Consider the following 48,269-nt stretch of genomic DNA (forward strand, 5'->3'; position numbering starts at 1 on the left):
CCTGGCTCGCCGGACCGGTGTCGCGGCAGCTCAGACGGCTTTGGACCTCGCCACCGAGGCGCTGACCGCAGGCAACGACGAGGGCTACTCGGAAGCGTTGGACCAGTGGCTCGCGTTGGGTGGCGCCGACCTGGAGGAACGGTCGCTGGAAGTCGTCGCCGACCTCGGGCTGACCGTGGGCCTCGACGAGTTGATGACCTCGCTGTCCGGTGGCCAGGCCGCGCGGGCGGGCATGGCGTCGTTGCTGCTCAGCCGCTACGACATCTTCCTGCTGGACGAGCCGACCAACGACCTGGACCTCGACGGCCTGGAGCGGCTGGAGAAGTTCGTCACAGGGCTGCGCGCGGGCACGGTGCTCGTGTCGCACGACCGCGAGTTCCTGGCCCGCACGGTGACCAGCGTGCTGGAGCTCGACCTGCACCAGAACGCCGTGCGCCTGTACGGCGGTGGCTACGAGTCGTACCTCGAGGAACGCGCGCGGTCCCGTCAGCACGCCCGTGACGACTACGACGAGTACGCGGACACCAAGGCCTCGCTGGAGGCCCGTGCGCGCATGCAGCGGTCGTGGATGGAGAAGGGCGTGAAGAACGCCCGGCGCAAGGCGGGCGACAACGACAAGAACGCCCGCAAGTTCCGTGCCGACGCCACCGAGAAGCAGGCGTCCAAGGCCCGGCAGACCGACCGCATGATCGAACGCCTCGACGTCGTCGAGGAGCCCCGCAAGGAGTGGGAGCTGCGGATGGAGATCGCCGCGGCCCCGCGTTCCGGCGCGGTGGTGGCGTCCTTGCGGGCGGCGGTCGTCGAACGCGGCGGCTTCCGGCTGGGCCCGGTGGACCTGCAGATCGACTGGGCGGACCGGGTCGCGATCACCGGCGCGAACGGCGCGGGCAAGTCGACGTTGCTCGCCGCACTGCTCGGAAGGGCAGAACTGGCGTCCGGTTACGCGACTCTGGGTTCCGGCGTCGTGGTCGGCGAGGTGGACCAGGCCCGCGGGCTGTTCCTGGGCTCACTGCCGTTGGTCGACGCGTTCCAGGAGGCCGTGCCGGAGATGAACCCGGCCGACGTGCGGACGTTGCTGGCGAAGTTCGGCCTGAAGGCCGCGCACGTGATGCGTCCGGCGGCGTCGTTGTCGCCTGGCGAGCGCACGCGGGCGGCGTTGGCGTTGCTGCAGGGGCGCGGGGTGAACCTGCTGGTGCTGGACGAGCCGACGAACCACCTCGACCTGGCGGCGATCGAGCAGCTGGAGCAGGCCCTGGAGAACTACCCCGGCACGTTGCTGCTGGTGACGCACGACCGGCGGATGCTGGAGGCCGTGCAGGTGAACCGTCACCTGACCGTGTCGGGCGGCCAGGTGACGGTTTCCTAGGCTGCTAGCGGTTGCCCTGGACCCACGTGGCCCACGGCACCTGCCAGTCGCCGAAGCCGTCCCACGACTCCAGCACCGGTCCGCCGGAGTTCTTCACGATGACCACGTCGCCCTGCTTGCTGTTGTCGAACACCCACTTGGCGTTCTCCGGCGAGAGGTTGAGGCAGCCGTGGCTCACGTTGCGCCGGCCCTGGTCACCGATGGACCACGGCGCGCTGTGGAAGAAGATGCCGCTGTTCGACATCCGGTACGCCCAGTCGACCGGCGTGCGGTAGCCACCGTTCTCCAGCGCCAGGCCGTACGTGGTCGAGTCCATGATCATGTGGGAGTGCTTCTCCATCAGCACGTACGTGCCGGTGGGGGTGGCGTCGGCCGGCTTGCCCATCGAGGTCGGCATGGTCCGCACGACCTGCCCGTTGACCTTGGTGACCACCTGGTGCGACTGGCCGTCGGCCTCGTGGATGACCTCGTCGCCGACCGTGGTCGTGATCGTGCGGTCTTCCTGGCCGTAGATGCCGTCACCGATGTGCTTGCCGTAGACCTTGATGTTCATCGTGATCTTGGTGCCCGACTTCCAGAACGCCTCCGGCCGCCAGTGCACCTCCTTCTTGTTGAACCAGTAGAAGGCGCCCTCGACCTTGGGCTCGGTGGTGATCTCCAGCATCTTCTCGGCCGCGACCTTGTCGGCCACCGGCTCGTCGAAGTAGAAGGCGAGCGGCTGCCCCACGCCGATCGTCGTGCCGTCCTGGGGGTTCGTCGACACGTAGGTCAGCGTCCGCGGCTTCACCGTGGTGAAGGTCGACTCCTTGGTCTCCGCCTTGCCGTCCTCACCGGTCGCCGTGGCGGTCAGCTTGTACGTCTTCGCGTACCCGAGCGGCTCGGTGTTGGTCCACTGCGTCGACTCGGGGTTCATCTTCCCCTCGACGACCTTGCCCTCGGGGTTGGTCAGCTTGACCTCGGTCAGCTTCCCGTCCGCCGCCGTCGCGATGACCGGCAGCCCGGGCGACACGTCGGCCGCACCGTTGTTCAGCGCCAGCGTCAGCGTGACGGGCTTCGGCGGCGGAGGAGCGCTGGACGTCGGCCCCCCGCTCCCGCCCGCGTTCTCGCCGCCCCCTGAACAGCCTGCGATCAGCATCACAGCGATTCCCGCCGTGACCACCCCACGACCGCGTCTGCCCCACATCCCCATCGACGTACTTCCGATCTGCTTGTCGCCGCTGCCGAGACTGCCTGCACGAAGTCGTTTTGGCGTCCCCCGATTAGGTGACGACAGGAGGAGCCCCGAAGTTGCTCAAGTGGCCGGATCGTTACGTGGCCGATGCACCCCCAAACCGGGGCTGACCAGCCGATTGGGAGCGCGCCTTCGCCGTGTGCTAACGTTCTCCACGTCGGAACGGCAAGTGTCCGGCACACAAACAAGCGCCGCTAGCTCAGTTGGTTAGAGCAGCTGACTCTTAATCAGCGGGTCCGGGGTTCGAGTCCCTGGCGGCGTACTCCGAAGAAGCAGGTAGAGATTCGTCTCTACCTGCTTCTTTGCATTTCCCGCACTCGTCTTCATTCTCCGTTTCTTCGTTGTGGATCACAGTTTGCGAGCCCGAGACAGATCGCTTGAGGCATGCCGAGTACGGCGCCACCGGGTTCGCTTGACACCAGACATATTAGTCAACGAACATTGAGTCAATGAACATTGAGTGGCCTTCCTCCCTGGTTGCACGGGCACGACTGCACGCCGCGCTCGGCGAGCCCGCGCGGCTCGCCATCGTGGACCGGTTGCTGCTCGGCGACGCCTCGCCCGGAGAGATCGGCCGGGAGCTGGGTCTGCCGAGCAACCTGCTGGCGCACCACGTGAAGCTGCTCGACCAGGCTGGTGTGCTGGAACGCTCCCGTTCCGAGGGAGACCACCGCCGCAGCTACCTGCGCCTGCGACCTGACGCGCTGACCGGCCTGGCCCCGGTGGGGTCACTGCGGGCCGCACGGGTGGTGTTCGTCTGCACTCACAACTCCGCGCGCTCGCAGCTCGCCACCGCACTGTGGAAGCGCCGCAGCCAGGTGCCCGCGGCCTCGGCCGGCACCGAACCCGCCGAGCGAGTGCATCCGATGGCCGTCGCCGCGGCCCGCGAGCACGGCTTGTCGCTGGCCAAGGCGCGCACCGCGCACGTGAGCGACGTGTTGCGGCCCGACGACCTTGTTGTTGCCGTGTGCGACAACGCCCACGAGGCACTCGACAGCCACGACGACCGGCTGCACTGGTCGGTGCCCGACCCGTCGCGCATCGGCACCGGCGACGCCTTCGACTCCGCGCTACGTGATCTCGCCGACCGGGTGGACCGGTTGGCGCCCGCTGTTCACCACACCGGAGAGAGCGATGGCTGAGACCGACGACCGCGGCCGCCCGGCCGCAGCGCGACTTCGAGGGAATCTTCGGACAGGAGACGAGCGAGCGTTTCCTGCACGGAAGCTACGACCAGCTCGCCTCGCACAGCACGGTGCCGAACTGCCTGCCCCTGCTGGCCGAACGCTCGCCGGGTCCGCGGCCTGCTCGACGAGCTCGGCGTTCCCGCTCGACAGTTCTGTCCACTGAGGAGTGTTGATGACCCGCAGGTTGGCCGCCGAGTTCCTCGGCAGCATGCTGCTGGCCGCACTGGTGATCGGCTCGGGCATCGCCGCCCAGCGTCTGTCACCAGGTGACGTCGGCGTGCAGTTGCTGGAGAACGCCGCCGCGACGGCCGTCGGGCTGTACGCGATCATCCTGATCTTCGGCCCGATCAGCGGCGCCCACTTCAACCCGGTGGTGTCGCTGGCCGACGCCGCGTTCGGAGAGCTGACGTGGCGCGAGGCGGCCGGCTACGTGCCCGCGCAGGTCATCGGGTGCGTCAGTGGCGCGGTGCTCGCGAACGTGATGTTCGAAGCTCCCGCGGTCAGCATCAGCACCACCGAACGGGCGACCGTCGCGCACGGCGTGTCTGAGGTCGTGGCGACGGCCGGCCTGCTCCTGGTGATCTTCTCGCTGGTGCGGTCCGGACGCGGCGAACGGGCGCCCGCCGCGGTGGGCGCCTACATCGGCGCGGCGTACTTCTTCACCAGCTCCACCAGCTTCGCCAACCCGGCCATCACCATCGGCCGCATGTTCAGCGACACGTTCGCGGGCATCGCACCCTCGTCGGCACCCGCGTTCATCGCCGCCCAACTCGTCGGCGGGGTGCTCGCCATCGCCGTGCTGCGGGCGCTCTACCCGAACCCAGGCACCAACGCCGAAGACGTCGTACTCCCCCAACTGAAGGAGCAGTCGTGACCGCCAAGCCCGAGGTGTTGTTCGTCTGCATCCACAACGCAGGCCGTTCGCAGATGGCCGCCGCACTGCTGCAGCACTACGGGATGGGCCGCATCGCGGTGCGCTCGGCGGGCTCGGCACCCGCGGAGAAAGTCAACCCGGCTGCCGCGCAGGCACTCGCCGAGTGGGGCCTGGACATCACCGCCGAGGTGCCGTCCAAGCTCACCACCGAGGACGTCGAGGCCTCCGACGTGGTGATCACCATGGGCTGCGGTGACACGTGCCCGGTGTTCCCCGGCAAGCGCTACCTCGACTGGCAGCTCGACGACCCCGCCGGGCAGGGCGTCGACGCGGTGCGCCCGATCCGCGACGACATCGACCGCCGGGTGCGCGGGCTCGTCGCGGAGCTGCTCGACGCTCAGTCCTGACAACCGCAGCCGGACGCGGTCTTCGCCTCGGCAACCGTCTTCGCCGGGTCGATCGACCCTTCGCCGTCGGTGCAGCACGCGCTGACGCCGCAGCAGGAACTCTCGGTCTGAGCGAGCGGAAGGTTTGGCTCGCCGACAGGCTTGGTGGCGCGCACGATCGCCGAGTGCATGCCGTCGGCGACCTGCTGGGTCGGGGTGATCTCGATGTCGGTGAACCCCGCCGCCCGCAGGCCGTCGCGGTACTCGGCGAACGTGAGCGCACCGGCGATGCAGCTGACGTAGGAACCGCGCTCGGCCCGTTCCGCTGGGGTGAGCGCGTCGTCGGCAACGACGTCGGAGACGCCGACGCGGCCGCCGGGGCGCAGCACGCGGAAGGTTTCGGCGAACACGGCGGGCTTGTCGACCGAGAGGTTGATGACGCAGTTGGAGATCACGACGTCGATGGTGTTGCCGGGCAACGGGATGGCTTCGATGTTGCCCTTGAGGAACTCGACGTTCGTGGCGCTCGCCTTGTCCGCGTTGGACAGGGCGAGCGCGAGCATTTCGTCGGTCATGTCCAGGCCGTAGGCCTTGCCGGTCGGACCGACCCGGCGCGCGGAGAGCAGTACGTCGATGCCACCTCCGGAGCCCAGGTCCAGCACTCTCTCGCCCTCGCGGAGCTCGGCGACGGCGATGGGGTTGCCACACCCCAGTGACGCGGCGACCGCCTCAGCGGGCAGCTCGTCGCGCTGAGCCGCCGGATAGAGCGTGGCGCCGAAGGTCTCGTCGACCTCCACGGCCTCCGGACCGCAGCACCCGCCTCCCCCGTTGACGACGGCGGTCGCGGCCGCGGCGTAGCGAGCACGGACGGTCTCACGCAGCTCAGTCTGCTCACCCATGGGTGGCACACCTCCAGGCTGTATCGAAGTTTGTCTATGCAGTGTTGCGCAGAACGCGAAGTGCCGTCAATATTGAAATATGTCGAAGCAGGACCTGGGCTGCTGCGAGCCGCTGTCAGAAGAGCCCCTTGCCGCAGAACAGGCTGTCGAGCTGTCGACGATGTTCAAAGCGCTCGGCGATCCGGTGCGCCTGCGGCTGCTGTCGATGATCGCCTCACGCCCGGACGGCGAGGTCTGCGTGTGCGAGCTGACGCCCGCGTTCGACCTCTCGCAACCGACCATCTCGCACCACCTCAAGCTGCTGCGCCAAGCAGGCCTGGTCGACTCCGAGCGCCGAGGCACCTGGGTGTACTACCGCGCACGGCCGGAGACGACCGATCGGATGGCGGCGTTGCTGAGCAGCGTGGCCCGCCCGGTCACGGCGTGAACGTCAGCCCAAGGCTGCGGAGATCTTCGCGACCGTTGCCTTCGCGGTCGGGCCTACGCCGATGAGAGTCGCGGAAGCGGGTCCCGTCCAGCTCCCGTAGCCGAGCAGATGCAGACGCGGCTCGTCAGCCGCGGTCGTGCCGGTGACTGGGACACGTCCTTCGGCGTCGCGCAGGCGCAGCGGGGCGAGATGGCTGAGGACGGGCCGGAATCCGGTGCACCACACCACGACGTCGGCACGGGCCAACGCGTCCATGTCCACGGTGGTGGCGACGAGCAGTCCGCGGTCACGTGCCTCGCGGACAGCTGGAACCGCAACGATGTCACCGAGCTCGCCGACACCGCCGCGCCGCGTGGCGATGTCGAACAGGGCTTTGCCGTCGATCTCATCGGGCATGTAACGCGGTGCACGGCGGGTCATCCAGGTCAGGTCGGCGTGCGGCACGAGGTCGGCGGCGATCTGGGCGCCGGAGTTGCCGCCACCGACCACGACGACCTTCTGGCCCGCGAACTCGAGCGGGTCGCGGTAGTCGACGGTGTGCAACTGACGGCCGGCCAGGTCCATCAGCGGACGGAACGGCCGCCACCACGTGCCGGTCGCACTGATCACGTGCCTGGCCGACCAGCTTCCGGAATCCGTGTGCACCAGCAGTCCGTTCCCGTCGCGGCGGACCGAGGCGACCTGGACCGGGCGCTGAACGGGGATGTCGTAGCGCTTCTCGTAGGCGGCGAGGTAGTCGACGACGTGCTGCGCGGTCGGATATCCGTCCGAAAAGGACGGCATCGGCCAGCCTGGCAACGAGCTGTGGCGCGCAACGGAGAACAGCCGCAGCGAGTTCCACGCGTGCGGCCACGCCCCGCCCGGCACAGGTTGCGCATCGAGGACCACGTGGTCGATCCCGGCGCGGCGCAGGTAGAACGCGGCAGCCAGCCCCGCCTGACCGCCACCGACCACAACGACGTCAGACCTCAGCACGAGCCACCTCCATCCCCGGCACGCTGGCGGTCGACAACGCGGCTGCCAGCACCCCGACCAGTCCGAGCACGACGAACACCGCCGGAAAGCCGCCGAGCCAGGCCGCCAGCGCACTGCCCGCCCACGGTGCGATGGCGGCGGTGAGCATGACCGGCGCGATCAACAGACCGTTGAGCTGTCCGTAGTGGACAGCGCCCCAGCGGTCGGTGATCGCGGTCGCCTGCACCAGTGTGAAGATCCCGCGCGAAACCCCGGCGAGCACCGAGCCGGCGATCAACAGCAGGGCCGGACCGGGCACCACTCCCAGCAAGGTGGTCGCGAGTGCGCTGGCCAAGAGGATGAGCAGAGTTCGGGTGCGCACCGACGTCCGTGCGGCCAGCCTGGCGTAGCCGAGCCGGCCGAGCACCTGGCCGACTCCGCCCAGGCCGAGCGCGATGGCTGCGGCCGAGGTCGTCATGCCGCGTTCGGTCAGCAGCGGCACGAGGTTGATCACGACGGCGTAGACGCTGAACGCGGCCAGGCTCATCGCGACCACCAGCACCAGGAACGGTCTGCTGCGTGCCACCGCCGACGGAGCGTGCGCGGCCTCGTGCTCGATCGGCGGCCACGGCAACCGCAAGCCCAACAGGTGGAGCGGAATCGTGGTGACAGCGAGGAATCCGGCCAGCACCAGGTAAGTGTCACGCCAGTCCAACTGGTCGTTGAGCACGGCGGTCAGCGGCGCGAACACGGTGCTGGCCAGCCCGGCGACCAACGTGAGCGCGGTCAGCGCGGACACCCGCCGCGGCCCGTACCAGCGGGTCAGCGCGGCGAACGCGGGCGCGTAGAAGACCCCGGCCATCGCCACGCCGGCCAACAGCCACGCCGCGATGAACCACGCCAGCGAGCGCGCACCCGCCAGCGCGACGAGCGCGAGCACGGCCACGACCGAGCCGGTGGTCATGATGGCGCGCGGGCCGTGCCGGTCGAGCAGCTTGCCCACCGGAATCCCCACCAGGCCCGCGACGATCTGGCTCGCGGAGAACCCGGCGGTGATCGCCGCGAGCGACCACCCGGTTCGCGTGCTGATGGTCGGCAGCAGCACCGGGAAGGCGTAGTAGAGCACTCCCCAGCTGATGATCTCGGTGGTGCACAGGACGATCAGCACGCGGCGCAGCCCGGCAGTGGTGCCGGGCTGCGTCGTTGTGTCAGCGTGCACTGGGCGCGAGGCCGATCGTCACGTCGACCGTTTCCGGCGCACCGCAGCAACCACCGCGATCCTCCTCGGGAGCGTCGAACACACCGGCTCCACCGCACACTCCGGTCTCCGGCAGCACGAGCTCCACCCGCCCCGCCGACTCGTGATCACCCGCGATCGCCGCGACGACCGACCGGACCTGCTCGTAGCCGGTCAGCGCCAAGAACGTCGGCGCGCGGCCGTAGCTCTTCATGCCCACCAGGTAAACGCCCGGCTCGGGATGCCGCAACTCGCCTTCACCGTGCGGGTAGACGGTGCCGCACGAATGGACGTTCGGGTCGATCAACGGCGCGAGCTTCACCGGTGCTTGCAACACCGGATCCAAGTCGAGCCGGATCTCCGACAGCCACGACAGATCCGGCCGGAACCCCGTCAGCACAACGACTTCGTCGACGCCCTCGACACGGTGGCCGTCGAACGACTCCAGCGCGAGCTTGCCGTCAGCGCCGCGCTCGACCGCTGCGGTGCGGAACCCGGTGACCGTCTCGACGTGACCAGCCTCGGCCGCCTTCTCGGCCCTCGACCCCAACGCGCCGCGCGCGGGCAGCTGATCGGCCTCGCCGCCACCGAAGACGTTGCCGACCGCACCACGCCGCAACAACCAGACGATCTTCGTGCCGGGCTCCTGCTCGGCCAGGTCCGCCAGCGCGACCAGCGCGGTGAGCGCCGAGTGCCCGCTACCCGCGACCGCGATCCGCTTGCCCGCGTACCGGGCACGCTCGGCCGCGACCTCCGGCACGCGGTAGCTGATCTGCGACGCCGCCGCCCTCTCCCCCACCGCGGGCAGCCCGTCACCACCCAACGGGTTCGGCGAACCCCACGTGCCGGAGGCGTCGATCACCGCCTGGGCGCTGATCCGCTCCTCGCCGCCGGCGGTCTGCACGTGCACCGTCAACGGCTCCTCCTCACGTCCGGAGTCGACGATCCGGTCCCGGCCGCGCCGTGCGACACCGACCACCCGCGCACCGAACCGAACCCGGTCGCCCAGGGCGGCCGCGAGCGGCGCGAGGTAGCGATCCGCCCACTCGGCACCGGTCGGGTAGCCGTCGCCGTCCGGCTTCACCCAGCCGGTCGGTTCGAGCAGGCGGGCCGCCGCCGGATCCACGAGCTCGCTCCACCGCGAGAACAACCGCACGTGGTTCCACTGCGACACGGCGGCCCCCGCCCGGTCGCCGGCTTCCAGCACAATCGGCCGCACCCCTCGTTCGACCAAGTGCGCCGCCGCAGCCAAACCCGCAGGTCCAGCTCCCACCACGACCACCGGCAACCCGTTCACCGCACACCCCTTGTATCGATGGACTTCAAATCAACACCAGGGACTGTATCGACGTGGATCGATTGACGCAACCATCGATTTGCGTCGATACTTGCCGCATGACGGCCACTACGCCCAGTCCTCGGCTGCTCGGCACGCAGGACGCCGCCACCTACTCGGAGTGGTTCGCGAGCCTTGCCGAACCCACCCGCGTCCGGTTGCTGCACGCCGCCGCGACCGCGGGCCGGTCGATGACGGTCGGCGAGCTGACCGAGCTGCTCGGCATCAGCCAGTCGACCTGCTCGCACCACGTCCGCAAACTCGCCGACATCGGATTCCTGCTGTTGCACAAGGAAGGCACGGCCACCCACGTCACCGTGAACCCCAACTGCTGCACGGGGCTCCCCCACGCCGCCGACGTGGTGATGGGCGTGCTCGCGCCACGCCCGTGCCGCCCCGGCAACCTGCCGCTCGACGTCACCGTCCGTGCGATGCGTGAGGACGACTGGACCGCCGTACGTCGCATCTACGCCGAAGGCATCGCCACCGGCGACGCCACGTTCGAAACCGAAGTCCCCCAACGCCGTGCGCTCGACTCCAAGTGGCTACGCGACCACCGCTGGATCGCCGAGGTCGACGACGCGGTGGCGGGCTGGGCCGCGGCAACTCCTGTGTCCACGCGGGAGTGCTACTCCGGTGTGGCCGAACACTCGGTATACGTGAGCACGGACTTCCGTGGCCGTGGCGTCGGCAAAGCCCTGTTGCACAAGCTCGTCACGGCCGCCGACGAGGCCGGCTTGTGGACGTTGCAGACGTCGATCTTCCCCGAGAACCGCGCCAGCCTTGCCCTGCACCACTCCGCGGGCTTCCGCACCCTCGGCGTCCGTGAACGCATCGCGCAACACCACGGCGTGTGGCGCGACACCGTCTTCCTCGAACGCCGCACAGCCAACTAGAACTCCGACCCCTGAGCTGTCGCCGCACGCGGTGACAGCTACTTCGAGGTGCCCATGAACCGCTACGACGCCATCGTCATCGGCGGCGGCCAGTCCGGACTCGCCGCCGCCCACGCCCTCATCGCCCGAGACCTGCGCCCGCTCGTGCTCGAAGCCGGCCACGAGCCGGTCGGCTCGTGGCCGCACTACTACGACAGCCTCACCCTGTTCTCCCCCGCCCGCTACAGCGCGCTGCCCGGCCTGCCGTTCCCCGGTGATCCCGAGCGCTATCCACACCGCGACGAGGTCGTGGACTACCTGCGGACCTACGCCTCGCACCTCGAAGCCGACATCCGCACCAGCCAACGCGTCGTGGAAGTCGTCCACGACAACGAGTTCCGCGTCACCACCGCAGACGGCACCAGCTTCGCCACGCCGATCGTCGTCTCCGCTACAGGTGGCTTCGGAAACCCGCATCACCCCGCGCTGCCCGGCCTCGACGACTTCCCCGGCACCGTCCTGCACGCCGCGCACTACCGCTCGCCGAAACCGTTCCACGGCCAGCGCGTCATCGTGGTCGGCGCCGGCAACTCCGCCGTCCAGATCGCCGCCGAACTCGCCGAACACGCCCACGTCACGCTCGCGACCCGCAAGCCGGTGAAGTTCTCCGCGCAACGCCCGTTCGGTCGCGACCTGCACTTCTGGCTCGACCGCACACGCCTCGACCACCTCCCGATCGGCCCCTGGCTTCCGGACGGCTTCACCACGCCAGTCCTCGACACCGGCCGCTACCGGACAGCCCTCGAACAACACCGCCCGGACCGACGACCGATGTTCACCGCACTGGAGGATTCCAAGGCCATCTGGTCGGACGACCAGCGCGAACATGTCGACGCGATCATCCTGGCCACTGGGTATCGGCCCGACCTGCCGTACTTGGGCACGTTGGGCGTCGACCACAACCGCGGCATCTCACGGCATCACGGGCTCGGCTTCGTCGGCCTCGACTGGCAACGCAGCCTCTCGTCCGCCACCTTGAGAGGAGTCGGCCGCGACGCCGCCCACGTCGTGCGCCGCCTCCTCAAATGAACACACCCTCGGATCAGTTCAACGAAAGCTGATCGCGGTGGAAGTCGAAGTGTTGCACCGGGAAGCGGTACAGGTCGGCGAGCGTCATGAAGTCCTGGAAGCACGGGTCCCAGCGGGTCGGGTAGTGCATGCCGCGTGACAGGTCGCGCTCACGGTCGAGGCGCCGGTGCAGCGCGGCGATCGTGCGGTCGCACAGGGCGTCCATCCCGCGGCGAGGCAGGAAGGTGCCGCCCAGCCACGACCCGAGGTAGTTCACCACGTCGAACGGCTTCGTGCCCGCGTTGAGCACCCGCGCGAAGCCACGACTCACGCCGAGCGGCAACCGGCTGAAGCCACGCGCCAGCGCGAGCAGTGCCCGCATGATCAGAAAGCCGAGCAGCATGTGGAAGAGCAGTTGCCGGTTGTTCCAGCGCGTACCGGAGGACCTGCGTCGCAACTCGGCCGACGTGGCCTGCGCGAGCAACGCGTGAAACGTTGCTCGCGCTCGCTCCAGGTCCTCATGCATCGGCCCGGTGTCCACCTGTCGATTGTGCGCCTTCAGCGGGGGGCCGCAAAAGTCAGGCCAGGCGCAGCCGGTTGTGCAGCGCCCACGCACCCACCCCGACGACCAGCGCGGCCAATGCCACGAACAGGCCTGCCTCGATCACCTGGAACGACCAGAACCGCTCGTCCGGCTGAAACCCCACCTCGCGCACGACTCCCTGCGCCCGCATGCACTCGGTGATGGTCGTGTCGCATCCCGCCGGGGAGAAGGACACGGGGTTGCCTGCTGCATCCACATAGGACGATTCGACGATCCACGCGCCGGCGGGCAGCTCGTCGCTCGTCGACGTGATCGGGGTCGCGTAGGCCGGCCGCAGGGCGTTGCCGACCACGGCGATCGCCGGGACGTACGCGATCACGGTGATCACCATGGCGGCCAGCGTGTTGCGCGCCAGCAGACCGAAGGTCGCGCTGAGTGTGAAGGCCAGCGCCGTGTAGGCGCCGAGCGCGAGGCCCTGGATCTCGAACGTCGGCGTCACCAGCCTGCCGCCGAACATCACGGCCTGCAGCGGCACGGAGGACCACGCGTTGAGCAGTCCGAGCAGGGTCATGCCGGTGACGACCGGCAGTCCCGCCACCACGATCTTGGTGGCCCACCACCGGGTGCGGCCGATCGACTGGGTCAGTCCGAACACGTGCGTCCCGTGTTCGATCTCGCGGCCGAAGAGCGGTGCGCCGGCGAACATGCCGAGCAACACCGGCAACGCGAGCAGCACGAGCCGCAGGTAGTTGATGTACGTGCCGTACCGGTCGTCGAGGAGCTGCTCGTCGGTGATCGACTGCGCGTCGAACCGGACGAACGTCATCAACGCCGCCAGTCCGGCGACGATGCCGAGGCTGAGGAGGATCTGCAGCCGTTGCTGCCGCCACGCCACCCAGGTCATGCCGTCACCTTCTTCGCGGAACGCAGGTATGCCAGTGCCAGTTCTTCGAGCGACGGCTCGTTGTTGTCCCAGCCGGGGGCGTTGGAGGTGCGGGCGAGCACGGTCGCCTGCCGACCGGTCGTGCGCGCCTCGACCACGCCGTCAGGCAGCACCAGCTCTCGCGAGCCGACCAGAACCCGGTGCTGCGTCAGCAGATCCTCGACGTCGCCCTGCAACTGGACCTGTCCGCCGGACAACAGCAGCAGGTGATCGCACACCCCGTCGAGGTCGGCGATCACGTGCGAGGACAGCAGCACGGTCATGCCCGTCTCGGCGACCTCGGCCAGCACGGCCTGCATGACCTCCTGTCGGGCAACGGGATCGAGGTCGGCCAACGGCTCGTCGAGCATCAGCAGTTCGGGACGCCTGCCCATCGCGACGGCGAGCGCGACCCGCGTGCGCTGGCCGCCGGACAGCGTGCCGACCTTCGCGTCGAACGGCACGTCCGCCTCACGCACGAGCCGGTGGGCGTACTGGTCGTCCCAGCCGGGGTTCAGCTTCGCGCCCGCCCGCAGCATCTCCTCGACGGTGAACCCCTTGTACAGCGGCTTGTCCTGCCCGAGGAACGCGAGCTGCCGGTTCGCACCGTGCTTGCCGGGCACCTGTCCCAGCACCCGGATCTCCCCGCTCGTCGGCCGCATCAGTCCCGTGGCGAGGCGCATGAGCGTGCTCTTGCCCGCTCCGTTGGGTCCGATCAGTGCCGAGATCCGACCGGCGGGCAGCTGGAACGTGCAGTCGCGCAGCCCCCAGCCGCGTCGGTAGCGCAGGGTGAGCGCCGTCGCGTCGAGCGCGATCGTGGTCAACGTCATTCTCCTTCGTAGTGCAGGTCCAGTTGTGCTTTGACGAGTGCCTCGACGTACTCGCGGTCCAGTCCGTCCTCCCGTGCCCGCTTCATCCACCCGGCCAGTTCCTCCCGCAACTGGTCCGCGTCCGGCTGAGTCAGCGCCGCGGACACGAAGGTCCCCACGCCGCGGCGGCCCTCCACCAGCCCCGCGAGCTCCAGCTCCCGGTACGCCTTCAGCACGGTGTTCGGGTTGATCGAGGTCGTGGCCACGACCTCCTTCACCGTGGGCAGCTGGTCTCCCGGCTGCAGCAGCCCCAGGCGCAACGCGTGCTTGGTCTGGCTGACCAGCTGCTGGTAGGCGGCCACGCCGGAGCGGCGGTCGATCCGGAACTCGATCACCAATGCCTCTTTATCTAGTTAACTAGTTAAACCACTATCTACCCGTCGGAGGCCCGCCGTCAAGATCGGTGACCCGTGACAGGATCGAGTCATGACCGACCTGCACGAGCTCTACCGCGACCTGCACCGCCACCCCGAACTGTCGCTGCAGGAGTTCCGCACCGCCGGAGTGCTCGCGGATGCGCTGCGGCCGTTGGGCTTCGACGTCACCACCGAGGTGGGCGGCACGGGCGTTGTCGGCGTACTGCGCAATGGCGACGGTCCGGTCGTGATGCTCCGCGCGGACATGGACGCGCTGCCGGTCGAGGAGAAGACCGGACTGCCTTACGCCTCGACCACGCGGGCGACCAACTCCGACGGCGAAGAGGTGCCCGTGGCGCACGCGTGCGGGCACGACATGCACGCCACGTGTCTCATCGGGGCGGCCGAGCAACTCGCACGGGCTCGCGCGGAGTGGTCGGGAACCCTGCTCGTGGTCTTCCAGCCCGCCGAGGAGTTGGGCAGCGGCGCGCGGGCCATGGTCGAGGACGGGCTGTTCGACCGGTTCGGCAAGCCGGACGTCGTGCTGGCACAGCACGTCGGGCCGTTGCCCGCCGGGTTCATCGCGCACGGCAGCGGGCCGGTGATGGCGGCGTCCGACTCGGCGCGGATCACGTTGTTCGGACGGGGTGGGCACGGTTCGGCGCCTGAGACGGCTGTTGATCCGGTGTTGATGGCCGCGCATGTTGTCGTGCGGCTGCAGGGGATCGTCTCGCGCGAGATCTCACCGTCGGAGCGTGCGGTCGTCACGGTCGGACGGTTGCAGGCGGGCACCAAGGAGAACGTGATTCCGGAGACGGCCGAGATCGGGGTGAACATCCGGTCGTTCAACGAGCACATCGCCGGCATCGTGCGCAGTGCCGTCGAACGGATCGTGCGTGCGGAGGCGGCGGCGTCCGGGGCGCCGCGTGAGCCGGAGATCGAGTGGCACGGCGGCACACCGGTGCTGGTGTCGGACGAAAGCGCGACCGGCAGGACGGTGGCCGCGTTCACCGAGCACTTCGGCGCGGAGCGGCTGATTCCCGGTGCGACGGTCAACGCCAGCGAGGACGCCGGCGTGTTCGGCTCGGCCGCGGGCGTGCCGACGGTGTTCTGGTTCTTCGGCGGCATCGACTTCTCGAACTGGGAATCCGGCCGGGCCGTCGCGATGAACCACTCCCCCGAGTTCGCCCCGGACATCGAGCCGACGCTGACGACCGGGGTCGGCGCGCTGGTCGTCGCCGCGCGGGAGTGGCTCAGGAACTAGCGATGCCGTCGTACATCACGCGCCGGACCGCCTCGCTGAGCGCGCGCTGGTCTTCCGGTGTGCGCAGCGTGGTGATCGCCGAGCCGAGGATCATGCCGTTGATGGCCCTGGCGGTGTTGCCGACGTCGAGGTCGGCGCGCAGGTAGCCCAGCTCGACCCCGTGCGACAGGTACGCGGCGGTCATCGCGGCGGCCAGGTCGAACAGGTCGAGGATGCGTTCGGCCATGGCCCGGTCGATGCCCGGCGCCTCGAACAGCAGCAGCCGCGGGACGCGCGGGTCCTCGCCGAAGATGCGGGCCAGCGACTCGCCGATGCGCGCGGACTGCTCGCGGTACTCGGCGAGCGTCGACACCGCGTCCGGCGCGTTCTCCGCGGTCAGGGCGCCGGTGATGCGCGCGACCAGCTCGTCCACGACGTGGTCGACGATGTCCCGCTTGTTCTGGAAGTAGCGGTAGAACGTGCCGTGCCCGATGCCGAGGCGCGTGGCCACGTCGGCGATGCCGGTGGCGTGGTAGCCCCGTTCGGCGAAGCAGTCGAAGGCCGCGTCGATGATCTCGCGGCGCAGTTCCTGCTTCTTGCGCTCGGCGCGGCTGACCGGTTCGGCACTGGACGTCATGCGCTCAAGTCTATGACCTGCGGACACTTGTGATCACCTGAGAACTGACATACGGTTCCGGAACTGACACGCGATTCCGTTGTGGCGAGGAGGTCGGGATGGCCCCCCAGTACGACGCGGTGGTCGTCGGCGCCGGGTTCGGCGGTATGGGCGCGGCGATCGAGCTCAAGCGGCTCGGCCACCACGACCTGCTGATCCTGGAACGGGAGGACGACCTCGGCGGCACGTGGCACGTGAACCGCTATCCCGGCCTCGCCGTGGACATCCCGTCCTCGACCTACTCCTACTCGTTCGAACCGAATCCGCACTGGTCACGGCTGTTCGCGCCGGGCGAGGAGCTCAAGCGGTACGCCGAGCACGTGGCGGACAAGTACGACCTGCGTTCGTCGATGCGCTTCGGCGTGACGGTGACCGGCGCGAGCTGGCGGGACGATCACTGGGAGGTCGTCGCGGGCGGCGAGACGATCACCGCGCGATACCTGGTGACCGCCACGGGATTCCTGTCCATGCCGAAGAAGCCCGACATCGCGGGCATCGACGCGTTCGCGGGCAAGGTGATCCACACCGCCGCGTGGGAGCCGACGGACCTCACCGGCAAAAGGGTGGCGATCATCGGCACCGGCGCCACGGCCGTGCAGCTGATCCCCGAACTCGCGAAGTCCGCGGCCGCGTTGACGGTGTTCCAGCGGACGCCGATCTGGGTGAGCCCCAAGCCCGACTACCGGATCCCGCGGGCCGCCCGGACGGTGTTCGCACGGCTGCCGTTCGTCCAGCGGGCCGCGCGGTGGCTGGGCAGCTCGGTCCTCGAGCTGATGATGATCTCGGGAGTCGTGCACTACAGGCAGTTGCGCGTCGCGAACCGGCTGGCGGAGTGGTGGTGCCGCAAGCACTTGCACCGCCAGGTCCGCGATCCCGAACTGCGCCGCCAGCTCACGCCGGACTACTCGTTCGGTTGCAAGCGGCCAACGTTCTCCAACGACTACTTCCGCACGTTCACCAAACCGCACGTGCGCCTCGAAACGTCCACCGTCGAACGCGTCGACGCCACCGGTCTCGTGACCGCGAACCGCCGCGTGGACGTCGATGTTCTGGTCCTGGCAACGGGATTCAACCTCTGGGACACCAACTTCCCCGCGTTCCAGGTGATCGGCCGCGACGGCAGGGACCTCGGCGTGTGGTGGCGGCAGAACCGGTTCCAGGCCTACGAAGGCGTGACGGTGCCGGGCTTTCCGAACTACCTGTCGCTCAACAGTCCCTACTCCTACAGCGGACTGTCGTACTTCACGACGATCGAGTGCCAGATGAAGCACATCCGGCGGCTGTTCACCGCGATGCACTCACGCGACGCCTCGCTGTTCGAGGTCACCCAGCAGGCCAACGACGAGTTCCTCGACCGCATGCGCACGAAGGTCACGCGGAACTCGGTGTTCTCGCTCGGCCACTGCGCCACCGCGCACAGCTACTACTTCAACCAGCACGGTGAAGCCACCCTGCTCCGGCCGACCTCGACGATCAGCGCCCACCGGGCAGCGGACCGCTTCCCGGTGGAGCACTACACGTACGCGCCGGTCAACGAGCGTCAAGAGTCCGCTTGATGACGTCCAGGCCGCGCGTCATCGACTCGGCGATGGGCGCGGCCAGCCGGTCGGGCAGCACGTCCCGGGTCCACACCAGCCGGCAGCGCCGTTCGCCGTCGGGGAACGCCTGCATGGACGCGTTGTCGTGCTCCGGTTCCACGGAGCCGCCAACGATCGAGTAGGCGATTCGGCGTGCGTCGTCGTCGACACCGATCCGCCGTTCCCTGACCACCGTGCCGTCGGCGAACGTGACGGTCCGATAGTCGCCTTCTGCCTGTGTGTCCACCACGAACCCCGGTGCCATCCGCGACGGGCCGGTGGCGAACTCGCCGATCACCTTCCACACGTCGTCGGCGCTGGACTCGATCACGACTTCAATGCTGATGGACGCCATCACGCCACCAGACACAGCAGGTGGCCCTGCGGGTCGGCCAGGACGGTCCACTGCCCGTCGCCGGGCTGGAACTCCGGTTTGGTGGCACCGAGTTCGAGCAGCTGCTTGACCGCGAGGTCGACGTCGGCGACCTGGAAGTCCAGGTGCGCCTGCTTGTCCGAGCCGGGCCACGCGGGTGGCTGGTAACCGGGCACGCGGACGAGGGCGAGCTGCACGCCGTCCTCGCCCAGGTAGACGGAGTCGTCGTCGCTCGAGGTGACCTTCCACCCGGTGACCGCGCGGTAGAACTCGGCCAGCGGACCGGGGTCGGCGCAGTCGAGGACGATCGTGGTGAGCTGAGCCAGGGCCGGCATGGTGTTTCGCTCCTTCTGGGTTGACGCGCACCAGCCTGCATCGACGTCGCCCGCCGGGTCTTGAACATCCTTGCGCCGAAAATTGTCAGACCCCGCCCCTAGCCTGAAGGGGTGCTCTCCTTCAACGCTCTCGCGGCACGTCCGGAGTTCACCGTGGCCGCGGTGGACTGCCGCGACGACCACCGCGGTTGGTCGGCCGAGCAGCCGCGCGCGGACGTGCGGCTCGTGCTCGTGCGCAGCGGTGGGTTCCGCCGCCGGGTCCGCGGCATGTGCACCGATCTCGACCGGACGGTCGGTTATCTCGGGCTGCCCGGCGAGGAGGAGCACTTCAGCCATCCCGCCGGCGGCGACGTGTGCACGTCGATCAGCATGAGACCCGACCTGTGGCGTTCTCTGGCAGGCGATGCGGCGCGGTTGGCGGGTTCGACGCTGTACGTGGACGGGAAGCTCGACCTGGCCCATCGACGGCTGCTGGCGGCCGACGCCGACAGCGCCGCCGAGGGGTTGGTCGGCCTGGTGGCGCAGGCCGTCCAGCAGGTGGTCACCACGACGGTCCCCGGCGGCCCCGGCGACTCGGCACTGGTCGCGAAGGCTCGTACCGTGATCGGTGACGACCATCCGGCATCGGCGAACCTGATCCCGCTCGCCGAACTGCTCGGCGTCTCGCCCTACCGGTTGAGCCGCGCCTTCAGCCGCGAGCTCGGGGTGTCGTTGACCCGCTATCGCAACGGGGTTCGCGTCGCTCGCGCACTGGATCGACTGGAGCAGGGCGAGCCGAGCCTCGCCGCGCTCGCCGCCGATCTGGGGTTCTCCGACCAGGCCCATCTGTGCCGGACCGTGCGCGAGCACCTCGGCCACACGCCAACCGCACTGCGCAGACTTCTCGGGGCAAATCGAACATCGAGCCCGACAAAGGAATCTTCGGCAGCAATCCGTCCAAACGCGATCGAATAGCGAGGTGTGAACAAGTCAGCTGCAGTCCGGTTCGACTGTCCGCGAGCGGCGGCACCGCGCCGCACACCTGGTCCGCCACCGGTCCGCCACCGGCCTGTCGATCAACTCGGGCACCGACACCATCTCCGGCACGCCCACCGCCGCCGGTTCCTCGACCGTCTCGGTGACCGCCAAGGACAGCACCGGCAAGAGCGGCTCCGCGTCGTTCAGCTGGACCGTCGGCACGAGCGGCGGCGCCTGTTCCGGCCAGAAGATCGCCAACCCGGGCTTCGAGTCCGGCACCGCCTCCTGGACGGCCACCTCGGGCGTCATCGGCCAGCACAGCGCCCAGCCCGCCCGCTCCGCCACGCGGTCGTCCTGGCTGAACGGCAAGGGCTCGTCGAACACCGCCTCGCTGTCCCAGTCGGTGACGATCCCCGCCGGCTGCAAGGCGTCGCTGACGTTCTACCTGCACATCGACACCAATAAGACCGGCAGCACCGTCTGGGACAAGCTGACGGTCACCGCAGGCAGCACCACGCTCGGCACGTTCTCGAACACGAACGCCGCGGCAGGCTACGTGCTCAAGACGTTCGACGTGTCCTCCTTCGCAGGTCAGACGGTGACCTTCAAGTTCACCGGCGCGGAGGACAGCTCGCTGCAGACGTCGTTCGTGATCGACGACACGGCACTCACCCTCAGCTGAATCACCTAGCCTGAGCACCTCGAAAGCGAGGGGTGCTCATGAACAAGCAGGCCTACGCGGTTGCCGCGATCGTCGACTCGATCGCGGCAACCGTGCGCCGCTTCCGACCCGCGCGCGTCGTCACCAAGCCAGCGCTGATGCCCGCACTAGCCGCCGCCAGCCCTCCCCGCGACCCCGGCATGGCACTCGGCCTCGCCGGCTCGTGGGCAGGCGACATCGCCCTGCTCGGCGACTCGGACCGCGCCTTCCGCACCGGCCTCGCCAGCTTCCTGGTGGCGCACATCGGTTACACGGCCGCCCTCGCCCGGCGCTCATCACCGGGTTCCCGCAAGGCCGTGGTGCCGATCGTCGCGGCGTCGTCCGCAGCGGCCTTCGCTTTCGCCCGCGCGGCAGGCCCTCTCGGCCGCCCGGTGGGCCTCTACGCCCTGACTCTCGGCACGATGGTCGCCGCCGCCTCATCCGTCCGCGGACCGGGCGCACGCCGGGTTTTCGGTGGTGCGGCGCTGTTCGCGGTGTCGGACTCACTGCTCGGCGCCAGCCGGTTCGTCCTCACGGGACGGGCGGCCCAGATGGCGGCGGCCGGGGTCATGCCGACCTACGCGGCCGCGCAGTGGCTGATCCACACGGGGTTCGAGGCGTCCGGCGACCCCGCGTGAAAACCCGTTGGATGCCCTGTGCTAACGTTCTTCATGTCGGAAACGCGAGTGCCCGACACACAAACAAGCGCCGCTAGCTCAGTTGGTTAGAGCAGCTGACTCTTAATCAGCGGGTCCGGGGTTCGAGTCCCTGGCGGCGTACTCCAGAGAAGCAGGTTGAGATTCGTCTCGACCTGCTTCTTTGCATTTTCCGACCCCATCTTCATTCTCCGTTTCGTCGTTGTGGATCATGGTTTGTGAGCCCGAGGTGAGCCCGAGACGCGGATGATCTTCGATCGCCGGATGGTCCGGCAGCACGCGGACCGAGGCGACCTTGCGCGGCACGAGGCGGGCGATCCCCTCAGCAGTCTTGCGGGCGACCTGCGGCAGCACGCCTGTGTAGGTGTCCGCGGTAATGGTGATCGAGGAGTGCCGCAGCATGCTGGACACGACCTTCATGTCCGCGCCTGAAGCCAGCGCGAAGGTCGCGGCGCCGTGCCGAAGGTCGTGCAGCCGGATCGGCGGCAAGCCAGCTTGCTCGACAAGCTTGTTGAACAGGTCGGTGACGTCAGCCGGGTGCAACGGTGATCCATCCGGCTCGGTGAACATCAGACCGAGGTCGACCCACGCGTCGCCCGCCGCGTCACGCTCACGTTGCTGCCGTGAGCGGTGAGCGCGCAGCTCCAGAACCGTCCCGCGGTCGAGCGTGATGATCGCCACGCTGCTGTCCGTCTTCGGAGTACCGAACTCGGTTTCCCAGCCGACCTGCAACAGCTGGAATCGAATCGCGAGTGTCGCCGCTTCCTCATCGAGATCAACCCAATACTGTCCGAGTCCTTCACCTCGGCGCAGTCCGGCGTGGGCGAGCAGGTGGAAGAACGCGTACAGCCGGTGGTGCGCGATGAAGTCGAGGAACGCGCCTGTCTGCTCCGGCGTCCAGACCATCACCTTGCCAGGGATCTCCCCCGTCTCCAGCCAGCGCGCCACACGGGCTTCGGTCCAGATGAGCGGCTTCGGACGCACCTCCGGCGGCAGCTCGACCCTAACGGCGGGGTTGAGGGTGATTAGCCCGTCGCCGTGCATCGCGTCGTTGAGGCCCTTGCACGCCGTGGCGACGATCCGGTGCATCGAAGCGATACCGACCGGACGCCGGTACCTCACCAGCGCGCGGTGGTCTGGGTCCGGGCTGTTGCGCAGCTCCTCGATCCGCTCGTTGAACTCCTCGATGCGCTCGAACATGAGCGTGAAGTCGGCGCTCTCCAGCTCATCGAGCCAGATGTCGCCGAGGTACGGCACGAGGTACAGACGGATGTGGGACTCGTAGCTGCGTCGGGTGTTCTTCGAGATGCCCTTCCGCTTCGGCAACCACTCCAGGAAGTACGGGCCGACCTGGATGCGATCGCGCAGGCCGCCCTTCGGCCGCACCCGGCGACGCACAGTGTCCTCGTCGGGGATCGGCGTCTGGTTCCTGAGCGCCTCCGCGATGAGGTCACCGACCTGTGTCAGCGCCTTGGTGTCACCGGACCTCGGGATCGCGAGGAGACGTCGAACGAGGTCGAGTTCGTCCTGCGCCGCGGTCTCGGAGTCGAAGGTCGTGCGGCGGCGAGGGCGCCGTTCACCGTTCGCGTCTGCGGGAAGCTCGATGCGGTAGCCCCACGTGCCGTGCTCGCTCCTGCGCAGTTTCGGACAGGACTGGCCGAACAGCTTGTTCGTCGCCGGGTTGCGGCACGAACAGCGCTTGAAGGTGGAACCGAGCGCGACGCCCTTCGACGCGTCAGGCGTTCTGGATTGCATGCCTATGATGCTCGCGCTGCGGGCTGCGCCCGAGCGAGCCCGAGAAATGGGTGAACTTGGCCCGAGACATAGGGATCCGTTCGTGTCGAGTGTGGACTGTCAGTTACGAGTTCGGCGCTTGTGGATCACCTTCGCCACGATCGGCTGCGGTTGCGAACTCGGAGCCGACGGCCGTGGAGCCGCTTCGAGTCCAAGTTCCCGCCGCAACTCGGCGGTCGGAACGCGGTAGGCGGAACCGACTCGCACAACGCGACAAGGGAACTCACCTTTGCGCGCCAGCGCGTACGAAGTCGTACGTCCGAGTCCGAAAGCCCGGCCGGCGACGACGATGTCGACGACGGCAGGCAGCGCCATGACTTCGGCGACGGTCAACGGCTTGGCTGCCACGGTGCCACCTCATTCCTGCTCCGCAAAGCGGGCTATCGCAAGATCGTGGAACGCGGGGTTGAGGTCGATGCCTATGTACGAGCAACCGAGCTGCCGCGCAGCCAGTCCCGTTGTCGCCGTGCCGCTGAACGGGTCGAGCACGACGCCGCCCGGCGGGCACCCGAGTCCGATCGCCCGCCGTGCGATCTCGATCGGTCCCACCGCGGTGTGTTCGCGATAGGGCTGAGCGGGCACGCTCCACACGTCCCCGAGTGGTGCATCGGTAGGTGCGAAGTAGTGGTCCTTCGATGTCGCGAACAGGAAGACGGACTCGTAGCAGGTGCCGAGCCGGTCGCGCACGCACTCGGGCCGGGCGTTCGGCTTGTGCCAGACGACCGCGTTCCGCAGCACCCAGCCGTCTTCCTGCAACGCGAACGCCGCCCGCCACGGAACTCCGATCAGGCTCTTCCGCAGCGCTCGGGACTGAGGTGGCCGATGAGTGCCGTGGCGACGCCGTCGGACCTCGTCGCTTGCAGTAGGTGCGGTCGAGCCGACGGCGACGTAGTTTCCCCACGAGCCGCCGTAGGAGTCGCCGAGGTTCAGCCAGCAGGTTCCCTGCGGTGTCAGCACTCGGCGCACCTCGGCGAACACCAGTCGCAGGACATGTACGTAGTCCTCGACGAGCGACTCGTGTCCGTACTGTCCCTGCACCCCGTAGTCGCGGTGCCCCCAGTACGGCGGTGAGGTCACCACGCAGTCGACGGAGCATCCGTCCAGCTGGCGCAGCACCTGCAACGCATCACCGATGTGAAGCTCAACGCCGGTGCTTCGGTAGTAGAGCGAGCCATCACTCACGCTGCACTCCTCATCACGTCCGGCGTGACACCGACGAAGTTCCGACCGAGCTGTCGTGCCGCGACCGCTGTCGTTCCTTTCGAGCAGAACGGGTCGAGAACGGTGCCGCCTGGTGGACACGTCGCCGCGATGCACCGAAGGGTCAGCCGCAAACAACCTCCTCGGTTGCCATCTCTTTCTACCGACCACACGTCCCCAGGCCTCTTCGCGCGCAGTTCGCGCACACCCGTTCCCGAGGTCTCACCGAGTGCATCGAGGTCGAAGTAGTAGGTCCGCTCCTTCACGAGCAGGAAGAGGAGCTCGTGCGCCGAGCCAAGGCGTCGCTCTTCACGCTCTAGCGATATGGACCGCTGCAGAACGACGGCGTTGCGCACGATCCAGCCGTCCGCCTGCAACGCGAGCGCCGCACGCCAAGGCATGCCCGCCAACTCGTCGCGTTGCCCGGTATCCGCCAACCGCAGCCACACGCTGCCGGTCTTCGCGAGCACGCGCCGAAGCTCGCCGAACTTCCTCCGGAGGTTGATGACGCCATCTCGCCCTATGGCGGACGCTGGCCACGCGATCACGCAGTTCACAGACTCGCCGGCCAAGGCTTGGAGGGCCTCCAAGTTCCGCGCCGTCATGCCACTCGCCGCCAGCTGTCCTGCACGACACCGTCTACATCCGCGCAGGCGAAGCTCTCCTCGCCGAGAGGCGTTGCGACTGCTTCCGCTGCCGCGAGTTCGGCGTCGTGCGCGAGCTGGAAGATGAGCACCTCGTGGTGCGCGTTGAGCGCCATCGGCGCGCCGGCGGTCCGCGCCTGAGAGGCGACACGGCGCTCAGCGAGCGAGGCGTGCGTAACGAGTCGACTGCCACGCAGCTCCGCAGTCAGCGCAATGCACCGCTCGATCGGTGTCAGCCCGGCTGAGGTCCCAGCGGCGATGAGCGAGGTGGTCAGGTCGACCAGCGAGCCGTCTGAACGACGGTGAGGACGCGCGACGACTACGACGTGTCCGCCGGGACGCAAAAGCGGCTCGCAGTAGACCACCGTTCTGGCGAGTTCGGTGACGGACTCGATCGGGTCGCGATCCGGCGTGGTGCGCAGACCGGTCAGAACGAGTCCGACTCGTCCGATCAGCCCGGCCGCTCGGACAGTTGCGAGCGTCTTCGGCCGGGCATCGAGAACAGAGCCATCCTGCCAGGCGCCCGCGGTCTTCGCGGCGGTGACGTTGGCCCTGGCGAGCGTCCACCACTGCTTGCGGACTGTCAGTCCGAGCGCATGACGGCCGGCGCGCAGCGCCTCGGTCAGCACGGTGCCCGCGCCGCAGTCAGGGTCCAGGACAAGGTCGCCGGGGCGCGTGTACATCGCGATCGCGTGTGCAGCGACAGCAGGTGGAATTCGCTCGCTGTCCGACTCGGTACCGGCGACATAGCCAGCCTCACGCAGCTGCGCCCGAGCGTTGCGCTGCCCGGTCGGCCATACCGACGTGACACGGTCGTTCATCGGCGGTCGCCTCCCGACGCGGCAGCGCCAGCCGAGTCGGTTGGCCGCCCGAAGACCAGAAGGTCGTCGTGCACCTCGCTGTGCCGGATCGGTGTCGCAAGCCGAACTGGAGAGGGCGCCCCAGGCGTTCCCGCAGCCGTCGCACTGGTGCGCAGAACGTCGCGGACAGGCACACGCAGCAGGGCGATGCGATCGACGTAGCGCAGTCCGGCGTCGTGCGCGGCGCGCACCAGTTGGCCCGCGGGATCAACGAACCGACCACCGGAGCGGGCACCACGGGTAATGACGACGAGAACGCCGGCCGGAGTGAGCCGATCCGCCCAGTCAGCCGGACGGAACCAGTCGAAGGTGTGCGGTTCGGCCGCGACGAGCACGAGGTCGTAGCGGTCAGCATTCGGACTCTCGGGGCACGACCGGGGTCCGGATTCGGACTCGAACGGGCCGCTCCGGCGGTGCCCGTCGACCGTGACGACGGACGCGACAACCGTGTGCGTCTGGACGCTGCGGCCAAGTCGGACGACGGTCCAACCCGCTTCGCGGAGTCCGGCGTACGGGCCGTGCTGGAGCTGACCGCCACCCGCTGTTGCTGACGGCGCGAGGTACGGCCGGACGGTGCGGCGCACCGAGCGTCCAGGCGATTCCGGGCATGGGATTGTCGAGCCACTTCAGCAGTCTCATCGTGCGCAAGTCGACGATCGCCCGCCAGCGTCCGGGTGTTGCCTCGGCCGCGAGGACCTGTTGCGCGAGCAGGACTGGCGTGGGCGGCGGCGCTGCTGGCACGCTTTCGGCAGGTCCGATGTCGTGGGTGATTCCACGGACGATGAGCTCAACCCTGCCGCCGGGAGTCTTCACCTCGACGCAGCGGCACGCGAAGTGCACCGCCCGCCGCTCACCGTCGTCCCGGTTCACGGTCCACGTGGCCAGGTGCTCCGCGCCCTCCGTCGCGTTGACGATGAGCGCCAGAGCCTTCGCCTCATCCGCGTTCGTCGTCAGCCGCTGGTAGGCGAAGAGCTCAGCGAGGTCGTGCTCGTTCCGCCACTTGTCCGCCCTCGTCCCGTAGAGCCGGAGCAGATCGTCAGATCGGCTGCTGACGTGCCGCGTGAGGTTGATGTGCCAGGCGCCCGCGGGGGCGGATCTTCGTCCAGCGGTCCCACCCACAGGTAGACGCCGTGGACCAGACCGCCGTACGCGAGCAGCGGGTGACCGATCACGCGGCGTCTGCCGGTGGTGGTTCGAGCTTCGACCGACTGCCGGCTTTCAATCACGCGTGCGGTCACGCCCAGTGCGTCGGCGAGGAAAGGGCCCCGTCCGAGAACTGAACGAAGTGGAACCATGTTCTTCGGGTTGCTGCCGGCAGCCAGCACCGTCGGTTCGCACCGACTACCCCCGAACGTCTCGACCAACAACCAGTCAGCCGCCATCGCTCCGTCCCCCCGGTCGAAGATTGGCCTGCTCAGGCAGGCTATCTCCGCCAAGGGCCCTGCGCTTGGAGCTTCTCCAAGACGCTGATGGCGACGCCCTCGAATCATTCATTCGAGTGAACTCTTTAGTCGGCTTTCCGATGCCTCACAAAGCAGCGGCTGCCTCCGCGATGAGTTCCATCGACTCGCCGTCGCTGAGCGCCAGGTCCTGCAACGCCGTGAACCGCTGCGACACCTGCTCGATCTTGGAGGGTTCCTCCACGTACTCGCATCGCGAGAGCGTCTCGAGGTAGACGACGTCGTCGTGCTGGCGATGCGGGAAGCTCAGCCAGGTGAAGGGGCAGCCCATCGCCGGATACGCCCCCGCCGTCCGTGGCACCACCCGAAGGCTCACGTTCGGCTGATCGCTCACCTCCATGAGACGAAGCAGCTGCGCCTTCATGAGCCGCGGCCCACCCACGACGTGGTGCAGCACCGCCTCCGGGAAGACCGCCTCGACCGCCAGCGGATCGTTGCCGCCCGACCGGGACACCCACGACTCCCGCACACGAGCCATCACCGAGGCCTTCACCGGGTCGGCCCCGTGCCTCGCTGCATCCGTGTAGCCGACGAGTTGGAACACGCTCGGCACCATGTCCGTGGTGAACGTCCGTAGCAACGTTGCGTCAGCCACGAGGTGAGGGAAGTCCTCCGCCGGATCGAAGATCTCCGGCTCCGGTCGCGTGGTCGCCCTGAGATCCGCGGCGTGCTGGGACTGAGACATCACGAACTGCCACTCGGGTGTGGGCACCTTGTAGACGTATCCCAACGCCATGATGTCGACCGGCGCGGAAGGCTGCATCGCGTTCTCCATCATGGACAACTTGGCGCTGCTGAAACCCACGCGCCCACCCGCCTCGGTGAGACTGAGCTCAAGCTTGTTGCGCCAGCCGGCCAGCTTGCGCCCGACGGCTCGCTCAAGCGCTGTAGCTCGGAAGTCCTTAGGCATGAGGAGCTTGCCGTCTCACGAATTGTTGTGGTCCTGCGAGGACTCATCCGCCGCAGAAGGATCCTGGCCTGTGGCAGAGACATACAGTCCGGCCTTGAGCGCGTCCTCTCGCCGCTGCATCAGCCACACCTGGTCGAGGAGGAACGTCCCGAGAGTCATCAGCACCACGAAAAGAGCGCACTCCACCCAGTTCCGTGACGCGGCTGCCCAAAGAAATCCGCTGGTTCCACCAACCACAAGCACGGCAAGGATCACGAGTGCCGATGGGCGAGGCAGGTACCGCGGTCCGAACCCGATCCGTCGGTCGACCTCGTCCTGAACCGCTTGCCACAGGTTGCGGTCTTGATGGCGTCCCTTCTCGATCGCCTCGCTCAGTTGCGTTGCCACAGCCTTCACAGCCGCGGCGTCCAGCACGCGTGTTCCAACTTCGCCCATCACTCGGCTCACTTTCTGTGTGTCCGGAAGGCCTTTCTCGCTTACGACGGCGGAAAGGGCTCGCCCGAATCCTGTTTCACCGCACCATCCGCGCCACCGGCCTCCTGGAGACGCACGCACCGACGAGCGATCAGATCCATCGACTCGCCCTCGTCCAGACTCACCTTGTCGAGTGCACAGACGACGTCCTCATAGCCTCCGACAGCCTCCTTCGTTTCGACGAAGAGGCTTGAGTTCTCGGTCTCCACCCACACCAGCGACTCGTACTTAGGAAACTTCAGCTGCGTGAAAGGTCCTGCGATACCCGCGTGCGCACCAGCTGCCACAGGCACGACCAAGATCCTGATCTTCGTCCAGTTCGCCATGAACATGAGGCGCTGCAGCTGGCTCAGGTGTTCGTCTGGCCCACCGACTCGAAGGTCGAGCGCGAGTTCGTGTATGTAGAAGGTGCAGTCCAAGTTGTTGCTGAGCAGTTTCTGCATCTCCTGCAGTACACGCAGCCGCTCCTCCAACTCATCGACCGACACGGTGGCGGACGCGGTCAGCAGCGCACGCATGTAGTCAGCTGTTCGGAGAAGGACCGGTACCGCGTGCGTGTGCCAGCTGATCAGGGTTTCGGCCGCGGTGAGCTGGGTGAGGACGGTGCGCGGTCGCACCGGCGCGCATTTGCCGTGCGGCTGCCACCAACCCGACAAGTCTCGCCCCGGAAAGAGTTCGAGCAGACGATCGCGTTCCTTGGCCTCTACCCGGCAGACACCCAGTACCAGCGCGACTTCGAGGATGGTGACACCTCCCTTGCCGGTCAGCACGTCCGAGACCTTGGCCTCGTCCCAGCCCAACACGTCGGCAAGCTCGCGCGCGTTCATCCCAGCGTTCGCGATGGCCGCCCGCATGCCCTCGCCGAACTCGCGACCACGTGCAGTGGAGATCCTTCTTGGCATAGCCGAATTCCTTGTTTGCGATGGAGACTGTGGAGAAAGATCTGTTCTCAGTCCTCAGAGGACTCTCGCAACCTGTGTCGCCGAGTGCTCCAACACGTGCGGTCTCGTGTCGTCGCCTTCGCCGCCCCATGAGGTTCACCCCGAACGGTGGACAGGGGCTTACGAGATTCAGGCAGCTGCTCGGAGTGACTTCTCATAGTCGCTGGGACTGCGCATCCCGAGCTTGGAGTGCCGCCGCGTACTGTTGTAGAAACGGACCCAATTGTCAACTGCGGCAACGAGTTCCGCCTTGGTGGCGTAGACGTGCCGGTAGTAGTGCTCGTGTTTGAACGTCGACCAGAACGACTCCGCAGGGCTGTTGTCCCAGCAAATCCCGGTCGCGCCCATCGATCGGCGTAGCCCGTGCCGGAAGCACGCTTGCGCTGTCAGATGTGCCGTGTATTCGCCGCCGCGGTCGGAATGCAGGACTGTGCCACGACATTCGCCACCTCGGGCCGCCACGGCCGCCTCGATGGCGGTGGTGACCATCTCGGCACCGATGTGCTCGGCGACGCTGTAGCCGAGCACCGTGCGGGAGTGCCCGTCCCGGATCGCACACAGGAACATATCGCCTTCACCGCAGGTCAGGTACGTGATGTCGGTGAGCCACACGGCGTTGAGCCGGCCCTGGTCGAAGTCGCGCTCGACAAGATCCGGCGGGAACGATGCGGCCGGATTGGCGATCGTCGTTCTCATTTTGAACGTGCGGGGGCTGATGCCCTCGAGCCCGATCCCGGCCATGACCTTGGCGACGGTCTTGGCGCTGACCACCTCGCCCTGATCCCGCAACTCCGCGGTGATCCGCGGCGACCCATAGGTGCCGCGGGAGTCCTTGTGCGCCTGGGTGATCTTCACCTCCAGGTCCGCGCGGCGCTGCAGGCGCGGTGTCAACACCCTTGCCGCACAACGCTTCACGTGTGCGTAGTAGCCGGAGGCGGACACCTTCAGTAGTCGCGCCATGCGCCGGACCGCGAACCGTTCGCCCTCGGGCACGGCGGTGCCGGCCACGCCAGCGATGTCATCGGGGCCGGCGTACTTGGCCATCAGAGCGAACCGGGCCGGTTCTTCTGCATCGCGGCAAAGTACGCCGAAGCTTTTACCAGGAACGCGTTGTCCTTCTCCAGCTCGGAAACCTGCCTGCGCAACCGCAGCAACTCCGCCCGCTCCGCCGCCTCCAGCGGGTTCTCGCCCTGGACCTCGGCCGCGGCGATCCTGCGCCGCTCGTCTTTGACCCAGACACTCAACATCCCCGCGTCGATCCCCAGCTCACGGGCAACCTCGGTGATCGTGCGGCCGGAATCGATCACACGATGCGCAGCCTCGACCTTGTACTCAGCCGTGTACGACCGGCGCTTACGAGGAGGCATATGGACATCCTTTCAGCAGAACCCTCTGTCCTGCTAACTCGGTGTCCACTGCTCGGGGTGAACCTCACCAAGCGCTACGTGAACCTTGATCAGCATCCGACACGGCGCCGGCACCCTGCGCCAGAACGGCCCACTGCGGCACTTTGCACAGCTGCCGTTCTCGTCCGGCAGATGCTCGTCAACGAGCTCACGCAGTGCCGCAACCAAGCCCGGCACTTCCCGCCTCATGATCGACAGAGTGGATGTCGCATCGCCGTCAGCGGCGACTCGAGACAGGAGATCAAGGTGATCAACAAGACGCTGACGCAGTTCAGTGAACGTGACCAGGTTGCCCACCATCGATCTCCTTCCGCCTAGCTCGCCAGACGCGACTGCTCAGCCGCCGCTTCGGGTTCATTGACGACGTCGCCCGAGTAATTCGACAAGGCCAGTCCCACTGCGGCGCGAAACGCGAGGAGCCCTTGTTCTGCTGCGTTGACTTCCTTGCAGTCCAGCGCAGAGGTGACGATCACGGCCGCTCTGGCCAGGACCGTGGCTTGTGGCAGCGTCAGGTTCACGACAACCGCAACCATCACACCCACCACCCGCCTCGTCTGTTCACATGCACATCGGCGAATGTTCATTCACCGTCAGAAGCAATTTCCAGCAAAGCGGGAACGGCCGTACTTCGAACAGAGCATCAAGTGCGCAAACCCGTCGCAGAGCGTGTGCGTTTTGTGGGCATATCACCCTTGACCTGCAAGAACAGGCATCGGCTACCGTAAGGTGAAGATGACCGGGGAGGTACGTCGATGAGCCCCAGACGCGACATGTTCGTCGAAGCGTGCAAGCGGACTGGTTACACGATCGATTCGCTGGCGGCAGCGCTTGGTGTAGACCGCTCGACTGTCTCGCGCTGGCGCAGAGGACAAACGCCCCAAGCAGCGCAGCGGCTCAAGCTCGCAGAAGCGCTCAGGCTTTCCCTCCCAGAACTCGACGAGCTGCTCGAACAGACGGCGCCGCCAACGTCCACCGCACTCTCGATCATCTGGCCGATGCGATCGCCAGCTGAGGGGGACCTCCTCGCACGGCTGGACCAAACGCGCCTGCTCGTCGACCAGACGCTTTCGAAAGGACTCGGTTCGGTGACACGACTGGAGCTGATCGAGGAACGGATCGGCGACCGGATCGACAGCTACACCCACACCCCGCCCGCTGAGGTCCTCGATGAGCTGATGCCGGATCTCCTCGAGGTGCAGCAGCTCGCGGATGAAAGGCAGCCCGCCAGGGTCCAAGAACGACTGTCCACAGCGACAGCAGTACTCGGACTGCTGAGTGCGGACGCTCTGATGAAGCTCGGAGAGATCGACCGAGCCCGCTACTGGTATGGCACTGCTCGTCTTGCAGCCGACGACACCACCAACGGCCGATTGCGGGCACAAGTCCGTGCGCAGGAGACCATGCTGCCGTACTACTACGGACGTCTGCAGCGCACCGTTTCCCTTGCACAGGAGGCACAAGCGCTGGCCGCCGACACGGTTTGCGGTGCCAGCGCCCTTGCAGCGGCCGCCGAGGGCCGCGCCCTTGCACGGCTCGGAGACGTCGAAGGCGCCGAGCGGGCCATGGCCACGGCACAGCGCCTCGTCGACCGGCTGGATGAACCGACGACCGACGCCGCGTTCGAGTTCAACGACAAGCGGTTGCTGTTGTACCTGTCCGGCACGCTCACCTACCTCGGCGAGTTCGATCGTGCTCGTCACGTCCAGCAAGAGGCACTCGAGCGCTATCGCAGCGATCCGACGCTCGTCATCGACCCCGCGCTCATCAAGCTCGATCAGGCGGTCGGCGAGGCCATCGATGGCGATATCGACGACGCTTGCACCCTCGCAGTCGGCACTCTGCTCGACCTGCCTGCAGACCACCGCACTCGCATCGTCCTCAAGCGGGCGACCGATGTCGTACAGGCGATTCCCACGCAGCGGTGGGAACGTCCTGCGGTCAGTGAACTGCGGGAGCTCGTCGCACCGAAGAGCGGAACCTGATGGCGGTGGCCGGCCGCGAGCTGACGCACCTCACCGAGTTCACGTTCAGTCCGGACCGCACCAAGCTCGTCGCAGTCGAGGCGTGCCTTCGAGCCGGTCTCGACCCCGCGGGCATGGTGCTGCTCAGACACCAGACAAACGCGGTGTACCAGCTCATCACGACACCGGTCATCGTCAAGGTCGTGCGTCCCGGCATCAAACACACTGAGGACGTCGTCAAACTGGTGCGTTGGCTGGCTGAGCAAAACGTGCCCACCGTTTCTCTGCTCGACATCGAGCAGCCGATGCATGTGGCCGGCTGCGCGGTCACCCTGTGGCGTTATCTCCCACAGGACCAAGCGGTCTCCGCGGGAGACATCGCAGAACCACTCTTGTCTTTGCACAGCCTCAAAACGGTGCCGCTTGAGCTGCCCCAGCTGGACGCGCTCAGGATGATCCGACACTCGATCGACGCCAGCACCATCGTCTCCGAGAGCGAACGGACAGTGCTGGAAGAGTTCCTCAACGATGTGGCTGCTCGCCTGCGGTTTGTGGAGACGAGCGAACCTCGTCTCATCCACGGTGACCCCCAGCACCGGAACACGTTGTGGGACAACGATGTTCAGGGAGCGGTCCTGTGCGACTGGGAGAGCGCGGTCTTCGGCCCTGTGGAATGGGACCTCGTGACGATCGAGGTGCACTGCCGACGGTTCGGGTTCGGTCCAGGGGAATACCACCAGTTCTGCCAGCGGTACGGACGAGATGTCCGCGAGTGGCAAGGCTATGAGGCCTTCAAGGACCTGCGTGAGCTAAGGATGATCACCACGAATGCACGGAAGTCGGCATCAGGGACCCCACAGGCCACAGAGGTGCACCGCCGAATCGCTCAGCTGAGCGAGGACGCGAACGCAAGGTGGTACATCCTCTGAGCACCAGATGAGCCGGTCAATCGACCAGCGTCAGCGGCGTAAAGCTCAGCGCACCCGCGAAAAGGTCATCAAGGATGTTCGGAAGTTGAGCGGGCAGTAGCTTGTCCCTGCACTGGTGGAGCTCGGCTACCGACCACCAACGATGTTCGATCAGCCCAGCTTTCTCATTCTCAGTGGACTTGAGCGCGACCTTCGGTGCCGCATCAGTGGTGCAACCGAGGAACACGTGGTCCTCACGGTGGTGGTCGGTTCCCTTATATCGGAACCTCGATTCACGAATCCACAGCTTGCCAGCCTAGGAAGCACGATGCCGGTCTCCTCGGCAACCTCTCGAAGCGCAGCGTCGACCAACTCCTCACCATCGTCCACACCGCCACCGGGCAACTCCCACCAGTCGTGGCTGCGGTCGTGCGGGTCACAGGCGTGGACGAGCAGGACGCGGTCGTTGGCGTCGAGCAACAGCACCCGAGCGCCGATTCGTGGAGTGGACAACCGGGAAACCTCTCCTCTACCTCACCTCGGAGCTGCGCCCCGCACGAGCAGCGTTCCCGGGAGTTCTGGTTTCGGCGGAGGAATGATCTCAGAACTCACGCTGACAAAGCCTGCGATGAACAGCATCTCCGCCCACTGCTGTCCCGAGAAGTTCCACTTCCTGATCGCGCGGTCTGACTGCGCATCGTCGTCGACTTCGTCGTTGTGGGAGAACACCAACACTCCGCCCGGAGCGAGCCGCTTCCGGATGAGCGGCAGGAGCACCGCCGGGTCGGTGAACCAGGTAGCTCCGAAGATCGAGATGACGACGTCGAAGTCGTCGGCCGACTCCTGCAGGAAATCCGCCACGTCCTGCGTGACGAACTCCAGCTCAGGGACGCGGCCCCACCTCTGCTCGGCGGCCACTTCGCGCGAGGGTGCGATGTCCACACCGGTGCAGCGGGCGCCGAGCGTCGCGAGATGGGCGAGGTTGCACCCTGAGCCGGAACCCAGCTCCAGAACCCGCTTGCCGCGGAGGTCGCCGAGAATCGACTCGTCGGGTCCGTGGTCCGGATACTGAGTCCAGTTCAGCCACGTCGTCGCACCGGCAGCGTTGACAGCGCGGCGGGGTTTTGCCTTCGTGGCGAACCGTTCCCAGGCCAGAGCTGGCGTAATCACTCGTGTTGTTCCTCGTCGTGCGGGGTCGACTACTTCTTGGGGCTGTTGTGGCAGCAGGCGTAGCACTGATGGCAGTCGACGTCCTCGGCCTGCCACAGCTCCGCGTCCAACGGGAAGCCCGCGGCGCGGATCGCCTGGATCGTTCCATGCAACACCATCGGCTGGGAGTCGCGCTCCTCGGCCAGGTGCGGGATGTGGTGCAGGTAGGTACCGGCGTACTCCTGGCAGAAGTCGATGTAGCGCGGGGTGTCCAGCACGAACGAGTGCACGCCGAGGTCGACGGCCGGCGTCGGCCCCATCGGCGTTCCAGGATTCTCGGCAGCCGTCACGAGGTAGGCCAGGGTCTGTCCGAAGGTGCGCTCGGCCAGCTCACGGTCCATGTCGTGGTCGCGCATGATCAGCTTGACCAGGCGGTCACAGACCTCCGGTGAGACCAAGGTGCGGGGATCGCGGAGGCCGACAGCGATTGCGGTCATACGAGGGTCCTTTCTCCAGGTTCACCAGGTCGTACTTGCCCTGCGTAGTTGAGGATCTCGTCGGCTCTGGTGATCCACTAGGCCTCGCGGTACCCGTGTTGCTGGTCAGCGACCTGGCCACCTGGACATATTCTGGACACGTGGTGTCCGCGCAATCACTGTCCGCAGCCTCTCTACGGGAGAGCTTGATCCGCCTGCGCAAGGGCCTGGCCCTCGCCCGGCCGACCTCCGTACTCACCGCCCTGACGCCCGAGGTTCGTGCCCGCCTCGGCGAGTCGAGCAGCGCGATCCCCGGCTCCGCAGAAGAGGCTCGCCATCTCGTAGCGGTGCTTCAACGGGGTGTGGCCCAGTTGTCCGCGGATCAACGTGCCCACGTCGAGGTCGACTTCAATCTCGACACCGAGCATCAGCACCCCACGCTGACCGAGCGGCAGGAATCGCTGGCGCAGAAGTTGGGATGCGCGGCAAAGACGGTGCGCAGGCACGCCGATCAGGCTCTCGAGACGCTGATCTACGTGCTGCTGGCAGCCCACACACCGGCGGCTGAATCAGGACAGGCCGGAGCGCCGGCAGGCGACTCGGTCCCAGAGGACCTGACTGATTTCTGGGGCCTGACTGCGGGAGCACGGGTCGACATCGTCTGCTCCGAGATCCCGGCAGCGGAACGACCTGAGTATGCCGACCCTTCCGATCGCAACTACCTGCGCTACGCGAAGTTCGCAGACCTCGACACGCTGATCTACCTCCGCACCCGGTTCGCCCAGTTGAGTCCGGATGTCGTTGTCCGTGACTTCGCGCCTTCGGAGTACTACGACACGCAGGCCGACGTGCTCTGCGTGGTCGGTGGTCCGCCCTGGAACGCGAAGTTCCGCGAATTCCTTCCGATGCTGCCGTTCCACTTCGAGCCACACCCGCTCGGCGAAGACGACCCGCTCGTGGTGCCGGAGCTGGGACTGACGATCAGCCCTCACTGGACCGCGAAACAGGAACTGTTGCAGGACCTCGCGGTTCTCACCCGGCTAACGCTCGGCAACGGCACGACGGTGTTCCTGTTCGGCGGATGTCTCACCCTTGGTGTCCTCGGGGCGGCCCGCTGCCTGTTGGAAGCAGACCGCGGGCTGCGCAGCGTCGGGTACATGACGAACCTCGTCGGCCAGGACGACTTCGTGCTGGTCACCGAAACACGCCGTGTGGGCGGCCTGATCGATGTGACCGATCTGGGCACCGCTGAGCCTTTGCTGGTGCTGACCCGTACCGCGAACAACCCGTTCACCGCCGTCGTCGACAACACCAGCCGCTATCCGGCGACGGTCCACACCTCGTCATGATCAATCCCTCGGACCTGCGCTGCTACGTCATCAACCTTCCGCGCCGCCAAGACCGCCGAGCTTGGATACAGCGCTCCCTTCCTCCCGAACTGCCCGTCATCTTCACCTCTGACTGGGGTGACCTGTTCGACGGCCAGAAGCTCACTCAGGCCGATCTCGACGCTTCGGGCTACAAGCTGTTCCCGTGGCAGATCGAGTCGGACAACGAGTGGTGGAGCAGGCCGCTGAAGTACGGTGAGATCGGCTGCACCCTGGCCCATCTCGCGTGTTGGCGCGACGCCGCGCTACACGGCACCGAGCCCTACACGGTCGTCTTCGAGGACGACGCCGTACTGCCGGACAACTTCCTCGCCAAGCTCCTCGACAGCCTTGAGAACCTTGCTCGGAGCAAGTTCGACTTCGATCTTCTCTACCTCGGACGTTTCCCGCTTGAACCGGATCACGACGCCCTTCCTGGCTTTGTGGTGCCCAGCTACAGCCACTGCACGTTCGGTTACGTGGTGACCCGAAAGGCGCTCGAACTGCTGCTGGCCGCCGAGCTGGAGCACGCGATCGTGCCGGTGGACGAGTTCTTGCCCGCCATGTACATCGACCACCCGAGGGCAGACCTGCGGGCCCGTTTCCCCAAACAGCTCGGTGCACTGGCCTTCGAGCCACCGCTCGTGCGCCAACGCCCGAAGGACGAAGCCGGCAGCGACACCGAGGACACCACCTTCATCGACCCCTAGCGCTGTCGGCGAGCCTCCGCACGCCAATGCGCGATCAGGCTCTGCAGACGCTCACCTGACCAACACTCCGCTGGAGTCTGCAGGTTCACGCCGGTCACGACGTGCTCCGCGGACACGTCCTTCGTGACGACAGCGCCAGCGGCAACGTAGCTGCGTGGACCGATCCGAACTCCCCCGACAACGCGAGCTCCGAAGCCGACGACCGTGTCAGCCTCGATGATCGGCGGCTCCTCGTCGACCTCCCACCAGTCCTGGTGTGGTCGTGTGTACTCGTGCACCAGCTCGCCCATCACGGTCGAGCGGTCACCGATGCGGGTGCCGTCGCAGATGAACCCAGCGACGACAGCATTCGCGCCGATCGTGACGCGGTCGCAGACGAACGCGCCGTAGACGATCCGCGTCCCGGCGCCCACGGTGCTGTCGTAGCCGACGCGGACGCGATCCTCGAGCACGCAGTCGTCACCGATGCTCACGCCCTCGTGGAGCACGACCTGGTTCGCGAGCTGGCACCGCTCACCGACGACCACACGAGCACCGACCCGCTGCGAGCCAGGCAGTTTCTGCTCGTCGCGGATCCGGGCTTCCTTCGGGTATCCGAACGTGCAGTGGGCCCCCACCACGGAGGTCGTGCCGATCGTGACCGGGGCGTAGATGGACTCGATGTTCACGCCTGGCCCAGCTTTCCGTGGACGAGCCAGTCGACGGTCACCTTGATCGCCTCGTCCTCACGTTCACGCGAGTCGAACCCGTGGTCCGAGCCCACGATTGTGTAGAAGTCGCAGTTCGCGCGAGCAGCGGCGGTGTCGCGGGCGATGTCGTAGGAGACGTAGCTGTCCTGGTCGCCGTGAACGACCAAGGCTGGGCGGGTGTCATCGACGAAGTCCTCTGCCGGTTGGTACCTGCTGAACTCGTCGAACATGACGCGACCAAGCCGGAACTCGCCATCAATCAGGAGGAAGCCGTTCGCCTGCAAGAACTCTTGCTGGTCACGGTTGAAGTTGTCGGTGCCCCACGGCAGCTCTGGCTCGACAAAGGTTCGCCGGAGATCGAGGACCGGGTTCCAGAAGACGACACGCGCGACATCGGCTCGGAGCCACGGCAACGACACCGCCGTGGACACCGCGCCGAAGCTGGCCGCGATGATCGACAGCGGACCGGGCAGCTCTTGCCTGGCATGCTCGACTGCAGCTTGGAGGTCGAGCACCTCGCCGGCGATCGTAGCGCCGGCCTGGGTGCCGCCGCTCCCGCCGTGGCCGCGGTAGCTGAACCTGAGCGCGTCGAAGCCGTTGACCGCCAGCTCCTCGGCGAGCCGCACGAACATCCCGCCCTCGTTCAAGTCGACGGTGATGCCGTGCGCCAGGACGACGGTCCCACGCGAGTTGTCCGGCGCACGGTGAAGTACAGCATCGAGCTGCACACCGTCGAGCGAAGCTAGGCCGACGCGCTGCACGTTCATGACCTCCAGGCCGCAGGGACTGACAGCTGCTGATCACGGTATCGAACAGCCGCGCCGCCAATCCGTCGGCAAAAGTTGATGATCAGCAGCGCGCCGCACGCGCTCAACCGAACGTATGTGCGAATACAGTGATAGGTTCTCGCGTCATGGATCGGCAGCTTCTCGAACCGTCCCAAATGGACGGCAAGCTCACGTACATGTACGACAAGACCGGCCGACAGGTAGCTCTCTTGCCAGCGCGATGCAAGCTCGGCCGGCACACCCTCGGTCACTCCCAGTTCCGAGCGGTCGTGCGCGACGGTGAACCCCACATCAGCTGCCTGGCCTGCGCCACCGACACTGCCGATCACTTCTGGCGCCTGACCGCCACGGCACCCGCACCAGACCGAGCAGAGCTGTCCGAGGAGCTCTACTTCGATCTCGTCCGGAGCCGGTCGCAGACAGCGCTGACTTCGGGCGATGGTCGACGTGCTTAGCAGCCCGTTCACCGTCTGGGAGGGCGACGACGTTCACGGCCGGAGAGCTGTACTCACCGGCGTCTCGGTCAGCCTGGACCGTCTGTTCGCCCGCAGACCCGGTGCCGAAAGGCACGTCATCGCCACCGGCCTCGATCTGACCGGCTCAGTGCCAGGGCGGCTTCACGGGCGCTTTCCCAGCGTCGAGGGCGACTGGCTTGGGGTCGTCAACTACGAGATCGGATACGCCGACGGCCGCCGCGACAAGCTGTACGTGGCCGACCAGTTGGTGCCGTTCCACGTGCTCCGGAAGCTCTAGGTAGTTCTAGCGATCCCCGGTCGGCGCTGACGCGCGAAGTTAGGCCGATCGGGTTACCTTCGATTCCCGGTGACTGGGCAACGTCGCGGGAGCGGAGTTCACCATGCGCGTGGCACACGACGCCGTTCCCGCCTGGATCGACCCGATGCTCGCCAAGCCCGACGGCGGCCGCCTGCGCGAGGGGCCGCAGTGGGCGTATGAGTACAAGCTGGACGGCTACCGCGTGGCGATGCGCATCGCCACAGACGGCACCACGATGCTGACCAGCCGCAATGGGCTCGACCTCACCGCCGAGTTCGCCGAGCTGACCGGCGTGCTCACCGCGGCGCTGCGAGGGCGCGCCGCGGTGCTCGACGGTGAGGTCGTGGTCTACAACGAGGCTGGCCAGATCGACTTCGGCCTGTTGCAGCAGCGCCGCGGCCGGTTCCAGAAGTACCGCACGGCCCGGCGTGAGGAGCCGTTCGAGGATGTGCCGGTCCGGTTCCTGGTGTTCGACCTCCTGCAACTCGACCACCAGCTCCTGCTGGGACCAGCCCTACGAGCAGCGGCGGCATCAGCTCACGAAGCTCCCGATGCCGGATCCCTTCCGGGCCTCCGTGGTGCCGTCGTTCACCGCCAGCGACCTGGAGGGCGAGCGCCTGACCCCGCAGCGGCTGCTCGAGCGCGTCGCGGCAGAAGGTCACGAAGGACTCGTCGCCAAGCGCCTCGACTCCCCTTACATTCCGGGTAAGCGCCCCGATTTCTGGTGTAAGCACCCACTCGTGCAGACGCGAGAGGTGATCGTGTGCGGCTGGCGGCCCGGCCAGAGCGGCTTTACCGGCACCGTTGGCGGACTCCTTCTCGGCGCACACGACCCAGACACCGGGGACCTGGTCTACATCGGAGACGTCGGCACCGGCTTCACTCGGCAGGACCGCGATCAGCTGCGCGACCGGCTACAACCGATGGAGCGGTCAAGCCACCCCTTCGCGACCACACCGCCGCGTGAAGACGTGGTGCGGGCTCGGTGGGTGGATCCGGTGCTGGTCGGCGAGGTGCGGTTCCGGCAGTTCACCCGCGGTGACGACGGCCGGCTGCGGCACACCGCGTGGCGTGGCCTGCGTGCGGACCGCGATCCCTCCGAGGTGACAGCACCGCAGCCTGGCCGTCCCAGCCCTCCTACTGCTGCCGAGCTGCCCGACATCGGCAGCCGCGTGACGGTCAACGCGGGCGGCCGCACGCTCACCCTGTCCAACTTGGACAAACCTTTGTATCCCGACGGCACAACCAAAAGCGAGGTCATCGCTTACTACAGTCGCATCGCGCCGGTCCTGTTGCCGCACCTGCGCGACAGGCCTGTCACGTTCGTCAGGTTCCCCAACGGGGTGCACGGGCAGAAGTTCTTCCAAAAGAACACGGACGCGAGCGCACCGGGCTGGTTGCCGACCGTGTCGTTGCGCGACGGCGGTTCCCGGCGCGGGGCTGATGCCGACGAAATCGTTCGGTATCCGCTGCTGCACGAACTCGCGGCCCTCGTATGGGCCGCCAACCTCGCGGCGCTCGAACTTCACGTTCCTCAATGGACAGTGGTGGACGGCGCACGAGAACTGCCGAACCGGCTCGTGTTCGACCTCGATCCCGGACCGGGCACCACGATCGTCGATTGCTGCCGGGTGGCAGAGCGGCTGTACGAAGTACTGGTCGCAGATGGGCTTGCCCCGGTCGCCACGACTTCCGGCTCGAAGGGCATGCAGGTCTACGCAGGTATCGAGACGACCAACGCGCAATCCCCTTCGGCCTACGCGAAAGCCATCGCGGTGGCCTTCGAGCGGGAGACACCTCAGCAAGTGACGGCCACGATGGCGAAGGCGCGCCGCGAGGGCAAGGTGTTCATCGACTGGAGTCAGAACAACGCCGCCAAGACCACCATTGCGCCTTACTCGCTACGCGGTCGCGACGAGCCGACCGTGGCGACACCGGTCACGTGGGCCGAGGTCCGCGACTGCCGCAAGCTGGAACAGTTGGTGTTCACCGCGGACGAGGTGCTCGAACGAGCTGACGACCTTGGCGACCTCTTCGCACTCGTCGGCCAGCGCCGGGCGCCTCTTCCTGGTTGATGTCGATGAGTCGGGCTGGTGAAGACTGTGGTGATGAGCGGTGCGGCCAAGGCGGTTGATCCGGTGGGCGAGCGTGCGGCCGGCGCCATCAGGATTCTGGTCAAGGCTTTCGATGACCTCACCGACGCAGGTCACGTGCAAGATCCCGCCGAGCACGACGAAGTCTTCACGTGGATCTTCGGCTGGTGGGTCTGGATCACCCGCAACAGCAAGCTGGTGCTGCTCGCCCACGAGGCCGATCTGGCGCATGAAAGCAGTCCGAACGTGCGCAGCATCCTCGAGCACAGCCTGGTGATGCAGTGGGTGGCCGATGTCGGGGCGGAGGCTCTCTCGACGTTGACCGCCTTGGACGCCGAGTGGCGACGCAAGTTCATCAACGAACTCAGCGCCGCTGGGTGGTCTGTGCCCGCCGGGGTCACCGCGCCTCCGCCGTTGTCGGAACCGTTGAAGCTCAAGGGGAAGGTTACGAATTTCAACGAGCTTTGCGTGAACTACGACGCGCGGAGTCTCTACATTCCGTACCGGATGCTATCCACGCACGTCCATCCCACGGCGAAGGGAGCCTTGGCGTACATCGGCGACGAGGGCCAGCTCGCGAACTATCCGGTGCACGACGACTCCGACAGCGACCTCGCACTCGTGGCCGTCTGCGTGATCCAGGCCGCGCTCACCATCGACAGCCTGCTGGACAACGAGGTGCTGACCGCGGCGATCGCGGAGGCTCGCGAACGGCTCGGCGCCGCTATCGACCGTCCGCAGCTGGGCGGTCCGGGTTGAGTCCGGGTTGTCCCCGATGCGACGGGGGCCGAGATCGTGTTCGCTGGACGATGCAGCGACCGCTGGCGACGACCTTGGGGGTAGAAGCCATGGCGCAGACAGACGACCGGACCAACCGTTGGCAGCAGTACTGGGACCGCAAGTCGACGAGCTATGACAAAGAGATAGGGATCTTGGACCGTCGGCTCTTCGGCGACTCCCGTCGGTGGGCTTGCTCCCAGGCCGCCGGGGATGTGCTGGAGGTCGCCATCGGCACCGGGCTCAACCTGCCGTACTACGCCGACGAGGCCCTCATCACCGGGCTGGACATCAGCGAGCAGATGCTCGACCTCGCGAGGTCCCGTGCCCGGCAGCTCGGCCGCGATGTGACGCTGCAGCAAGGAACCGCGCATGCCCTGCCGTTCAGCGATGCCTCGTTCGACACGGTGGTGTGCACGATAGGACTGTGCGCCATCCCGGACCACGAGACCGCGGTCGACGAGATGGTCCGGGTACTCCGTCCCGCTGGACTGTTAATCCTCGTCGATCACGTCGCCAGTTCCTTCCGTATCGTCCGGGGAGTCCAGTGGCTCGTGGAGCGGATCACGATCCCGTTGGCCGGCGAGCACTACCTACGTCGGCCGTTGCACCAGGTTCAAGCCCGCGGTTTGGAAGTCGAGCAGCTGCAACGCTTCAAGATCGGTGTGGTGGAACGGCTCGTCGCACGCAAACCAGCCAGCTAACCAGACGTGCGATTGCTCGTCGGCGAGGTTTTGACGTCGGGCGCCGGCCACGGAACGGCGCCGACAACGCCGACCTCTTCGATCAAGTCAGAGTCGGAGAGCCATACCGACCGAGTCTGGTGCGGTTTCCACGAAGCCGTACTTCGCGTAGAGGTGGCGTGCGTCGCCGTCGGCGATGAGCGAGATGTAGGCCGTGCGCGGTACTCGTTGCCGCAGGTGTTCCATCAGGGCGGTCATGATCTGCTTGCCGAGTCCGCGCCTCTGATGTTCGGGTAGGACGCACATGTCGACGATCTGGAAAGCGGTGCCGCCGTCACCGATGACGCGCCCCATACCCACCGGATGGTCGTCGCGATAGGCGACAACCGCGTGCCACGTGCCGGCCAGGCCGGCCGTTGCCGCCGCAGTTGACTTTGGGCTCAGACCTGTGGCGACCCGCAGGTGCTGGTACACCTCAACCGGGGGCGTTTCGGCTCGCACGACGTAGGTCACGACACTCCTGTGGTTGCGTGGAACTGTTCGGTGCTGGGCGCCGTCCGAGCGGCCGTGTCACCGGGTGGCGTGCGGGCCGTGGTCGCTGACTTGGGCGTCGAACCAGGCGTGCAGGGCGTTGCGAAGCTCGGCGTCGGTGGTGGTGTAGGTGGCGCGTGCTCCGGCGGGGGTGTTTTCGTAGTCGATGGTGATTCCTCCGCCGTGGGCGCGGAGCGTTTCCAGGCCGGGCATCTCGTTGCCGTGGATGCGGGCGGGATCGGTGAAGTCGCCGCGCCGGAAGCGGTCGACCTCTGCGGTCAGGTGTTGCTGGATGAGGGTGATCTGGGCGGTGTCCCGCGGGTCGTCGGCGACCACGGTCTGCACTCCACCGGTGTCGGTCTTGCTGAACTGGTGGGTGGTGCGTTCCAGGTCGAACGGCATGACCGACGCGCCTCGTTCGGCGACCTCGGCCTGCCGGTCGGAGGGCGCCGGTGCCGATGGGGCGTCGGCGCAGCCGCTGCTCAGCGCGACGGCAGCGACGGCTGCCACCAGAAGCAGGGCGCGACGGGCTTGGGGGTGGTCAGGACGGTTCAACAGCGGCCTCCGCGAGGATCTGGAGCGCGCTCACCACGGCGGCGCGTTGGTCTTCGGGTACGCGATCGAGCAGGGCTGCGAGACGGTCTCGGCGGGCGTCGGCCTGCCGAGCGGCAGCGGTCGCACCTGCGTCGGTGAGTACGAGCAGCACGCCGCGGCCATCGCCGTCCGCGGCCTCCCGGTGCACCCATCCCCGGCCGGTCAGGTTGGTGACCAGGCGGCTGACGGTGCTCTTCTCCAACCGCAACCGGCGAGCCAGTTCCACCTGACGGATCCGCCCCTCCCGGGCGATTTCCACCATGGCGTGCGCCTCCGAAACCGGGAGCGGCTGCCCGCATGGCGTGCGATCGGGCTGATGGAGGCCGAAGTTGCGGACGAACCGCATCAGCGCTTCCTGCGCCGCGTCCGTCTCCCCACTCTGCATGGTTCGACCGTACAACCAGATGGTTCGACGATGCAACCAGTTGATTCGATCGCGCCCTGCGCCGATCACAGGCAGCGCTGTCACCGACGGACGGCCACCGTGGACGGACGACCACCGTGCTCAGCAGCCGTTCACCGTCTGGGAGGGCGCCAGCGTGCACGGCCGGAGACCCGGTACTGGCAGGCACGTCATTCCCACCGGCCTCGACCTTCACCAGTGAGGTGCAGCGCCAGCTCCACGGGCGCTTTCCCCAGCGAATACACAGGCTCCTGCGCGGACAGTGGCATGACCGCCTGATCTCCGCAGGGACCGGTCACCTGCACTCACGGCCGCGGAGGACAACGGCATCCCGCTGTCCGTCAGCGTCGCCGTCAGCTGTGCTGGGGTACTCGGCAGCCGGTAGCCCTGGCTCAGCGCCACGCCGAGCCGCAACGCGCTGCGGGCCTGCACGGTCAGCGCGAACGGCACGCCGTGGGCCTTGATCCCCGTGACGATCCGCTCGAACAGCTACCCGCCACGTTTGCAGTCGGCGAGAGGCTTGCGCAGTTCGGTGATCCAGTTGCTGAGTTCGCGGTCGTCCACAGAGAACACCGCCTGCCGCTCCCCCAACTGACCTGCTACTCGGAGTCGCGGCAGGCCTCGCCCACGACCGACCTCCACCGGGCTCGCGGTGGAGCCGTCCTGTGCAATGAGTTCCACGCGCAGTGCCCTCGCCGTCTCACCGAGCACCAGCACGTCTGCACGGATGCCAGCGGCGGTGAGCAGGAACGGACCGCATGGCGGAGCCCGTCGTGCATGTAATCCACGTGGTCGCCGTGCGGCCGCACCCGTCGCCGTGGACGTGGTCGTGGACGGCGTGTCCGCTCGGGTCGCACTCGTCGTCGTGACCGTCGTGAGCGCGGGGCAGGTGACCGTCGTGGGAGTAGTCATCCACCGATAGAGCAGATGGGCACGCAGGCACCAGCGCGGCTGACACGGATCGATCCCGCGATAGGCCGAGCCGCAACGTTCGACCTATCGCGGGAAATGGCCGTCAGCCGTTGTAGCGGAACACGTAGAGCCCGAAGTCGCGGTCACTGCCGAGCACGTACTTCTGGCCGTTCTCGTCCTTCCACACCTCGACGCCCCAGAAGTTGTTTCCTCCCTGATCGATGAAGGCGCCAACCTCGCGAATGCCGTTCTTGCCGTACTCCACCACGCGGAACCCACCGGCGTAGTAAGAGATATAGGCGATCTTGCTGTCGTCCGGATCCATCGCGACCTCGTGCACCGAGAGGTCACCGAAGCCGCGGGCGTAGGCGGGATCCTGCGCCTCGGGGATCGAGTAGGTGTCGATCTGCTTGATCGACCCGGTCTTGCCGGACTGGTTGGGAATGTCCACACCGAACAGCCGGACGTAGCCCCAGCCGTCGAAGACGGCCTGGATTGTCGTGGACGCCGCGGCAGGGGCTGATCCTGGCGTTGCTGTGGTGCAGGCGTTGGCGTCGGTGACACCGGCGACGCCGAGCAGCTTCAACCCGGTGGCACGGTTGACGAACACGTACGGGATAGTGCCAGCCGCGAGCATCGTCACCTGCTCCAGGCAGTCGGCCCGGACGTTCTGGAACACGATTCCCGCCGTGTAGCCCTTTGCCGTGATGTTGTCGAGCTTGACCTGGAACGGGCAGGTGCCCCGCTCGACCAGTGCGGTACCGGTGCCCGCCGGGACCGTGGCCGGATCGCAGGCGTCCCCGACGTACGTCACGGGTCCGCTGATCGACGTGTTCTCGTCGATGGGCGGGGTCTCCGTGGCCTGCGTGGCTGTGTAGCTCGTGCCCGCGTACGGACCGGAGTCGATGGTGGCGGTGGCTCGGAACGGGTTGAAGTCTTCATCGGTGCCGAGGAGGAACTTCTTGTTCGGTGAGAGCTCGGACTGGTGCGCGTTTCCCTCGGGTGAGATCTGGTGGCCGCGGGCAAGACGTTCCTCGTCCAGCAGGGCGTAGTCGCTCTCCGCGATCAGGGTGACCTTGCCGGGACGCGGGTCGGTCACGTCGAGCAGGACGTAGCCGCCGTCCCAGTAGTTCACGTTCATGACGTACCGCTGGCCGACCTTGTAGATCATCATGTCGTGGCTGAAGACGGCCGTCAGGTTGTCCGGTGTCGCCTGGTCGACGCCGAACAGCTCGACCAGGTCGAGGCTGTCGTTGACCATCACCGGGTGGTACGGGTCGGTGATGTCCATGATGTCCACATCGGTCAGTTCTTCGTCGTCGACGAGAACGACGTAGGTGCGCTTGTCGAAGTTGTTGGTCCACATGCGCATGCTGTGGGTCTGGTTCGGCGACGCCTCGAGCGTGCCGTCGGGCGCGGTGAAGTCACCGGTGTGCAGCGCAACGGGCTTGGGGTGCCGCGGATCGGTGACGTCCCACAGGGAGATGCCGCCCAGGTTCGGAGGCGGCGGGGTCTCGCCGGGGCAGGTCTCGTTCTGGTGGGCGAGCAGATCCCCCTTGAAGTACTGGTTGTCGATGCGCTCGACCTGGATGCCCTCACCGGCGTACGAGCCGTCGCTGGTGGGGATGAACGCGCTGGTGACCTCGGTCGGGTGTGCCGGGTTGGAGATGTCCATGACGTGCACGCCGGTCCGCTCGCACGTCGGCTCCCGGAACGCGGTCAGGTAGGCGTAGTCGCCGAAGGCGGTGACGTCCGCGACGCGGCCGGTGTTGCCCGCACCGGACGGGTTGGTCACCTCGCCTTTGCCGGCGAGCGTGACGTTGCGGGTCACCGGCGGGAGATGACCCTCGTCGCCGTTGTGCTGTTTGTAGATTCCGTCGGCGACACCTTCGCCGGCAAAGTCCTCGCGGCCGCCTCCGTGGTCGGGATGGGCGGTCGCGAGCCCCGCGGTGAATCCGCTGAGTACCAGCGTGGTCACGCTGAGCAGGGAAATGCGTTGTCTTCGTTGACTCCGCATGGCTTGCCTCCGGGAGTAGGGCGGTCCCCCAGCGGGCGCACCCTACGTCCCGATTGCGGCATTCGGAAGATGCCGTTGGTCCCTGTGCCCCATTCGGCCGCTCAGGAAGCGGTGGCCGGTTCGATGCCCGCGACGAGGTTGAAGCTACCGGTGAGCAGGTTGAGGGCGACGAGTCCGACCACGTCGGCAATGACGCGGTCGCTCCAGCCGTGTGCGCGGAGCCCGGCGACATCATCGTCTGAGATGCCGGACGGCTCTGCCAGCACCCGCACCGCAAAACCGATCAACGCCGCTTCGCGCGCATCAACCGCGGTGCCCTGGCGAGCGAGAGCGATGTCGCTGTCGCTGACTCCGTTCGCGCGGGCGGCGTCGGTGTGCGCGGCGAGGCAGATGGTGCAGCCGATCCATTCTTGCGCCGCAAGAGAGATCTTCTCGTTGAGCGCCCGCGGCAGTTTGGCGCGCTTGAGAGCTCGGGAGAGGTCGAGGTAGCCCTGCAGCAGCGCCGGCGAGTGAGCCATCGTGCTCACCATCTCGCCGACCGAGCCGTGTCGGCCGATGATCTCGGTGAGCAGGTCTCGGGACTTGTCGGGCGCCTCGGCCGGGCCGAGAGCGTTCATGCGTCGCATGGGGTGCTCCGTGACAGCGGGGTCGTGGGCCGCCCGGGTGGGGGGGGGGGGCGGCGCGGGGGGGGTGGCGCGAC

At 67.2% G+C, this 48,269-nt stretch carries 62 protein-coding genes, 2 tRNA genes and 2 pseudogenes (1 of these 66 running past the window's edge); 25 read left to right on the plus strand and 41 right to left on the minus strand.

The annotated features are described in order from the left end of the window. Positions 1-1,366 carry the 3' portion of an ABC-F family ATP-binding cassette domain-containing protein gene (locus G7043_RS19990; RefSeq protein WP_166047495.1) on the plus strand. Its footprint begins 260 nt before the window's first position, so only the last 1,366 of its 1,626 coding nucleotides appear in the window; its start codon lies off the left edge, out of view; its stop codon occupies positions 1,364-1,366. Positions 1,367-1,370: 4 nt separating this feature from the next. Here G7043_RS19990 and G7043_RS19995 read toward each other — a convergent pair whose 3' ends face one another. Continuing rightward, a complete protein-coding gene (locus tag G7043_RS19995; protein WP_242642466.1) occupies positions 1,371-2,501 on the minus strand; it encodes a L,D-transpeptidase in 1,131 nt (376 codons plus the stop codon). Between the two features lie 284 nt (positions 2,502-2,785). Here G7043_RS19995 and G7043_RS20000 point away from each other — a divergent pair. The 5 genes from G7043_RS20000 to G7043_RS20015 all read left to right on the plus strand — a co-directional run bounded on the left by G7043_RS20000 (position 2,786) and on the right by G7043_RS20015 (position 5,065). After that, positions 2,786-2,859: transfer RNA gene (locus G7043_RS20000), tRNA-Lys, on the plus strand. A 187-nt stretch (positions 2,860-3,046) separates the two neighbouring features. After that, complete coding sequence (locus G7043_RS20005; protein ID WP_166047499.1) at positions 3,047-3,739, plus strand: arsenate reductase/protein-tyrosine-phosphatase family protein; 693 nt, start codon at positions 3,047-3,049, stop codon at positions 3,737-3,739. Then, positions 3,736-3,957, plus strand: a complete 222-nt coding sequence (locus G7043_RS50385; RefSeq protein ID WP_390827660.1) for a hypothetical protein — start codon at positions 3,736-3,738, stop codon at positions 3,955-3,957. The genes G7043_RS20005 and G7043_RS50385 overlap by 4 nt, the downstream gene beginning before the upstream one ends. After that, on the plus strand, positions 3,957-4,658 hold the full coding sequence (locus G7043_RS20010) for an MIP/aquaporin family protein (RefSeq protein ID WP_166047500.1): 702 nt from the start codon (positions 3,957-3,959) through the stop codon (positions 4,656-4,658). The genes G7043_RS50385 and G7043_RS20010 overlap by 1 nt, the downstream gene beginning before the upstream one ends. After that, positions 4,655-5,065, plus strand: a complete 411-nt coding sequence (locus G7043_RS20015) for an arsenate-mycothiol transferase ArsC (RefSeq protein WP_166047502.1) — start codon at positions 4,655-4,657, stop codon at positions 5,063-5,065. Before G7043_RS20010 ends, G7043_RS20015 begins: the two co-directional genes overlap by 4 nt. Here the strand turns inward: G7043_RS20015 and arsM are convergent. After that, positions 5,056-5,943 carry an arsenite methyltransferase gene (gene arsM / locus G7043_RS20020; RefSeq protein WP_166047504.1) on the minus strand — a complete coding sequence of 296 codons (888 nt, stop codon included), beginning with the start codon at positions 5,941-5,943 and terminating at the stop codon, positions 5,056-5,058. The two genes, G7043_RS20015 and arsM, sit on opposite strands and share 10 nt — an antisense overlap. A 79-nt stretch (positions 5,944-6,022) precedes the next feature. Between arsM and G7043_RS20025 the strand changes: the two genes are divergently transcribed. After that, positions 6,023-6,370: an ArsR/SmtB family transcription factor gene (locus G7043_RS20025; protein ID WP_166047506.1), complete on the plus strand. Its 348-nt coding sequence runs from the start codon at positions 6,023-6,025 to the stop codon at positions 6,368-6,370. Positions 6,371-6,373: 3 nt separating this feature from the next. On the opposite strand, the gene G7043_RS20030 is transcribed toward G7043_RS20025, so the two are convergent. From G7043_RS20030 to G7043_RS20040, 3 genes are read right to left on the minus strand one after another with little or no spacing between them, the layout of a single operon-like run. Beyond that, a complete protein-coding gene (locus G7043_RS20030) occupies positions 6,374-7,345 on the minus strand; it encodes an ArsO family NAD(P)H-dependent flavin-containing monooxygenase (RefSeq protein WP_166047508.1) in 972 nt (323 codons plus the stop codon). Then, positions 7,332-8,543: an MFS transporter gene (locus G7043_RS20035; protein WP_166047510.1), complete on the minus strand. Its 1,212-nt coding sequence runs from the start codon at positions 8,541-8,543 to the stop codon at positions 7,332-7,334. Before G7043_RS20035 ends, G7043_RS20030 begins: the two co-directional genes overlap by 14 nt. After that, the gene (locus G7043_RS20040; RefSeq protein ID WP_166047512.1) at positions 8,533-9,858 is read right to left on the minus strand and encodes an NAD(P)-binding domain-containing protein; all 1,326 of its coding nucleotides are present in this window, start codon (positions 9,856-9,858) and stop codon (positions 8,533-8,535) included. Before G7043_RS20040 ends, G7043_RS20035 begins: the two co-directional genes overlap by 11 nt. Positions 9,859-9,956: 98 nt before the next feature. Here G7043_RS20040 and G7043_RS20045 point away from each other — a divergent pair, with 98 nt between their 5' ends. Further along, positions 9,957-10,793 (plus strand): helix-turn-helix domain-containing GNAT family N-acetyltransferase, encoded by an 837-nt coding sequence (locus G7043_RS20045; protein ID WP_166047514.1) that lies wholly within the window; start codon positions 9,957-9,959, stop codon positions 10,791-10,793. 54 nt (positions 10,794-10,847) lie between these two features. Further along, positions 10,848-11,861, plus strand: a complete 1,014-nt coding sequence (locus tag G7043_RS20050) for a flavin-containing monooxygenase (RefSeq protein WP_166047516.1) — start codon at positions 10,848-10,850, stop codon at positions 11,859-11,861. A 13-nt stretch (positions 11,862-11,874) separates the two neighbouring features. On the opposite strand, the gene G7043_RS20055 is transcribed toward G7043_RS20050, so the two are convergent. Genes G7043_RS20055 through G7043_RS20070 form a run of 4 tightly spaced genes read right to left on the minus strand, consistent with a single transcriptional unit; the run spans position 11,875 to position 14,510 of the window. Continuing rightward, positions 11,875-12,381: a DinB family protein gene (locus tag G7043_RS20055; protein ID WP_313887979.1), complete on the minus strand. Its 507-nt coding sequence runs from the start codon at positions 12,379-12,381 to the stop codon at positions 11,875-11,877. Positions 12,382-12,418: 37 nt separating this feature from the next. Next, entirely contained in the window at positions 12,419-13,288 is an 870-nt protein-coding gene (locus G7043_RS20060; RefSeq protein WP_166047518.1) for an ABC transporter permease, read from the minus strand. Then, the gene (locus tag G7043_RS20065; protein ID WP_166047520.1) at positions 13,285-14,136 is read right to left on the minus strand and encodes an ABC transporter ATP-binding protein; all 852 of its coding nucleotides are present in this window, start codon (positions 14,134-14,136) and stop codon (positions 13,285-13,287) included. The genes G7043_RS20060 and G7043_RS20065 overlap by 4 nt, the downstream gene beginning before the upstream one ends. Next, the gene (locus G7043_RS20070; RefSeq protein ID WP_166047522.1) at positions 14,133-14,510 is read right to left on the minus strand and encodes a GntR family transcriptional regulator; all 378 of its coding nucleotides are present in this window, start codon (positions 14,508-14,510) and stop codon (positions 14,133-14,135) included. Before G7043_RS20070 ends, G7043_RS20065 begins: the two co-directional genes overlap by 4 nt. 91 nt (positions 14,511-14,601) lie before the next feature. Here G7043_RS20070 and G7043_RS20075 point away from each other — a divergent pair, with 91 nt between their 5' ends. Further along, on the plus strand, positions 14,602-15,795 hold the full coding sequence (locus G7043_RS20075; protein WP_166047524.1) for an amidohydrolase: 1,194 nt from the start codon (positions 14,602-14,604) through the stop codon (positions 15,793-15,795). Here the strand turns inward: G7043_RS20075 and G7043_RS20080 are convergent. Continuing rightward, complete coding sequence (locus G7043_RS20080; protein ID WP_166047526.1) at positions 15,785-16,411, minus strand: TetR/AcrR family transcriptional regulator; 627 nt, start codon at positions 16,409-16,411, stop codon at positions 15,785-15,787. The two genes, G7043_RS20075 and G7043_RS20080, sit on opposite strands and share 11 nt — an antisense overlap. A 98-nt stretch (positions 16,412-16,509) precedes the next feature. On the opposite strand from G7043_RS20080, the gene G7043_RS20085 reads away from it, so the two are divergent. Then, positions 16,510-18,006 carry a flavin-containing monooxygenase gene (locus G7043_RS20085; protein WP_166047528.1) on the plus strand — a complete coding sequence of 499 codons (1,497 nt, stop codon included), beginning with the start codon at positions 16,510-16,512 and terminating at the stop codon, positions 18,004-18,006. Here G7043_RS20085 and G7043_RS20090 read toward each other — a convergent pair. Continuing rightward, on the minus strand, positions 17,981-18,382 hold the full coding sequence (locus tag G7043_RS20090) for an SRPBCC family protein (protein ID WP_166047530.1): 402 nt from the start codon (positions 18,380-18,382) through the stop codon (positions 17,981-17,983). The two genes, G7043_RS20085 and G7043_RS20090, sit on opposite strands and share 26 nt — an antisense overlap. After that, positions 18,382-18,735, minus strand: a complete 354-nt coding sequence (locus G7043_RS20095; protein WP_166047532.1) for a VOC family protein — start codon at positions 18,733-18,735, stop codon at positions 18,382-18,384. The genes G7043_RS20090 and G7043_RS20095 overlap by 1 nt, the downstream gene beginning before the upstream one ends. A gap of 111 nt (positions 18,736-18,846) precedes the next feature. On the opposite strand from G7043_RS20095, the gene G7043_RS20100 reads away from it, so the two are divergent. Then, positions 18,847-19,689, plus strand: a complete 843-nt coding sequence (locus G7043_RS20100; protein WP_166047534.1) for a helix-turn-helix domain-containing protein — start codon at positions 18,847-18,849, stop codon at positions 19,687-19,689. Between the two features lie 15 nt (positions 19,690-19,704). Here the strand turns inward: G7043_RS20100 and G7043_RS49915 are convergent, their stop codons facing one another. Beyond that, positions 19,705-19,863, minus strand: coding sequence for a hypothetical protein (locus G7043_RS49915; protein ID WP_313887981.1), 159 nt, complete (start codon positions 19,861-19,863; stop codon positions 19,705-19,707). Here G7043_RS49915 and G7043_RS20105 point away from each other — a divergent pair. The 3 genes from G7043_RS20105 (at position 19,811) to G7043_RS20115 (ending at position 21,171) form a co-directional block, all read left to right on the plus strand. Next, complete coding sequence (locus tag G7043_RS20105) at positions 19,811-20,374, plus strand: putative Ig domain-containing protein (protein ID WP_313888016.1); 564 nt, start codon at positions 19,811-19,813, stop codon at positions 20,372-20,374. The genes G7043_RS49915 and G7043_RS20105 overlap by 53 nt on opposite strands. Positions 20,375-20,412: 38 nt before the next feature. Next, positions 20,413-21,030, plus strand: a complete 618-nt coding sequence (locus G7043_RS20110; protein ID WP_166047536.1) for a lysoplasmalogenase — start codon at positions 20,413-20,415, stop codon at positions 21,028-21,030. Between the two features lie 67 nt (positions 21,031-21,097). Next, positions 21,098-21,171: transfer RNA gene (locus G7043_RS20115), tRNA-Lys, on the plus strand. On the opposite strand, the gene G7043_RS50390 is transcribed toward G7043_RS20115, so the two are convergent. The 7 genes and pseudogenes from G7043_RS50390 to G7043_RS50395 form a co-directional block, all read right to left on the minus strand. Beyond that, the gene (locus tag G7043_RS50390; RefSeq protein ID WP_166048211.1) at positions 21,133-22,803 is read right to left on the minus strand and encodes a tyrosine-type recombinase/integrase; all 1,671 of its coding nucleotides are present in this window, start codon (positions 22,801-22,803) and stop codon (positions 21,133-21,135) included. The genes G7043_RS20115 and G7043_RS50390 overlap by 39 nt on opposite strands. A gap of 99 nt (positions 22,804-22,902) precedes the next feature. Further along, positions 22,903-23,190: a helix-turn-helix domain-containing protein gene (locus tag G7043_RS48385; RefSeq protein ID WP_242642468.1), complete on the minus strand. Its 288-nt coding sequence runs from the start codon at positions 23,188-23,190 to the stop codon at positions 22,903-22,905. A gap of 9 nt (positions 23,191-23,199) precedes the next feature. Next, positions 23,200-24,024, minus strand: a complete 825-nt coding sequence (locus tag G7043_RS20130) for a DNA-methyltransferase (RefSeq protein ID WP_166047538.1) — start codon at positions 24,022-24,024, stop codon at positions 23,200-23,202. Continuing rightward, positions 24,021-24,647, minus strand: a complete 627-nt coding sequence (locus G7043_RS20135; protein WP_166047540.1) for a DNA-methyltransferase — start codon at positions 24,645-24,647, stop codon at positions 24,021-24,023. The genes G7043_RS20130 and G7043_RS20135 overlap by 4 nt, the downstream gene beginning before the upstream one ends. After that, a complete protein-coding gene (locus G7043_RS20140) occupies positions 24,644-25,507 on the minus strand; it encodes a DNA methyltransferase (protein ID WP_166047542.1) in 864 nt (287 codons plus the stop codon). Before G7043_RS20140 ends, G7043_RS20135 begins: the two co-directional genes overlap by 4 nt. After that, on the minus strand, positions 25,504-26,130 hold the full coding sequence (locus tag G7043_RS20145) for a hypothetical protein (protein ID WP_166047544.1): 627 nt from the start codon (positions 26,128-26,130) through the stop codon (positions 25,504-25,506). The genes G7043_RS20140 and G7043_RS20145 overlap by 4 nt, the downstream gene beginning before the upstream one ends. A gap of 58 nt (positions 26,131-26,188) precedes the next feature. Beyond that, a pseudogene (locus G7043_RS50395) lies at positions 26,189-26,416 on the minus strand (hypothetical protein); the annotation flags it as partial. Here G7043_RS50395 and G7043_RS20150 point away from each other — a divergent pair. Then, complete coding sequence (locus tag G7043_RS20150) at positions 26,328-26,510, plus strand: hypothetical protein (RefSeq protein WP_166047546.1); 183 nt, start codon at positions 26,328-26,330, stop codon at positions 26,508-26,510. The pseudogene G7043_RS50395 and the gene G7043_RS20150 overlap by 89 nt on opposite strands. Here G7043_RS20150 and G7043_RS50400 read toward each other — a convergent pair. From G7043_RS50400 to G7043_RS20190, 8 genes are all read right to left on the minus strand, one after another. Beyond that, positions 26,497-27,036 carry a GAF domain-containing protein gene (locus G7043_RS50400; RefSeq protein ID WP_390827520.1) on the minus strand — a complete coding sequence of 180 codons (540 nt, stop codon included), beginning with the start codon at positions 27,034-27,036 and terminating at the stop codon, positions 26,497-26,499. The genes G7043_RS20150 and G7043_RS50400 overlap by 14 nt on opposite strands. Before the next feature lie 37 nt (positions 27,037-27,073). Next, positions 27,074-27,811 (minus strand): DUF5753 domain-containing protein, encoded by a 738-nt coding sequence (locus G7043_RS20160; protein WP_166047550.1) that lies wholly within the window; start codon positions 27,809-27,811, stop codon positions 27,074-27,076. Positions 27,812-27,931: 120 nt separating this feature from the next. Next, on the minus strand, positions 27,932-28,330 hold the full coding sequence (locus G7043_RS20165) for a hypothetical protein (protein WP_166047552.1): 399 nt from the start codon (positions 28,328-28,330) through the stop codon (positions 27,932-27,934). A gap of 62 nt (positions 28,331-28,392) precedes the next feature. Next, positions 28,393-29,292, minus strand: a complete 900-nt coding sequence (locus tag G7043_RS20170) for a DUF5753 domain-containing protein (protein ID WP_166047554.1) — start codon at positions 29,290-29,292, stop codon at positions 28,393-28,395. Between the two features lie 168 nt (positions 29,293-29,460). Next, positions 29,461-30,375: an IS3 family transposase gene (locus tag G7043_RS20175; RefSeq protein ID WP_166047556.1), complete on the minus strand. Its 915-nt coding sequence runs from the start codon at positions 30,373-30,375 to the stop codon at positions 29,461-29,463. After that, positions 30,375-30,698 carry a transposase gene (locus G7043_RS20180; protein ID WP_166047559.1) on the minus strand — a complete coding sequence of 108 codons (324 nt, stop codon included), beginning with the start codon at positions 30,696-30,698 and terminating at the stop codon, positions 30,375-30,377. Before G7043_RS20180 ends, G7043_RS20175 begins: the two co-directional genes overlap by 1 nt. Positions 30,699-30,731: 33 nt before the next feature. Continuing rightward, positions 30,732-31,037, minus strand: a complete 306-nt coding sequence (locus tag G7043_RS20185; protein WP_166047561.1) for a hypothetical protein — start codon at positions 31,035-31,037, stop codon at positions 30,732-30,734. 14 nt (positions 31,038-31,051) lie between these two features. Next, positions 31,052-31,255 (minus strand): hypothetical protein, encoded by a 204-nt coding sequence (locus tag G7043_RS20190; RefSeq protein ID WP_166047563.1) that lies wholly within the window; start codon positions 31,253-31,255, stop codon positions 31,052-31,054. A gap of 234 nt (positions 31,256-31,489) precedes the next feature. Between G7043_RS20190 and G7043_RS20195 the strand changes: the two genes are divergently transcribed. Continuing rightward, on the plus strand, positions 31,490-32,719 hold the full coding sequence (locus G7043_RS20195; protein WP_166047565.1) for a helix-turn-helix domain-containing protein: 1,230 nt from the start codon (positions 31,490-31,492) through the stop codon (positions 32,717-32,719). A gap of 5 nt (positions 32,720-32,724) precedes the next feature. Next, on the plus strand, positions 32,725-33,627 hold the full coding sequence (locus G7043_RS20200; protein WP_166047567.1) for a phosphotransferase family protein: 903 nt from the start codon (positions 32,725-32,727) through the stop codon (positions 33,625-33,627). A gap of 16 nt (positions 33,628-33,643) precedes the next feature. Here the strand turns inward: G7043_RS20200 and G7043_RS48390 are convergent, their stop codons facing one another. Genes G7043_RS48390 through G7043_RS20215 form a run of 4 tightly spaced genes read right to left on the minus strand, consistent with a single transcriptional unit; the run spans position 33,644 to position 35,252 of the window. After that, positions 33,644-33,853 (minus strand): hypothetical protein, encoded by a 210-nt coding sequence (locus G7043_RS48390; RefSeq protein ID WP_242642559.1) that lies wholly within the window; start codon positions 33,851-33,853, stop codon positions 33,644-33,646. Beyond that, positions 33,778-34,092 carry an NUDIX hydrolase gene (locus G7043_RS48395; RefSeq protein WP_313887982.1) on the minus strand — a complete coding sequence of 105 codons (315 nt, stop codon included), beginning with the start codon at positions 34,090-34,092 and terminating at the stop codon, positions 33,778-33,780. Before G7043_RS48395 ends, G7043_RS48390 begins: the two co-directional genes overlap by 76 nt. Before the next feature lie 48 nt (positions 34,093-34,140). Further along, positions 34,141-34,776 (minus strand): class I SAM-dependent methyltransferase, encoded by a 636-nt coding sequence (locus G7043_RS20210; RefSeq protein ID WP_313887983.1) that lies wholly within the window; start codon positions 34,774-34,776, stop codon positions 34,141-34,143. A gap of 29 nt (positions 34,777-34,805) precedes the next feature. Next, on the minus strand, positions 34,806-35,252 hold the full coding sequence (locus tag G7043_RS20215) for a glycine-rich domain-containing protein (RefSeq protein ID WP_166047569.1): 447 nt from the start codon (positions 35,250-35,252) through the stop codon (positions 34,806-34,808). 140 nt (positions 35,253-35,392) lie between these two features. On the opposite strand from G7043_RS20215, the gene G7043_RS20220 reads away from it, so the two are divergent. Both G7043_RS20220 and G7043_RS20225 read left to right on the plus strand, forming a co-directional pair. Continuing rightward, positions 35,393-36,580: a hypothetical protein gene (locus G7043_RS20220; RefSeq protein ID WP_166047571.1), complete on the plus strand. Its 1,188-nt coding sequence runs from the start codon at positions 35,393-35,395 to the stop codon at positions 36,578-36,580. Continuing rightward, entirely contained in the window at positions 36,577-37,308 is a 732-nt protein-coding gene (locus G7043_RS20225) for a glycosyltransferase family 25 protein (protein WP_166047573.1), read from the plus strand. Before G7043_RS20220 ends, G7043_RS20225 begins: the two co-directional genes overlap by 4 nt. Here G7043_RS20225 and G7043_RS20230 read toward each other — a convergent pair. Genes G7043_RS20230 through G7043_RS20240 form a run of 3 tightly spaced genes read right to left on the minus strand, consistent with a single transcriptional unit; the run spans position 37,305 to position 39,114 of the window. After that, positions 37,305-37,976, minus strand: coding sequence for a DapH/DapD/GlmU-related protein (locus G7043_RS20230; RefSeq protein ID WP_166047575.1), 672 nt, complete (start codon positions 37,974-37,976; stop codon positions 37,305-37,307). The two genes, G7043_RS20225 and G7043_RS20230, sit on opposite strands and share 4 nt — an antisense overlap. After that, positions 37,973-38,764 carry an alpha/beta hydrolase gene (locus G7043_RS20235; protein ID WP_207311434.1) on the minus strand — a complete coding sequence of 264 codons (792 nt, stop codon included), beginning with the start codon at positions 38,762-38,764 and terminating at the stop codon, positions 37,973-37,975. The genes G7043_RS20230 and G7043_RS20235 overlap by 4 nt, the downstream gene beginning before the upstream one ends. After that, positions 38,761-39,114 (minus strand): hypothetical protein, encoded by a 354-nt coding sequence (locus G7043_RS20240; RefSeq protein WP_166047577.1) that lies wholly within the window; start codon positions 39,112-39,114, stop codon positions 38,761-38,763. Before G7043_RS20240 ends, G7043_RS20235 begins: the two co-directional genes overlap by 4 nt. Positions 39,115-39,223: 109 nt before the next feature. On the opposite strand from G7043_RS20240, the gene G7043_RS20245 reads away from it, so the two are divergent. From G7043_RS20245 to G7043_RS20265, 5 genes and pseudogenes are all read left to right on the plus strand, one after another. Continuing rightward, on the plus strand, positions 39,224-39,538 hold the full coding sequence (locus G7043_RS20245; protein ID WP_207311435.1) for a hypothetical protein: 315 nt from the start codon (positions 39,224-39,226) through the stop codon (positions 39,536-39,538). A 145-nt stretch (positions 39,539-39,683) separates the two neighbouring features. Further along, positions 39,684-39,998 (plus strand): annotated as a pseudogene (locus tag G7043_RS49410) (ATP-dependent DNA ligase); the annotation flags it as partial. A gap of 112 nt (positions 39,999-40,110) precedes the next feature. Next, entirely contained in the window at positions 40,111-41,634 is a 1,524-nt protein-coding gene (ligD, locus tag G7043_RS49415; protein WP_278185801.1) for a non-homologous end-joining DNA ligase, read from the plus strand. Between the two features lie 18 nt (positions 41,635-41,652). Beyond that, positions 41,653-42,411: a hypothetical protein gene (locus G7043_RS20260; protein WP_166047581.1), complete on the plus strand. Its 759-nt coding sequence runs from the start codon at positions 41,653-41,655 to the stop codon at positions 42,409-42,411. Positions 42,412-42,500: 89 nt separating this feature from the next. After that, a complete protein-coding gene (locus G7043_RS20265) occupies positions 42,501-43,133 on the plus strand; it encodes a class I SAM-dependent methyltransferase (RefSeq protein WP_166048221.1) in 633 nt (210 codons plus the stop codon). 87 nt (positions 43,134-43,220) lie between these two features. Here G7043_RS20265 and G7043_RS20270 read toward each other — a convergent pair whose 3' ends face one another. The 6 genes from G7043_RS20270 to G7043_RS20295 all read right to left on the minus strand — a co-directional run bounded on the left by G7043_RS20270 (position 43,221) and on the right by G7043_RS20295 (position 48,195). Then, entirely contained in the window at positions 43,221-43,625 is a 405-nt protein-coding gene (locus G7043_RS20270; RefSeq protein WP_166047583.1) for a GNAT family N-acetyltransferase, read from the minus strand. 57 nt (positions 43,626-43,682) lie between these two features. Further along, the gene (locus G7043_RS20275) at positions 43,683-44,153 is read right to left on the minus strand and encodes a hypothetical protein (RefSeq protein WP_207311436.1); all 471 of its coding nucleotides are present in this window, start codon (positions 44,151-44,153) and stop codon (positions 43,683-43,685) included. Between the two features lie 31 nt (positions 44,154-44,184). After that, the gene (locus tag G7043_RS20280; RefSeq protein ID WP_166047585.1) at positions 44,185-44,622 is read right to left on the minus strand and encodes a MarR family winged helix-turn-helix transcriptional regulator; all 438 of its coding nucleotides are present in this window, start codon (positions 44,620-44,622) and stop codon (positions 44,185-44,187) included. Between the two features lie 507 nt (positions 44,623-45,129). Beyond that, on the minus strand, positions 45,130-45,552 hold the full coding sequence (locus tag G7043_RS47670; protein ID WP_207311437.1) for a hypothetical protein: 423 nt from the start codon (positions 45,550-45,552) through the stop codon (positions 45,130-45,132). 103 nt (positions 45,553-45,655) lie between these two features. Then, the gene (locus G7043_RS20290) at positions 45,656-47,530 is read right to left on the minus strand and encodes a PA domain-containing protein (protein ID WP_166047587.1); all 1,875 of its coding nucleotides are present in this window, start codon (positions 47,528-47,530) and stop codon (positions 45,656-45,658) included. A gap of 140 nt (positions 47,531-47,670) precedes the next feature. Continuing rightward, positions 47,671-48,195: a carboxymuconolactone decarboxylase family protein gene (locus G7043_RS20295; protein ID WP_166047589.1), complete on the minus strand. Its 525-nt coding sequence runs from the start codon at positions 48,193-48,195 to the stop codon at positions 47,671-47,673. Positions 48,196-48,269 lie beyond the last annotated feature (74 nt).

It is taken from the genome of Lentzea alba, assembly GCF_011067745.1.
GTDB classification, from domain to species: Bacteria; Actinomycetota; Actinomycetes; order Mycobacteriales; family Pseudonocardiaceae; genus Lentzea; species Lentzea alba.

Bases quoted from the DNA above. Each gene is read 5' to 3' on its own strand.
- G7043_RS19995 (WP_242642466.1), bottom strand. From the start codon at position 2,501: ATGCTGATCGCAGGCTGTTCAGGGGGCGGCGAGAACGCGGGCGGGAGC.
- G7043_RS20005 (WP_166047499.1), top strand. From the start codon at position 3,047: ATGAACATTGAGTGGCCTTCCTCCCTGGTTGCACGGGCACGACTGCAC.
- G7043_RS20010 (WP_166047500.1), top strand. From the start codon at position 3,957: ATGACCCGCAGGTTGGCCGCCGAGTTCCTCGGCAGCATGCTGCTGGCC.
- arsM (WP_166047504.1), bottom strand. From the start codon at position 5,943: ATGGGTGAGCAGACTGAGCTGCGTGAGACCGTCCGTGCTCGCTACGCC.
- G7043_RS20025 (WP_166047506.1), top strand. From the start codon at position 6,023: ATGTCGAAGCAGGACCTGGGCTGCTGCGAGCCGCTGTCAGAAGAGCCC.
- G7043_RS20045 (WP_166047514.1), top strand. From the start codon at position 9,957: ATGACGGCCACTACGCCCAGTCCTCGGCTGCTCGGCACGCAGGACGCC.
- G7043_RS20050 (WP_166047516.1), top strand. From the start codon at position 10,848: ATGAACCGCTACGACGCCATCGTCATCGGCGGCGGCCAGTCCGGACTC.
- G7043_RS20060 (WP_166047518.1), bottom strand. From the start codon at position 13,288: ATGACCTGGGTGGCGTGGCGGCAGCAACGGCTGCAGATCCTCCTCAGC.
- G7043_RS20065 (WP_166047520.1), bottom strand. From the start codon at position 14,136: ATGACGTTGACCACGATCGCGCTCGACGCGACGGCGCTCACCCTGCGC.
- G7043_RS20075 (WP_166047524.1), top strand. From the start codon at position 14,602: ATGACCGACCTGCACGAGCTCTACCGCGACCTGCACCGCCACCCCGAA.
- G7043_RS20080 (WP_166047526.1), bottom strand. From the start codon at position 16,411: ATGACGTCCAGTGCCGAACCGGTCAGCCGCGCCGAGCGCAAGAAGCAG.
- G7043_RS20085 (WP_166047528.1), top strand. From the start codon at position 16,510: ATGGCCCCCCAGTACGACGCGGTGGTCGTCGGCGCCGGGTTCGGCGGT.
- G7043_RS20090 (WP_166047530.1), bottom strand. From the start codon at position 18,382: ATGGCGTCCATCAGCATTGAAGTCGTGATCGAGTCCAGCGCCGACGAC.
- G7043_RS20095 (WP_166047532.1), bottom strand. From the start codon at position 18,735: ATGCCGGCCCTGGCTCAGCTCACCACGATCGTCCTCGACTGCGCCGAC.
- G7043_RS20110 (WP_166047536.1), top strand. From the start codon at position 20,413: ATGAACAAGCAGGCCTACGCGGTTGCCGCGATCGTCGACTCGATCGCG.
- G7043_RS50390 (WP_166048211.1), bottom strand. From the start codon at position 22,803: ATGCAATCCAGAACGCCTGACGCGTCGAAGGGCGTCGCGCTCGGTTCC.
- G7043_RS20135 (WP_166047540.1), bottom strand. From the start codon at position 24,647: ATGACGGCGCGGAACTTGGAGGCCCTCCAAGCCTTGGCCGGCGAGTCT.
- G7043_RS20140 (WP_166047542.1), bottom strand. From the start codon at position 25,507: ATGAACGACCGTGTCACGTCGGTATGGCCGACCGGGCAGCGCAACGCT.
- G7043_RS20150 (WP_166047546.1), top strand. From the start codon at position 26,328: ATGAGCTCAACCCTGCCGCCGGGAGTCTTCACCTCGACGCAGCGGCAC.
- G7043_RS50400 (WP_390827520.1), bottom strand. From the start codon at position 27,036: ATGATTCGAGGGCGTCGCCATCAGCGTCTTGGAGAAGCTCCAAGCGCA.
- G7043_RS20170 (WP_166047554.1), bottom strand. From the start codon at position 29,292: ATGCCAAGAAGGATCTCCACTGCACGTGGTCGCGAGTTCGGCGAGGGC.
- G7043_RS20175 (WP_166047556.1), bottom strand. From the start codon at position 30,375: ATGGCCAAGTACGCCGGCCCCGATGACATCGCTGGCGTGGCCGGCACC.
- G7043_RS20180 (WP_166047559.1), bottom strand. From the start codon at position 30,698: ATGCCTCCTCGTAAGCGCCGGTCGTACACGGCTGAGTACAAGGTCGAG.
- G7043_RS20185 (WP_166047561.1), bottom strand. From the start codon at position 31,037: ATGGTGGGCAACCTGGTCACGTTCACTGAACTGCGTCAGCGTCTTGTT.
- G7043_RS20195 (WP_166047565.1), top strand. From the start codon at position 31,490: ATGAGCCCCAGACGCGACATGTTCGTCGAAGCGTGCAAGCGGACTGGT.
- G7043_RS20215 (WP_166047569.1), bottom strand. From the start codon at position 35,252: ATGACCGCAATCGCTGTCGGCCTCCGCGATCCCCGCACCTTGGTCTCA.
- G7043_RS20225 (WP_166047573.1), top strand. From the start codon at position 36,577: ATGATCAATCCCTCGGACCTGCGCTGCTACGTCATCAACCTTCCGCGC.
- G7043_RS20235 (WP_207311434.1), bottom strand. From the start codon at position 38,764: ATGAACGTGCAGCGCGTCGGCCTAGCTTCGCTCGACGGTGTGCAGCTC.
- G7043_RS20245 (WP_207311435.1), top strand. From the start codon at position 39,224: ATGGTCGACGTGCTTAGCAGCCCGTTCACCGTCTGGGAGGGCGACGAC.
- ligD (WP_278185801.1), top strand. From the start codon at position 40,111: ATGCCGGATCCCTTCCGGGCCTCCGTGGTGCCGTCGTTCACCGCCAGC.
- G7043_RS20265 (WP_166048221.1), top strand. From the start codon at position 42,501: ATGGCGCAGACAGACGACCGGACCAACCGTTGGCAGCAGTACTGGGAC.
- G7043_RS20280 (WP_166047585.1), bottom strand. From the start codon at position 44,622: ATGCAGAGTGGGGAGACGGACGCGGCGCAGGAAGCGCTGATGCGGTTC.
- G7043_RS47670 (WP_207311437.1), bottom strand. From the start codon at position 45,552: ATGACTACTCCCACGACGGTCACCTGCCCCGCGCTCACGACGGTCACG.
- G7043_RS20295 (WP_166047589.1), bottom strand. From the start codon at position 48,195: ATGCGACGCATGAACGCTCTCGGCCCGGCCGAGGCGCCCGACAAGTCC.